The organism is Candidatus Paceibacterota bacterium (assembly GCA_028714635.1).
Lineage (GTDB): Bacteria > Patescibacteriota > Minisyncoccia > Phycocordibacterales > JAQTLZ01 > JAQTLZ01.
Genome location: JAQTLZ010000001.1, coordinates 1 through 57,671, shown reverse-complemented (window position 1 = coordinate 57,671; position 57,671 = coordinate 1). Strand labels below are relative to the sequence as shown.

Below are 57,671 nucleotides of genomic sequence, written 5' to 3'. Positions count from 1 at the left end.
GCCGCCGCATCTCAGCTTGCGCCGGATGAACTCTCCGGTGATGGCGTGGCCGCAATGCGCGCAGCGCAGGATGCCGCCGGAGAGCATGATTTCGGGATTGCCCGTGCGCCGGTTCTTGCCGTGGAGCAACTGCTGACAGGCTTCAAAGACGCTGCGGTCAATCAGCGCGCGGTACTTGCCGGGGAAAGCCTGGCCGCGGCGGATAATCTGGCCCATGTAGAATCGGTTGTTGAGAATCTTTGAGAGCGCCGAGGACGTAAAGCGCGGCTGGCTTGGACGGTAGATGATGCCCTCCCGCTCAAGCTGGTCACCGAGACTTTTGAATGTCCAGTTGCCAGACGAGTACAACTCGAAAATGCGCGCCACTGCTATGGATTCGACGGGATGCGGAACCACCGGCTCGTTGCGGTTCTCCACGTTCTGGTATCCGAACGGCGCAAGTCCCGTGGGCCAGCCCTGCCGGACTTTTTCATCCATGCCCTTCAAGACTTCGTTGCGCAGGTTGTCGGAGTAATACTGAGCCACGGCGGCCATGACGTTAAACGACAGCGCGCCCGCGGCTCCCGGCCCAAACTGGTTTTCGACGAAGGCCAGATGCACGCCGCAGGTGTCTTCAAGTTCTTGCAAGCGCACCGCGTCGCGCATATTGCGGCAGACACGATCCAGTTTGTGGCTCAGAATTGCTTTGATGCCATCACGTTTGGCGTTGGCTTTCACCCATTGAAACATCTCGTTGAAAGCCACCCGCTCGGCACCACGCCGGGCCGATTCCGCGACCACGAACTCCTTGAGAACCGTCCAGCCGTTCTTTGTCGCACGTTCACGCGCGGCGCGAAGCTGCGCGTCAAGGGAGTATCCTTCGCGCTGCTCGCGGGACGAGACCCGCGCCCAGACAATCACGTTCATCGCATATCTCCTTTTTGTCCTGACTTCATAAGCACTTCGGCCAGACGCTTGACGTTGAGCAGGATTTCCACGCCATCGTCTTCGGTCATTGTTTGGCCGTAGGCTCCCGACCAGACCCGCAGCGTATCGTCGAGCAATTCGTCCGTAATCCTGTTCAACGCGAGCGGCCTTGTCGGTCCTGCGGACACAGGGACATTACCTCGAGCCGCGTCATCCTGTCCAGTAAAATCTGTGAAAGATTCTGTGCCGATTTCTTGTATTTCTGTGGCTGGAATTTGCTGAGACTGCGAGTGCGGCATGGAGGATTGACCCTCAGAGGCGTTCCAAAGCGGCATGAGCAACGAAGCAATCATGTTCGCCCCATACCTATTGATGGAAAACACTCGCTGGAAGTCCGGCGCCAAGCGCAAGTCCTGATTTGAAAGGGAGTTAAAAAATATAAAAATCGGTGTTACGCCGGACTTACGCCGGTGATGCGCCGGTCTTCGGCTAGGTCAACGCTCAAAATGCTCACCGGAAAGTGGCTTGCGCTGCCTTGCGGACTGGCCGGTTCGGTTGGATTTGGCGGCGTGGACAGCTTCGGGATTGAGAGTGATTTCCCGCTTCCCAACGCCAGCAATTTCTACATTCTGAAGCCTGACGCCGCCGGGCCTTGTGGCTGAACCGCGCTCGGTTTTGATGAGGCGCTTGCAGATCACCGCCCCGATCTGTTTACGCAGGGTATCGAGGGCATTGCGCGTTGTGCAACTGGCTCCGTCCGCGAAGGGCCGGTCGAGTTCGAGCGGGAGGTGTATCCCGTTTGTGATATTGAGCGCCAAAACCGTGAGAAAGTTGCGGGTGGTTTCATTGAGCTTGTACGTCAATGACGTTTCGCCGTGCCGGAGTTCACGGGTATCTACGTTGAACCGCAGCGGACTTTCATGGACGCGCGTAGACTGGCGTTCGCCGGACTTGTTGCCAATTTGTTCGTGTTGCCAATTTGTCATGTCTTTTACCGAAGGCAAATAATACAGGTTAATGTCGATCCTCCGATCAGCGACAACGATCGATTGTGTCATTGATTCGACGACCTGCCGTTTCTCTTCAGGCGTGAAGTGCGGCCAGATTTGAACATTCTGGACCAGTTCACCGCCTTCGCTTCCGGTTTCGAGCGGCACCAGGAAGCAGGTTTTGAACTGGTCGAAGAAGATGTTTTCAAGACGACGTGCTGGAACCTTTCGCCGGCAGTTCGCGCAAACATATTTGTCGGAGTTCGTTGGCACGTACATTTTCGTGCCACACGCGCACTGGACGATTCCGGCGAAGAGATGTGCCGGTGTTTTCGGAACGGGATGTTGCAGCAATTCCTGGCACTGCCGCCAAACTTCTTCCGAAATAAGCGGCTCGATCTTGAACGTCGAGGTTGCAGCGCCGGTCACGATGGGATCGCGGAGCAACCTGCCGATTGTTGCGTCTGAAAAAAGCGACCCGTCGCGCGTGCGGTGGCCAGCTTCGTTCAGTAATTTGGCGACTGTCTTTTTGCGGCCATGACGGAGAAAAAGCTCGTAAAGCTCCTTTCGAATGGGAGCCTCGACGGGGTCCGGCACGAGTTCGCCTGCCGGTTCGCGCCGATAGCCGAATGGCACATGCCTGGAAAGTTTGACCTCGTTGGTTTGAGACATGCGGCAACCACCTATTTTCTTCCGTCGCGAAGACGCTTGGTGGCATTCCTGACGGCTTGCGCCACGCCGCCTTTCTTGCTGGAAGGTGCGCTCGCGGCGGGCGGGTAATTTACGCGCACGTCGCATCCGTAACTTGACAGCGCGCCTTTCGCCGTGATTGAGACGCCGTCGATCAAGCTATGCAGGAATTGGAACGCTTCGGTTGGCGTCACAAACTGGACCCGCTCAAGCGCGTCAGCAGGAAACTTGGCAGCGGCACTGCGTTTCAAGGCGTCGAGTTTGCCGCGATCGGTGCAGATCATCAGCAGGTGATCGTAGCCGGCCGTCAGGCATTTCGTGAGATTGCTCAGTTCATCGGCAATACTGGTTGTGACGGAAATTTCGCAGGCGATGGATTCGGAGCCGGTTTCGATTTCGACATCGACACTGCCCTGTCCGCTCGGAAGTTCCTGTTCGATTGCAGCCGTAAAGCCGAGATCGCCAGCCCAATCGCAAAGCACTTGCTGAAAAACTTTGTGCTCGTGGCCGCCTTTGCCTGGAGTGGACTTGGCGATTTGGAGCGGCGCGGGTTCGGGCCTCGGCGCCGCTGGCGTGGGAGTGGTATCTTCGGCTTTGGGGAATGCTGGCGCTGCCGGAGTCTGGCCTCGCGGCGGCTCAAGCTCCGTCCGCCTCTTGCTGTGCTTGGCGCGCGAAAATTCCCGAATGCGCCGCCGCCGTTCTTCGGCGAGTTCTTCGTCAACGAGTTCCGGCAATGCGGTATACATGTTGAAATCGAAGGCGGAACGCTCAATGCGGCAGATTGCATCGCCGGTGCCCAAGCTCTGCAAATCGTGAGCATCGAAATTCGAGAAGCCTTCGGTCATGCGCCGCGCGTCGGAGTCGCCGAGCCGGAAACAGACGCGCGTAAAGGCGTTGGCAAGGACGGCATTTGCCACATCGGGATCGCGGCTCACCAGTTGGTGCATGTCCTGGTGCGAGAGAATAAGGCCGAGGCGGTATTTACGCGCGCCGGAGAGAATCGCCGCCATCGACGGGGTGACGAAATTCTGAAATTCGTCGAGGTAGAGCCAGAAGTTTTCACGTTCGGACTGGCGCACTTCCTGACGGCCCATGACAAGTTGATGGAATTTCGAGACGAACAGCGAGCCAAGCAGGTATGAGTTTTCCTGCCCGATCAATCCTTGCGAGAGTTTCGCCAAAAAGATTTTCTTGGAATCCATGATGCTCGCGAAGTCGAGCTTGTTCTCCTTCTGGCAAACCATGTGGCGAATCGGCTTGGGGCGCAGGAAGGAATCGAGCCGGGTCAACAGCGATGCTTGCGGCTTGCCGGAGAGGAGCGGAAATTCCTTCTTCCAGAAATACACGACTTCCTCGTCACGCACCGTTTCAAGAAATTCCGCGCGGAAGCCCGGTTCAATCAGAAACCGCCGTAAATCGGAGAGCGTGCCGCCAGTGCTGCTTTCCAAAAACGAGAGCACGGCGTTTCCGAGCACTGAGGTCATTTGATCGCCCCAGCTTGTGGACAGGCGGCGAAAAACGGAAACGAGGTCCGAAGCCAGCAGGTTCTTTTCGAGATTCGAGTGCGCCGAAAGGATATTGAAACCGACCGGGTATTCTTCATCGGACGGATCGACGAGGACCACATCGTCGTGGCGTTCTGCGGGAATGTGGGCGAGAATTTCATCCACAAGGTCGCCATGCGGATCGAGCACGCCGACGCCCTCGCCGTTTTCAATGTCCTGGATGATGAGGTTGAGTAGAAACGTTGACTTGCCGGTGCCCGACGCGCCGACGACGTGCATGTGCTTGACGCGCTGCGCGGGCGCGAGCGTCACGGTGCTGTCTTCTCCGTTGTGGTTGTTCGTGCCGAGCGTCAACGCATGATTCAGGCAGAGCGTGGGCGCCGGCCTTGTCTTGCGCGTGGCGCGGTCCAGCTTCGGCGTGCGCACCGCGGGTGTCGGCCAATGCGCAAGGCCCAGCAGTTCGTCGCTGTTCAGCAACATGCCGCTGCGGTGCGTTTGTCGCAGTAACAGATCAATTTCCTGCCGGCCACTCGAATAGCCCTTGTTGGAAAGCACGGTCAATCCGTTTCCAGCAGGGGTTGAAAATACGCGCATCGCGCCGTCGAGATTCTTGAGCAATTGCACCAAGCGCTCTTCACTCGCGGCCTTGCAAGCCAGCCGCGCCACCACCGCAAAAAACGGATACGCAATCTTCTTGCGAATATGCGGGCTGAGTTCCGGCGCGAACTCGGCGACTTGAGCCAGCGTCTCAAGCCACGGATTGCGCGCCGGTTCAAAGAGCACTTGGAAGACGGCGGCCTCGTCCTTGCGGATGTCGGAAAGTGCGCCAGCCAGGCCAACGAGCGGATCGACGGGAAAACCCCGATAGGATTCGAGCGGCAGGAGAAACGGCTGCAACAGGCTGAACCCAAAAAGAAAGCGATGCTCGCCTTCCGTCTCCTGCCAGACTTTTTCCAGATGCCCCGTGCGTTTAGCGAAGACAATGTCCGGAAAGTGCGCCGCGAGTTGCGGTTCGACGTGCGCCACGTCATCTTGCTGCGCGACCAGTTGAACCGTGATCGAATCCGCGCGGCCGATCAATTCGAAACAGAGCGGAAAGTGGCAGTACCTGACGCTCATTAAGAATTGCTCGAAGCTGTCCTTGCGGATGCTGATGTGCGGAGGAATGAGCGCTTGAAATTCAACGGGCGTGCTGCAATTGGGAAATGCCAGCCAATTGAGATCGCCGGCAACGACCGTGTTCGCTTTAGGCGCGGGTCTCTTTTTCGGACTCAGCCAGTTGCCGACGGTATCCGCCAGAGCGCTGAGAATCGTCGGCTGCCTGCCGTCGTCCTCGATAACAGCGGGAGCGACGATGATCGGACTGTAGGGCGGCTCGATAAAGACAGGGAAATCCCATTCCCGCGTGCCTTGCCCCAAGGCAAGCCAGCGGGAGAATTCGCTCGCGACCAAATCGGCGGTGCTGCCGTGCGCTTGAGGCCGGGCCAGGGCGTATTCGTTTGCGCTCATGGCCGTCACGCAAGCACCGGAACAGCGCTGGTGCGCAGGCCCGGCACGGAGAGTTTCGTCTGCGTCAATTCGTTCTTCGCTTCCTTCACCGCTGATTCGATTGCCGATTGGTACATGGCGGCAACGTCCATTTGGTAGAAGGTGTTGGGATTGAACAGGAACTTCCAAATCCGGGCGAAGATGCCATTCTTTTCCGGCATGACGATCATGCGGCACGACACGAAAAACCCGGTCCCGAAGGGCGCGCCGCAGATTTCAAACGAAATCTTGCCGCGCTCGGCGCGCAGGTACTCGCGCGCCGCGGACATGATCCAGCCTTCCCGATGCAGGACATGCGACATGCGCAGACCCGGAATCTTGCGGCGCTCAATTGCCTTTTCGACGAGGCCGTAAAAGTGAGTGGGCGAAGCTTGGAAATCTTCAATGAGCGTGCAATGCCCCGTCACCTGTGGCCGGGCCGATTCCCACTCTGTCTTGATGCTTTCCCACATCCCGCCGAGAACTTCTTCCGGCATGACCCCTCCTCCTTTCACCTTGTTGTCTGCCCCGACTTGCTTAGGTGATGGCGAGTATATGCAAGTTCACCAGCCCCGCAATGAAAACTTTCTCTGACTTTTCTGCCGGGCACGCCGGCACTGGCAGCCACTTTTCGAGGCAGCCGGGTGGCCGCAAAACCAGCGTTAGAATTTGATCGTGCCAAGTCCTTCCCCGTTCCTGATTTTCATGCCCACCGTCTCCTTGAGAACACCAATCTCGTGGAGCGACTGGCTGGCTTTTGGGCGCGCTTCTTGTTAGGGAACTGTCGTCACTGTGACCACAGGAGAGACGGCGGAATTATTCGACGTGTCGTAGGCTTTTGCCGTGAGATTGTAGGTGACGCTGCTACCGGTCGGATCCCAATTGCAGTAAAAATTGGCGGAGCGTTTGACAGTGCAAAGCAAAGTGGTGTTGGCGTAGAATTCCACTTTGGCAATTTTTGCATTGTCAGAGGCGTTGGCCCAAAGAGTCCTTGTACTTCTCTGTATGATGTCACCATTAGAAGGCGGAGGTTTCAAGCTGACCGTAGGCGGAGTGACATCTCCCCCTGTTGGTGGCGGGGGAGACGGTGTCACAGGCACCGTGATACTAATAGGAGCGGTGGCGCTTTTCCCTCCCGAAGAAGCTGTTATTCCAAAGGAAGCGCCTGCCGTGTTGCCCGCTGTGTAGGTCGCTGTAGAACCGCTCGGTGCAAGTGATGATTGGCCAGTTGCTGTCCAAGTGAAACTTGGTTGTGGAGACATCGCAGTTCCATTTTGATCTTTTGCGGTAGCGGTAAATGTTTGTGTCGCTCCGGAAACAAGCGAAGCGGAGATCGGAGAAAGAGTGATCGATGTGAGAACAGGAGCTGGCGCGGTGATTGTGACAGAAGCGCTGGCGGTTGCGGTAACAGGATTGTTGGTGACGGTCACCGTGTATGGACCACCCGCTGTGCCTCCGGCAGTGAAGAGGCCGCTCGAAGAGAGCGTGCCTCCCCCATTTACCGTCCAAACCGGGGCGAAGGTCATGGATGCGCCGGTCTGATCAACACCTTGGGCTGTAAATTGCTGTGTTCCGTTTGTCTGCACTGAAGCGCTGGAAGGAGAAAGAGTGATGGATTTTAGGACGGCAGGAACACTGACGGAAGCAGTTCCAGAAACGCTGCCGCTTGTCGCAGTAACCGTGTACGAACCCTTCGCGGTGGCGCTTGCGGTAAAGAGACCACTTGCGCTCATCGTGCCACCACCCGAGACGCTCCAGGTGAATGTCGGTTGGGACGTGAGAGTGCTGCCATTCTGATCTTTTCCAGTCGCGGTGAATTGTTGGGTTCCTCCCGGCTGAACAGTTGGATTGGAAGGAGAAACGGTAATTGTCGTTAGCACCGGAATGACGATGACCGAGAGAGTAGTCGTGCCACTGACACCACCACTTGACGCCGCCACAGTGTAAGGCCCGCCTGAAGTGGACCCCGCAGTGAAAAGGCCGGTGGAAGAAATAGTACCTCCGCCAGTAACGCTCCAAGTGAATGTTGGCTGAAGTGAAAGCGCAACACCAAACTGATCCTTGGCCGTTGCGGTAAACTGCTTGGTTCCGTTAGTCGCGACCAGCGTGGAGCTTGGGAACACGGAAATTGTCGTGAGAATTGGCACGGCGCCTACCGTAACTGTGGCTGTGCCCGACACCGCGCCACTGGTGGCCGTGACCGTGAACGACCCGCCCGCGGTGGAACCAGCAGTGAAGAGGCCGGCGGAATTGATCGATCCGCCGCCCGAAACCGCCCAGGTGAGGGCGGGCGCCACGGTGAGCAGATTTCCAAACTGGTCTTTTGCAACCGCGCTAAATTGTTGCGTTCCGGAAGTCAAAACCGTTGCCGTAGCTGGTGTGACAGAAAGAGTGGAGAGTGTTTGATTGACTGTTGCCGTAACAGAACTTGTGACTGATAGATTACCAGCATCTTTGACAGTAACTTGGAGGTTGTAAGTACCGGCTTTGTCGAAAGTAGCAGTGGTTATCTTTGCGGCATTGGTTGCATTTGTACTAAAGACGACAGGACCAGGAGGTGTGCCCGTAACAGCCCAAGTATAGGTGAGTGCGGATTCTCCCCCATCATCAGTGCCAAGAGCAGAAAGTGTAGCGGTGGTTCCCGTCACAGGACTTGGGGAAACGCTGGCGGAAGTGGCGACAGTCGGCGCTGTATTGACAGTGGCGGAAGGCCCGGACACAGAAAGAGCAATGTTTCCCCATGACCCGCCATATCCATCTACTGCAATGTGGTATGTCGTTCCCGCCGTAGCATTAAAGACAACCCTGCTTCGAGGCGAAGTTCCATTATCATCATTTGAAGCGACGAGGGTGAGAGCGTTGACTGCCGTACCGGTATAGACGCCGAGGAGCGTATCAAAATTGCTTCCCGCGAGAGCGATGGTGGTCGCTCCTGAAGCGGGCGCGGTCCACGTCCACCAGACCGACTTGCCGCCGATCGTGCTGGCGATAGTCGGTTCGCCGGATTCCTTCGTAGCGTAATTATTCGCGCCGGTCGCATTCGCTGCTGAGCCTGTGAGAACAAAAGCATTGGCGAACATATTGTTGAGAGGGGCAGCAGCCGTTACCGTAAGACTCGTTGCCGCTGTCGCTTTTCCGCCTTTCATGTCGGAAACTTCACACATAACCGTGAATGTGCCGGGCGCAACGTATACCTTAGAAAGAACACCAGCGCTCATGTTGCTGAATGTTTTGTCTCCGAAATCGCAGTAGTATGCCAAAGCATCCCCGTTCCCGTCATTTGCGTTCAGGGTAAAAGTAACAGGCTGATACATCGGAATGGAAGTCGCGCTTGGCGCCACAGAAAGGGTTGGGGCGACATTTCCGGAAAATGCGCCGAGATTTACCACCACATCTATTGATGAGGGGACTGTCCCATTTGCCGGATTTTTACGTATCGGTGTTATATATATTCCTGCGCTGGTATCCGCAAGAGTGCGACCAACAACAAGTGCGGCGTCATTCCAGCCATTCGTACCGCCAGGGTTCGTGTCCAAAAGCTGGCTGCCGCCGTTGCTATTTGTCCAAGGATCCCAAAGCACTTCAGCGCCATTCGTCTCCCAGATATTTGCCGGGAAACCCTGCCGAAAACCGATCCAATAATCGCGATCGGTATCTTTGGTAATTTTGAGAGCATATTTGAGTCCAGCACTGAAAGCGGGCTGGTCGAAGGAACTGACAGCATACGTGCCACTTGTGGTGACTGACGTAGTGTTTGCAGGAGGAAGCCATTGCAACCAATATTTTTCAAATGCGTTGAAATATCCTCCCAACGAACTGCTGCTCATGCTGTCGAATAAGTCACCATACTCTTGATTCGCGCCAGCTCCAAGCGTCGTCCCATCAGTAGTAACCCATGTGTTGGCGTGGAAAAGACCATAGTTGTGGCCGAATTCATGAGCCGCCACGGTAAAGCGGGATGACTTGAGCCACACGCCTCGGCTGCCAATGTATGCTTCGCCGCCGAAATTGCCGTAACTGCCGTTGTAACGGACGGCATCAAGAGTGTAATCCAGATAGTTATACCCTTTGGCGAGGGCGGCAGCGCGGGCATCGGCCTGGATCAGGTCATCACCGTATGGGAAGGATGTATGGCTCGCATAATAAGTTGAGGTGTTGGGCAAAACAAGAAGCGGAGTGACGACCGTTGAAAATGAAGTCAAACCGTGGGAATTATCCGACAGGAATTGATTCACCTTTCCCATTTCTGATTGAGCGTCAGTCATAGCCTGAGCTTCGCTAACCTGTGACGATCCAGACGATCCCGGCAATCCCGGAGCAAGTATTCCACCTACCGTACCCGTAATTGATCCTGTGGTATCAACGACATCGGGAAAACCGACGAGCATGTAGAGCACGGTTTTAACACCCGTCGTCGGCATGCTTGAGGTTGACCCGCCTGCGCCTGCGCCACCTGCGCCCAACTGCGCCTTTATCGGAGCAACCACTTCAGTAGCATCGGCATCTGCCGATACAACAATCTGCTGGCCCACTCTCTGGCCTTTCTTGATTTTGATTTGTTCGCCGAGGCGCGGTTTCTTGCCCCCAAAATGAGCTTCAAAAATGTTGCCGTCTTTGCCTTTCAAGCGGTCTTGGAAAATGCCGCGGGCATCGCAGTGCTTTTCGGCAGGCGGAGGAGCTTTGGGATTGTCGGAGTGCGCCGGAGATTCACAAAGACCTTCATCAGAATGCTTCACCAGATAGGTATAGGTATCATTCGGATTGACAGGCGTCTCTATTGCGGAAGCAACCGATGCGGGCATGAGCGCTCTCTGTTCCGCCGTAAAGATCGAGGAAAGGAAACTCTGCGAGTTGCTGTCGGCAAGACGTGAGAGCGCGGCAAAGCGATTCGCGAGAGTCTGTTCAAGTTCGGCGGAAAGCGCCGGTCTTTGATTTTCCGGATACGAACGCAACGCTTCAGCCAGGAAGACCGCTTTGTCTGTCAGGGCTTTGACATTAGTGGCAAGCGAGCGGACGGCAATTGTAACAAAAGATGTTGAGCTAAAATAACTGTCAATAAGAGAATTCGTGTCGATAGCTACCGCTTGAATAGCAAAAAAGAGGACGGCTACATAGATCGCTCCATGAACATACGGATGCGCCGGCTTGTTGTGCCAGTCGGCGTAGGCTTGGCTTCCGTTCTGAAGTTTCTCGTGGATTGTTTTCATGCCTCTCGAATTGAAATAATATCAGTATGTAGTATACAGCATCCACTACCGGTGAAGGAAGGGGGACAATGTGGACAAGAAACCCCGCTCTCGCGAACGCGAGGATGGGGGTTTCAAATAAGTTGTGAGGCACATGCTTCGTGTGACTCTTGAGCGACAACCAGAAAACCACAGGTCAGAATTTGATCGTGCCGAGACCTTCCCTGTTCCTGATTTTCATGCCAACCGTCTCCTTGAGCACGTCAATCTCGTGGAGGGACCGGCTGGCTACGGCTTCAATTCGGTTGAGCGCGCGTTTCTGGTTTTTGAACCGGCCAACGGTGCGCTGAATCTCGCTCAGGGCGTACACGGCTTTGGCGAGCATAATATTTTGGATTTGTTCAATTTCAGTCATAGTGATTTTACGAGGCGTGAAATCTCCAGTTTTCTTTCCTCGATGAGTGCATTCATGGCGATAAGCCCTTTCTCATCTTCATTCTCATCCTTACTTCTCTTATTAGGTTTATCACTTCTGAAGTCAGGTTTATCATTTCTGAAGGGAGGTTGAGCAGATTTGATAAATCCAGGCCGATCATTTCCGCTAAACCTGTGGATTCCGTGTGGATTAGCATTTTTGACAAACCTCTTCTTGGCTTTTGGCACCTGGATGACGATGCCGTAGGGCGCATGGACGAGCGTGAGATAATTCCAGCGGGCCAGTTTTTGCAGGTTGCGGCTGACTGTGACCTCTGAAGTCCCCAGGCTGCCGGTGAAATCGCAGAGGTTGACCGGCTTGCCGCCGAGGACAAGGCCCAGGCCATCTGCATTGATTTTAGTCACGCGGTCCAAGCACCAAAGAAATTCCCAAACTGCAACGCCCATCCTTCTGCGGTGCTTGGCATCGAGGAGGCCCTTCGAGACGATGAAATAATACATGGTAATGAAGCACGGCCATGGAAGCGCCAGCTTCCCTTTTCCCCAACCCTTCCGCTTTCGACAAAGCGACAAATGCGTTCCCCTCGTTATGAGTAAGGAACCAAAATTTAGGGTTGGAGAAAAGAGACATAACGATCAGGACGCTTCCGATGGCGGCGCAAGTTCAATGTCGCTTTTCACTTCGTCTCCCCAGGCATCCCAGCCGGACACCCGTTCACGGGCGAACAGTTCAATGCGGGGCCGGTTGCCGCAGAGCGTGACAATCCGCTCCCGAACTTCATCCGGCTTGCGACTGTGCTCCTGCCGGGGAGCAAAGACCACCGACGAGACGCGGTTGCTCACGCGCAGCGACCTGCCTTTGACGCCGATGAGGCAGACTTCGCAATTGCTCCGGGTGTAGTGGCCCATGCCGAAGAACGGTTTGCCGTTCCGAGCATTGAGTTTGAGCCAGGTGAATCCCACCGTTTTGTACGTGAAGCCCCAGGCCGCGATCACGGCCAGAGCATCGGGCAAGCGCGGAAACGTCGTCCACAGAAACAGGATGCAGTCGCCGGCCGCAATTTTGGAAACTGGCAGTGCCGCGATTTCCGAGGTCGTCAGTGTTTCGTAATAGGCAGCGATGCCTTTGCCCATGACGCGCCAATGACGGAACTTCGAGTAGCGCCAGGGCGGATCGGCGTAAATAATCTGGTAACGCGGTTGAGGAAACAACTGTTGAACGAATAGCGAAAAGCGATTCTGATAATTCGACCGACAAGCGAAGCTACTAATTCATTGGTCAATCTCTGCTTTCCCAGCAAGTACCACATGCTCCACCAGGGTATGCGTATACCCCATTTCGTTGTCGTACCATGCCATTACTTTTACTAAATTTCCGTCTACAACTCGGGTGAAATTAAGGTCGGCAATGGAAGCAAATGGGCTTCCGACGATGTCCCTTGATACAAGCTGTTCTTCTGTTACAGAGAAGGTCTTTGACCATCGTTTATCAGTTGCGGCTTTTTTCAAGATGTCGTTTATTTCTTCTTTCGTCGTATTTCGTTTTGCAATAAATGTTACGTCCACTATAGAGCCGGTAACGACGGGCACTCGCACTGATATGCCATCAAATTTCCCAGCGAGCTCTGGTAATGCTTTCGTCACAGCAATTGCTGCACCTGTGGAAGAAGGCACGATGTTCATTGCTGCTGCTCTTCCCTCTCGGAAATCTTTCTTACTTGGGCCGTCAACGAGAGACTGGCTCGCAGTATATCCATGCACCGTATTCAAAATTGCCTTTTCAATTCCAATTGTTTCGTGAAGGATTGCGATAAGCGGGCTTGCTGCGTTTGTGGTGCAAGAAGCGTTCGAGGTAATTGAACAGGATTTAATTTTGTCGCTATTGATTCCAAGAAGGAACGTGCCGGATGGAGTGTCAGCGAGAGGCTCATCTTTTGCGGGAGCAGTAATAACCACTTTTTTTGCACCAGCGTCGAGGTGCACTTTCGCTTTTGCAAATTCTGTGAAAAGTCCAGTGGATTCTACTACTACATCGATGTCGTGAGCCTTCCAGGGTAATTTGGTCGCATCTTTTTCGGAAATGTAGGCGATTTCTTTCCCCGCCACAAGAAGTGTCGTTGGGTCTTTGATTTTCACTTCAAACGGCGAAGTGCCATATGCAGTGTCATATTTTAAAAGATACGCGATATTTTCGATCGAAGTGAGGTCATTCACCGCCACCACCTCCAATTCCTTGTGTTCAAGAGAGACTTTGAGAAACGCCCGTCCAATTCTGCCAAACCCATTAATCGCAACTCGAATTTTCGCCATAAAGTAAAAATTATTTTTTATAAAAGATAGAGTTATTATAGCAAGATTCTCGGGAAACAAAAAAGACCGTCTTTCGGCGGTCTTGCAGTCTTCACAATCAGTTGTGCTTTCCTTGGATCCCAAGGTTTCTGCCACAGTGCGGGCAAGTGGCAGGAAGTGGCGTGGTCAAAACAGTGCTACACCGGCCGCAGCGATCCGGTGTCGGTATCACGGTCGCCGGTCCAGGTTCCTCCAAAGGTTCGCGCCTTCGGTGTGGCCACGGAAAGTTTGGCCTACGGTGAGCAATTGAGCCGGTCGTTGGCCAACTCCTGTGAAAAGGTTCATGTGAACTCGGGTGGTCCGTGTCCATGTGTCACCTCCAGTGAAAAAAGAAAAAACTACTCCCGTGAAAGAATACGCCCAAAGTGAAAAGAAAGCTACTTGAGTGCACCTTCAAAAAGTTCTTTGAGCAGCGCTGGATTTGCCGAGCCTTTTGTCTCTTTCATCGCTTGGCCGATGAGAAATTGGAGATTGTTGAGCTTACCGGCTTTGTATTCAGAGACAGCTTTCGGATTATCGGCAATAATTTTCTCAATAATTTTTTTCAGCGCTTCCGGGTCGCTTTTTTGGATTAAACCCTTCTCGTCTGCAATCTTTTTCGGATCTCCTCCATCTTTCATAATAACTGCCAAGATATCTTTTGCTCCGCGAGATGAAATTTCTCCGGATTTGAGCATTCTGGTGATCTCGGCAAGCTGTTTCGGCGTAATCATTTTTTCAGATTTCGAAAAATCGAAAGTCTCTCCCGCTTTGGTAGCAGATTTCAAAATTCCCAAGATATCCGAGTACAAATAATTCGCCGCGAGCCTCACATGTTCAATATCTTCCTTGAATTCTCGAGAAAGTTCTTCTATATAGTCTCCCAAAGTGGGGTGCTGGAGAGACACTTCAATTTCTTCTGGTTTGAGTTTATATTTTTTATATTTCTCTCGTTTTATCCACGGCAATTCTGGCATTTCTTTTTTCAGATTTTCAGCAGAAAATTCCGGAATTTCAGAAATCCAAAGTTTCGGAATATCTGGGTCTGGAAAATAGCGATAATCGTGAGAATCTTCTTTCTTTCGCTGTGAGTAAGTCGTCTCTTTTGTCTCGTCCCACCCACGAGTCTCTTGTTCGATTTTTTCTCCCTTTTCGATCATCCGAATATGACGTTCCACTTCATATTCAATAGCCCGCCCAACAGAACGAAATGAATTTAAGTTTTTTACTTCAACTTTCGTACCAAATTTTTTTGGGTCGTCCGAAACAGAGATGTTCGCTTCAACGCGCATCTCGCCTTTTTCCATATTCGCTTCGCCTGCACCGAGAGTTCGTAAAAGGAGTTGCAATTCTTTCGCGAAATTTGTCGCTTCTTCGGCTGAATGAATCACCGGCTCGGTCACAAGTTCCATAAGTGGCACTCCCGCGCGATTAAAATCAACCAAACTGAAATCTCCTTCCTCGTGTTTGGATGTCCCTGTATCTTCCTCAAGATGCACACGTGTTAATTTCACCCCGGCGAGTTCCCCACCAGAAACAAGCGGATATTTGTATTGAGAAATCTGATAACCTTTTGGAATATCCGGATAGAAATAATTTTTGCGGTCAAATTCAGTAAAATCTGCAAGTTCTCCGCCGACAGCGACACCAACTTTCAAAACATGCTTCACAGCTTCTTTGTTTACTACGGGAAGCGTCCCAGGATGCCCCATACATACTGGGCAAATATTCACATTCGGACGTTCCTCGTCGGGGTCGTTCTTAGAATTACAGAACATTTTGGTCTGCGTTTTAAGTTCAGCATGCACCTCAAGTCCAACGGTTGTGTAGTATTTCTTCTCTGACATAAGAGAAACTATAGCAGAAAATATGTCCTAAAAACAGAGAGACTTGAGAAAACAAATACAGTGCTTGACAATAGCACAATATATGTCATATAATTGGACCCGGTGCAATTAAACCCAGTTCACTAGGAGGAAAAAAGGAATGAGAAAAATAGCGGTTGGTGGCGGTCTCGCGGGCGAAAAAGACTGCATTGTGACGGCGAGTCTCCACCATAAAATGTTCGCCTTGACGGCGGAGCAGGGGGCACACATTTCGATTGAGAAGGTCCCCCTCCGGGAAGCAATTGACGCTCTCGTCAAAGAAGGCGCATGGGGGCACGATTCGCTCTACAACAACAAGGGAATCCGGAACTACCTCCGCACCTTCAATATCGAGGTCAGGCCCGGGGGTGGCGACATGGACGAGAAACAGACCCCGGTCAGCGGAGTGATTTACTGGCTGGAGATGAGAAAGACCGGCATGGTTCGATGCCGTAAGGTGACACTCACTGCTATCACGCAGAGAATGTAGTGCCGAAATGACCGCAGAATTTCATGAGTGAAACGACTTCCGAGTGGAAGTCGTTTATTTTTTCAATTTTTTTGCTGCTCTTTCTGCACGCTCTTTTGAAACAAAAAGAAAAGGCGTCGCGCGAGTACGCGCGACGCCAAATTTTCACCTACGACGGAACCCAGAAATAATCACCATGATGGAAATACGGGCCAATTCCCCCGAGTCCATCCTGCTTTGTTACAGACCATTTCAATTTAAAATCTCCTGACCGTCCGACGCAGACGGAAATGACAGTATCCTCTGGCCCGCGTACCAGAAAAAAATTCTTTCCGTCTTTATATACATTATCCGGCCGTTGACCCAGAAGCAGTCCCTCCCCCGCGTCATCGCGTAAGAGCAGAGACTGAACCTGTGGCAGAGCCATAAGCTTGTCACTTTCCAAGAGCCATTCTTTGGCCCCATCGCCAGGTAATGATTTGCCAATGATCGCTTCTACCGCACTTTTGGTGTCGAGTCTTAAATCTCCGGATTCGACGCATGCCTCATAGGCGGAAAGAGCAATTTTCTCTTTTCCCGGCCACAATCGGTTATCATGCAGAAGATGGGTATCGTACATGACACCGCTCTTCATACCAAAGAAACAAGTGATCGGTGTATACTTCTTGCATTCAGGAACAAAAATATTCTCCTTCACCAACTCGAAGAGTGGGTGTTTGCATGCCGAAAGACTCAACGTGCGAGGAAGAAGTCCAAGCGCTCCCCGGATCTTGTCCCTCGCATCCGGTGAAATCCGCTTCGACCTTCCCGCAGTTACCAGTTCTGCAAGCGCTCCGCTTTTGCGCAACTCGCAGAGTTCCTCCTTGGACATATCCTCGAAAAATTTCAGGATTGGTCCTGCTTCTTCTAACGTTGCCTTCTGCATCGAGAAAGCTCCTTTATCTATGGCATGAGCCTCTTGATCGAGTCGAAGGACCCGATACAGGCTTGGCCGTTCCAATTGCACTATATCACTCGGCCTAGAGATATACAAAATTATTTCTTTCCCTTTATTTTTTTCGCCGCTCGTTCTGCTCTTTCTTCAAGAAATTTCGTGGGGGCCGTGTCTGTTTTAAATACTACAGCTTCATCTTCCTCCTTTTTAGATTTCTTCTTTACACCGGATTCTTTTTCGAGTTCTCGCAGGATTTTTATGAGCGAATCTTTGAATTCCTTTATAGATTTGTCATCAATGATTGAAAGCGTGAAGACAAGTTTGTTGAGTTTCTTCGCTTCCGCAATTTTCTTTTTCAAAACTGCCGGCGTTACCAAATCTGTTTTTGTAAGGAGTAAAATTTCTTTCTTTTCCGAAAGCTCCTTGCTATACGTCGCAAGTTCTCCGCGAATCGTTTTGTACGCTTCCGTAATATTTTCATTTTCGAGAGAAACGAGATGCAAAATCGCTTTGGTGCGATTGACGTGACGCAAAAATTTAAAACCAAGTCCTTTTCCTTCCGACGCGCCTTCGATGAGCCCTGGAATATCGGCAAGAATGTAGCCGTGCAAATCTCCCAAGTTCGGCTCGAGAGTCGTAAATTGATACGCAGCAACTTTTGCGTGCGCTCGGGTAAGTTCATTCAAAAGAGATGATTTCCCAGCATTGGGAAATCCGACAAACCCGAGATCCACGACAAGCTGAAGTTCGAGAAAGAAATCTGCCCTCTCCCCTTCATTTCCAAGCGTGAATTGCTCTGGCGCAACATTTTTCGGTCCTTTAAATTCTGCATTTCCAAGCCCCGCCTTTCCGCCTTTCAAAAGGAAAATGAGCTCGCCCTCTTTCAACACCTCGAATTTTTCTCCAGTCGTCTCATTAGTGAGTACCGAACCAATCGGTACATCCAAAATGAGATCCTGCCCGTTTTTGCCCCACACATTTCCTCCCATTCCATTCTGACCATTTTTTGCGGCAAAATCTTTTATATTTCGATATTTGAGAAGAATCGTGTAATCACGAACACCCCGAACATACACGTCGCCTCCGCGGCCGCCATTCCCTCCTGCAGGCCCGCCGAATTCGCGCCCCTTTTCATTGCGCCAGCCAACATAGCCGTCCCCGCCCTTTCCGGCTTTCATATGAAGCGTGATTTCGTCGATAAAAGCCATAGTGCTACAAGCCTAGCTTTTTAGAGCGATATCAGCAAGTTTGAGAGCTCCCTCTTTTGATTTTGCAACTGCTAAAAATAACCCATTATGACAAAATCTCGCATCTGGCACTCCAGTGATCGAAGCCAATTCCGCGTCTTTTTTTCCGGCCCAACTCGCAGGAAAATTTTTCCTATTCTCAAAGGTATTTTTGTCTTTCGAAACAGCGTAGGCACGCCAGGTATTATCAATAGTATTTTCTTGAACAACAAAAAGCGGTTCTGGATGTTTTCGAAGTGTATCTCCCCATGGGTATTTTCTGGAAAGAATAATGAGACGTTTATCGCTCGCTTCCTCGTACGCTTTCTCCACAAATTGCTGCGCCTCTTCCGCGTCTTTTGCTTTTTTAATTTCTCGAGAAAGAATTGTCTTTGCCCACCTTACGGCTTCCATAAAGCATGCATCCATAGTATCGTCGTCTTCCTTCCACGATGGCCTGAAAGAAGAGACAATATCGTTTACTGTATAAGAAGAAATTTCAGGGTAAATTGATTTTACAATATCAACGCCAACATCATTCGCATCAATCGGCATCACTAATTTCTTTTCAATTTTTTCCGCAACTCCAATAGAGCCGCACATTTTTTCTCCATATTGTTTCCAAAAAAGTCCGAACGCCGCGTATGGAATGCCATTTTCTCTTTTGCCAGCGCCTCCAGTTTGATGATGGTCGTACCGATGTTTCGACGGATTATACACCCCCCCAACATCAAAAGTATAATCAGCGTCTTGAATTTCTTTTTCGTTGCGTGTTCGAGTGAAAGAAATATTTTCTCCAAGCACGATAAGGAGTAGCGCGGCCGAGAACACGTCGTCAGCGTGAAAATAGCCATTATGCGTTACTGCTTTGATTTTTTTCTTGAATATCATTTTTTTAGGGTTTTTCTAACCTCTTTCATTGCTTTCGTGTATTGAATAAGCTCGTCCAATGTCGTGGCAATTTTTTTATTATAAGATTCGTCAAGAAGCACACCGCTTGCATCAAAGATCGTATTCACCTTCATAAATTGGACAGGAGGATTAACGGGGATCATTCCGAGATAACTTAAAACCGGCCTTACCGCGTCGATCATTCTCGTCCCGCCAAATGCTCCGTCCGATACCCCGCAAATCGCTACTGGTTTTTTCGCGTATTCTTTAAAAAGAGAATCGATGAACATTTTAAATTCCCCAGGAAAGGAGTGATTGTACTCCGGGATAACAAAAAGAAATCCGTCCGCCTTTTCTGCCACTTCATGCCACGCTTCATTTTTCTCATTTTGTTCAGAACCAAATCGCGCCGTTTTTCCTAAAATATAATCTTTGACATCAATAAACACGGAATCGACTTCCGAACGTTTTTTTATTTCCTTGAACATCAAATGCGCGACCTTTTCAGACCATCGCCCCTCGCGGGCAGTTCCAAGTATTACTGGTATAGAGAGTTTTTCCATCCCGTTAGAAGCTACCTTCGATTAATTGATAATGTTTAGAATAAAGCATGTGATATAAATATTGATTGCTTCTAACGGGATCCATTTTATTTCTGCTTATCGAGACGTTCTTCAATATGATGGACTTCCCTATCGATTTCGTCGAGCTTTTCAGCAACTTTTTTCAAAAGAATATCCTCTTGTTTAATTTCGGCTTTTTCTTCTTTAATTTGTATTTCTGCTTCCTGCACAACCTTCTGTTCTTTCTTGAGTCCTGACAAAATAACTCCGTCAGTGACAAAGAAGGATACAAAGACACCCGTCATGAGAAGTACCGGCACACTGATAAGAATGAGGTGCGGGCCAGTGATAGAAGGAAACATGCTGGCTGTATCCTCAATTCCTTTCCAAAAAAGAACAATAAACACGCCCGCCACGAGACTATACGGAACAGGATGCCTGCTGAAATTAAAACGGATTTTATCTTCGAATTTATCGAACAGATTTTGGATTTTCTTGAAGAAGCTGAGCATGCGTCCTATTATACCCCCACACCAACTTTTTCAGAAGTTGGTGTGGGGGTATACCAGAATATCGAAAATTTTATTCCTATTTCTTACTATCTTTCACCTTCGCTATAAGCCAAGAGCTTGATTGAACTTTACCTCCACGACCTACATTGAATACCAGCTTGATTCCTAGACGCTTGCAGAGCTTTTGTTCTGGATTTAAGGAAGAGCTCGCTTTATTAGCATCTTTTTGGTCGCGATCACCCCCTTTCGAAAGAATATCCGGACGAATTTCTTCGAGCATATGACAAATGCTCATATCGTTAGGATTTTCTGGATGCTTGGTGAGAACAACTTCATCAACCATCCTAAGCGCTTCGATAATCTCTTTCCGTTCAGTCTCCGGCATAAAAACACAGCCTTTCTTCTTTAAAAGCCAGTTATCATTGTTTAAGATAATGATAAGTTTATCTCCGAGTTTTTTTGATTCCTCAAAAAGCCTTATATGGCCGATATGAAGCGGATCAAAGCCTCCGCTTGTCACAACTACAATTTCTTTTTTATTTTTCTTCATTGAGCTCATATTCTAACACTTTATCCCGCGTGTCAAAGTGGAATTTGCCTTTGAATTTTTTACCTGCCAAAAAAAGAGGAAACCAGTACTCATCATCTGACCACATTTTTTTATACGGAATTTTGTCCACAGGAAACCACTTAGGCTTCATTTCTTCACTTTCTTTCGGTTCCCCTGTCCATTTCAACGCACTGAAAAAATGAACATCGAGCACTTCTTCTTTCCCCTCGAACGAAAAAAGGATTTCTGCAAATTTTTCTATCTCAGAAACGGAAACGCTAATTTCTTCGAGCACCTCACGCATTGCGGCCTCTTCTATAGTTTCCCCAACTTCCACTTTTCCACCAAACCCATTCCAGCGTCCCATACCAAACCCACGCTTCTTCATGCCCAAAAGAACTTCTCCGTCCTTCCGAAAAAGACACACGGTAAGCAATTTCCGTTTCATAGAAGGAGCGCAAACTTATTTTCGAGAGCCTTGAAGCAAGAGGGTGAGAAAAACGAGGGCAAATACCGTGAGCGACATGAGCGGAATCGTCACAAAGCCAAAACCAAGAACATAAAGTTTCGCGCAGGAAACTGCCGTTGCGCTGCAGACAACGCTCGGGACAATTCCAAACTGAAGAAGGTACTGATAGACAGCAACAAGTCCACCAAGCCCTGAAAGCCAGAGCAGATAGGGACGCATAAGTTTCGATTCATTTCTTACAAACGAAACAATGAGAAGCACAAGCATCGGATACATAAAGATCCGCTGAATCCAACAGAGCGTACAGGGCTCGAAACCAATAACATTTGAATAGAGAAGACTTCCTAAAACAGAAAGAAATACTACAAAAAAAACATGGTGGTGCGCATACTGATCAATGTGAGCAAATACTTTGTTATTTCTCGTATTTTTGGCGGTGAGAAAAACAAGAAGCACGACAACGAGGACGATTCCAACCAAAGTCAGAATCGAAAAGACGAATGTCAAAAAATCAGAGAAAGTCATTGTATTGGTGAGCTAGTCGCCAGTGGCTGATTACTGGCAACAGGCTGTTGGCCCTCTGTTAGAGGACAGCTTGTTTTGTCTGAAAGTTCCTGAAGTGAAAGTTCGCCAGTAAGCCTTGATCCGTCGGCGAATTCCCAGGTAGGATATGTTTCTATATTTTTATCCTTACACACCTGAAGTTGACCGCTTCCATCAGGAGTGGAACATTCTACATATTTCACATATTTAATGCTTTTTCCGAAAAGTGCTTTCGTTGCTTGGCAATGCGGACACCAAAATGCTCCATAAAATGTCGCGCCTTTTTCGGTGAGACACTGCGCAAAGACATCATGAGTCCCAGGCTGATTCGAATAAAAAACAGAAACACCGATAAGACCGGCGACAATAATGACCATTGCAACAATAACAATAACTGTTGTTTTTTGTGATGAATCCATAGCTACAGGATACCAAAATTCATACCTCGAGACAAACTAGACAATTTTAAACTTCTTCAGATCATCCAAAAGCGGATGTATGACTTCAGATGTAATTGATTCGGGCGTAAGGCTCGTTTTTGAGAAAATGCTCTTTTCCATCTCACATAAGCAAGCCTTGTTTTCTTTAAAGAATTCCTTATTCACAAAGATGCGTTTGCTATTCTCATAACGCTTGTGGCCTTCCGCAAGTCTCTCTTCCATTGAAACTACGCCGTACGGAGAGACCCGCATATCTGCATAGGTTGAGATATACTTTCCTAAATCAGCTGAAGCGAAGGTTTCAGCAATCTTAGAAAATCCAATTGACAGAATATATTCATAGGTTTTCTCGCTAACCCCAATCTCTTTTGCGATGGCAAGAGTAGCGTTATGTTCATCTTCACCATATTTTTCCGCAAATTCCACCCTCACTTTCTGCCAATATGGAATCCCCTCCGGTTCGAACACTTCAGGGAAAATAGTAAAATCGAATTTCAAAATATTTCCCATATCATGAAGCAGGCATGCAGAGACAATATTGTCGGTCAGCACTTTTTCTTTTGCATTCTGGCAAATGTACAAAGCCACTCCGGCAACTCGGTACATATGCATCTCCAGAAACGATACTATTTTATATTTTTTATAAATCGTTGATATCTCCATTAGAATTTTATAAGGTGTTTTGTAAATCCAGCCTTCACTAGTTGTTCATACGCTTCCCAAACCTCTTTTGGAATTTCCTGTTCTATCGCAAAACCTTTTTGGGGATATTCTTTGATACGTTGCAAATCTCCCACCATGAGATTAATTGCATCTTCTTTGGAAATATCCTCATTAGAAAATTCCTCAAAAGAAAGTGGAGGCGAGCTCACGACAAAATCCTTTCCCGGCCAAAGTTTTTTGAACGTAGCGCACACTCTCCTTTGCATATGGGGCTTTTGAACAAGAATGAAACTTTTGGGATCGATCCCCTTATCCTCCAGAAGTTTTCTAGTAAAAACGACATTTTCTCCGGTATTGGTTGCTTTTGACTCAAGAAGGATTTTTTCTTTGGGAACTCCTAATTTTATTGCCGTCTCGGCAAAGATTTCTGCATCAGTGCATTTCCATTTCGCCTCTAAGAGATCGCCAATATGAGAAATTCCTCCGGAAAAGACAATAAGCGGAGCATATCCTTCCAAGAAAAGATGTGCCGACCACTCTGCGATACGAAGATCATTACTACTCAAGCCGAAAATAATATCTGCTTTCCGAAGAGGCTGATTTAAAAAATGGTAATCCCAAATCCTTTTCGCTAGCACATCGATTTCTTTTTCGGTCATCATATTTTTATAGTAGCACAGCAGACGAAAAATCTCCCTTTCGGGAGATTTTTCGTCTGCTGTTTGAGAACAGAAATTATTTGATGATAGTAAACCCGCCAATGATGGGAAGCGGATTCATTGCACCCTTTGCCGCATTCATTATTCCGATGACCATAAGCACAAAAGGAAGCAGTCTTGCGATTTGGAGGAGAAGTCCGATGAGAGGAATGAAAACGAGAAAAGAAAGGACAACCTGAAGAATGATCATAAAAATGAAGAGCACGGTCCCCTGATTCGTATGATAGTTTACAAATTGGCTTCGATTCCCCATAAGAAGCGGCACGAAGAAAATAATGTAGGCAATGATCGCCATTGTCTTGTCCTGATCAGGACCCTGTGTACTCTGTGTTTGATTTGGTTCCATGAATAATGAATTTATGAATAGTGATTCTTTCTTCGACAAAAGAAAGCTTATTTATAATTATACAACCCCTCTTTCCTCGGGCAAACCGACTAATCCACCCCGTAGTACAGCGAAGCTGACTACAGGGCAAGCTTCTAGATTTCTACAAATTGGCCCGTCTTTGTATCCTTTCGGGTCTTGTTCCACTCATGTACTTTTCCATTCATTGCGATATACACGCCATACGGGAGAAGCTCCGCTGCCATAATCGCCGCACCGACATTAAACATTGCGTCAGAATCAGCGAATTTTTCAGGCCGCGATGCTCCGGTAAAGACAATCGTCTTGTTTTTAATCTTCGAAAGAACTTTGGCAGTTTTTGTCATGGTATCCGTGCCATGCGTCACCACTATTTTGTCGCCCTTAACATTTTGGCAAGCTTTCAGAATTTTTTCACGATCTTTTGCATCGAGATCCAGGCTGTCTTTCTGAAGAAGCGGAACAATTTCATACTGAAAATTTGGTTTTATTCTTCCAAGGATTTTTATAACAGCGGGAGCACCAATCTCAAAAGCATACCCCTTCGAGACTTTGGGCAGATCTTTATCGATAGTACCTCCTGTTTGAATGAATGTGATTTTCATAGAAAGATTATTTCCCTTTACCATGGCAATTTTTATATTTCTTTCCACTTCCGCAATAGCATGGATCATTCCTGCCAATTTTCTTGCCTTCAGCATTTTTTATGACAGGCTTTGCAGAGGTGAAAGCTGTTCCTACTCCAGCCGAATCCGAACCGCCGAGCTCTTTCGCTTGTTTCTGAATCGCCCGGAGCTCTGCTTCTTCTTTTGAAAATGCGCCGGTTTGAAGAGAACCGAGAAGAGAAATAATTTGTGCATTGATCGCCTCCTGCATTTCTTTGAAAAGGCGAAGTCCCTCTTTTTTATATTCCACGAGCGGATCGCGCTGGCCATATGCTCGGAGATTTACCGAACCGCGCGTATATTCCATTACTTCCAAATGCTCCACCCAAAACATATCGATAGTCTGAAGGAACATTCTTCGCACTACAGTATAAAATTCATCTTCAGCAAATGATTTTTTCTTTTCCTCCACGAGCGCGATCAATTTTTCATCTCCGGCAATCAGTGTCGCTAATTCCGCTTCAATATCTTCCCGCTTGCCCATAAGAATTTTTCGCCGTCTTTCATAGACAGTTTTTCTTTGGAGGTTCAGCACATCATCGTATTCAAGCACGTGTTTTCGGGCGTCAAAATTGAACCCCTCAATTTTTTTCTGTGCAGACTCAAGCGAGCGAGTAATGAGAGAGTTCTCGATCGGCTCATCTTCTTTCACGCCAAGTCTTCCCATCATCTTTTTAATAGTATCGGATGCGAAAATTCTCATGAGCGAATCCTCGAGCGAGACAAAAAACTGCGTCGCCCCAGGATCTCCCTGTCGTCCCGAACGTCCTCGAAGCTGGTTATCGATTCGTCGCGCTTCATGTCTTTCCGTACCGATGACATAGACGCCATCAAGAGCTTTCACTGCTTCATACGCCTCTGCCGTCGCTGGCGCACCGCCAAGTTTAATATCCACGCCTCGGCCTGCCATGTTTGTCGCCACAGTCACCGCTCCGCGGCGTCCCGCTTGAGCGATAATTTCTCCTTCGCGTTCGTGATTTTTGGCATTCAACATTTCATGAGGAACCCCCTCGTGTTTGAGATATTGCGACAGCACTTCGTTTTTTTCAATTGAAACAGTACCAACAAGCACCGGTTGGCCTTTCGCGTGGAGCTCTTTGACCACTTTCGCAACCGCTTTAAATTTCCCCGTTTCGGTCTGGAAAATGAGATCGTTCAAATCTTTTCTTGCGAGTGGCTTATTCGTCGGGATAGAAACCACTTCAAGTCCGTATACTTTATAGAATTCTTCGCCTGAAGTGAGAGCGGTTCCAGTCATACCGGAAAGTTTTTTGTAGAGACGGAAATAATTTTGGAATGTGATCGAAGCAAAAGTGCGAGATTCTTTCTGTACAGCTACTCCCTCTTTCGCCTCCACAGCCTGATGAAGTCCTTCTGACCAGCGCCTTCCCGGCTGCATGCGTCCAGTAAATTCATCCACAATAATGACCTCGCCATCCTTCACCACATATTCTTTGTCGCGTTCGAAAAGCGCTTTCGCCCGGACAGCAGTCTCGAGATGATGTACAAATTTAATTCCCTTTTCCGTGTAAATATTTTCGATACCAAGTACTTTTTCTGCCTTGGTAATTCCTTCGTCAGTAAGCGTCGCTGCTTTTAATTTTTCGTCCACTGTGTAGTCAGTATCTTTTTGAAGCATACCAGCAATCTGAGCAAACTTTGCATACAAATTTTCTGATTCTTGAGTGGGAGCGGAAATAATAAGCGGAGTTCGAGCCTCATCAATAAGAATTGAGTCTATCTCGTCAACAATCGCGTAATTAAATTCTCGCTGTCGAAGCTTGTCTGTTTCATATTCAATATTGTCGCGAAGATAATCGAAACCATATTCATTGTTCGTTCCATAGGTGATGTCTGCCATGTACGCTTCGTGACGGGTACATGGGCGCAAAAATTCATGGACAACTTTGAACGCACCGACTTCATCAACTTCTTTATCAAGCTCGCGATGAGTAGGATCATAAAGAAAAGATGCCTCATGATTCACAACCCCAACAGAAAGTCCGAGCGCATTATAGATCTGCCCCATCCAGACGGCATCACGTCGAGAAAGATAATCGTTCACGGTAACGACACTTACACCTTTTCCTGTCAGTGCATTCAAGTATGCAGGAAGCGTTGCGACGAGCGTCTTTCCTTCTCCAGTTCGCATTTCAGCAATTTTACCCTGATGCAAAATGATGCCTCCCATAAGTTGTACGTCAAAATGACGCTGGCCGAGGGTTCGGCGGGATGCTTCGCGGACGCAAGCGAATGCTTCAGGAAGAAGATCGTCGAGCGCCTCGCCTTCAGCGAGGCGCTTTCTGAATTCTTCCGTTTTCGCCTTCAATTGTTCGTCGGATAGAGCCTTAATTTCAGCCTCAAAGCCATTGATTTGAGCGACCAAAGGAGAAATAGCCTGCAAAGCCTTGCCGGAATGGTCTCCAAAGAGTTTCTTTAATGATTCAAACATAGGAGGCCATTCTAGCACAAAACAGCTTGTAGCTGGTAGTTTTTAGCTTGTAGCTTGAAATACGGAGAAAAAAACTTGTAATTTTCTTTATATATGGTATAATATAACCTGGGTTAGAAAACGAACTTTGAACACAAACCGAGCCTAAAAGGCTCACTGATTGGAGGTTGATAAGATGGTAGCATTCCTTTTTCTTCTACAGGGTTTTTGTTTCGTGATGGCAGGCGTCTTTTTCAAGGAACAGCCGACTCTCTGGCCTGGGATTCTCTGCCTTGGAATCGCGCTGGTTCTTACCGTGGTTATTGCGCTTTGGGGGCACACAAGTGGCAAACCGGGAGGAGTTTGGAGCCTAGACCGAAACAAGCAGTATCGAGTACTGGCCCGCGCAAGTTCCGAACGCGCTGAGGGAGATGGAGTATATGATCTCACTTTCACCGCCTCCGAACTGGTTGTCCTGCAAAGTGCAGACGACCCAAGAACTGTCTTTACGATAATCACTGACAAGTGCTACGTAGAGAAAGGCGACATGGTGGTGGTCAACGAAGGCAGGTTGGAGGCTGTGCCGGATTACGAAATGGACCTCACGGCCTAAACCGCCAGAATTTGAAGTAAACGGAATTTCCGCGCTTCGACTGGCGGTTTTCTGTTGCCAAAATTTTTAAAATAAAATCGGGCTGGCGTTTTGGCGCCAGCCCGAGGATTCATTTACTTCGCATCTTCACTACCAACAGCGTTATCATACCGACAGCGAACGCTATGTACTCGCTCACCGAAACCCATGTTAACCGAAAGTAGGTCTCGACGAACCAATTATCATTTCCATACCGCTCTACCGCCTGGACTTCATCCTTTGGCCAACGAATCTGCGCGCGCGGCGGCCAGAACGCATCCCTATTCTCCACATCAGTGAAAAGCTTTATGCTGACGTCGGAGAATGGAGCGAATGGTTTGATGCCCCATCCGATTCCGAATGAATCGTGGAAGAGGTGCCACAAGACGCATACCCCGTACAATGCGCCAAACATCTTCCCATATTTGATCCATATAATGGCAAAGATGAAAAAATGCAAGAGCGGCCAATGACCAAATTCCCGATGTTCGTGCGAGTCCGAAGCATAGAAACTGCCAGCGCTGAAAATCTTATTCCAGACCCAAAGTGGATTCGGGATAAGATCGGGAGCAATGACAAAAACAAATGCCCACAGGAAATGCTTCCACTCTAATTGAGTACCGTAACAGTACCCGACCAGAAGCGTAAGAAAGACACTCACCCCCCAATCTCCCACTTCCGGGAGGATGAGTTTCGCGAGGAAAAGCATACAACCTCCTTTCAGTGAAAAAAATGAGGCTCACAATGAGCTCTCTATGCTAGAGAATAGAATAAATATCCTGTTTTGTCAACTACACAATGTTGACCTCAAATTCAATTTCAATCCCTGTTTTTTCTTTCACTTTCGCTCGCATTTCTTCCGCGAGTTTTTTTATTTCCTCTGCAGTAGCTTTGCCCCAGTTCACAAGCACAAGCGCCTGATTTTCAAATACTCCAGCATCACCATGCCGCACGCCTTTGAATCCGCAGATAACATCGAAAAGATAGCCAGCAGGAATTTTTACCAGCCCCTCCCCTGCTGGGAATGAAGGAAGTTTAGGATAATCATTGAGAAGTTTCTCAAATTCTTCCCTCTGGATAATTGGATTTTTGAAAAATGAACCAGCTGTACCGAATTTTTTCAGATCTGGAAATTTCTTCGAGCGGATTTCAATCACAGCATTTCTAACTTCTTCCTGCGTTGGTTCAGTAATCTTCTTCTCTTCTAAATATTTCTTTACATCTTTGTAGCTCGTATTAAGCTCGCCGTTCTCTTTGAGAAAAAATGTAACTTTCAAAATAACGAGATGTTTCCCCTCTTCATGTTTAAAAATACTGTCGCGGTAGCCAAATTCGCATTCCTTTTTTGTCATTGCAAAAATCCCTCCGGTTAAGGGATCGAAAACTTCGACAGAATCAAAAATATCTTTCACCTCGGCGCCGTAGGCGCCGATATTTTGCACCGGAGCTCCTCCAACCGTTCCGGGAATTCCAGAAAGGTTTTCAAGTCCGAAGAGAGCTCGTTTTACTGTCTCGGAAACTAATGTATCCCAATTCTCCCCCGCTCCAACATGGACAAGCGTGCCTTTGGCGATTTCTTCAAATTCAATTCCTTTCAATTCAATTTTTACAACCAGTCCGTCAAATCCTTTTTCAGAAATAAGCACATTCGAACCCCCACCAAGCACAAGCATCGGGACTTTTTTCTCTTTGGCAAAAGCAACCGCCTCCTTCAAATCCTTCTCATTTTGAACAAGACAAAAATACCGGGCTTTGCCCCCGATCTTAAATGTTGTATGCGGTGCTAACTCAATATTTTCCTGAATCTCCATTGATGGTACTTTCGATGCAAGAATTTAGATGCTATCCGAGGCGCGGATGAGCATTGTGACCAAAATGTACTTAATAGTACATTGCGGGAACAAGCGGAATCCGCAACGATGGAGAGCGCTAAATTATTGCGTCGATACATAGTCGGCGGATGCTAGCTCCAAAATAATGTCTTATATGTGAGTGCAGAGCCGCCGACTATATATCGAAACAATATACTTTATTATAACATCAAAAGAAACTGCCAAAAACTTTACCCCGTAGCAAGCTTTGCTCTCCTACTGGGGTTGACTTTTAAGCTAATGTTTGCTACGATACAGTCGTGTGAGTTAACGAAAGTTAGTTCCCAAAAAGAATGTCTACGTGAGCCCCCTCCTCGGAGGGGTTTTGCGTTTTTATACGCCAAAATAGTCCCGCAAAAAACTATTGATTCGCCTTTTTGTACACATCGAGCTTTTTTTCGAATTCCGCATTGAGCGCACTAATCGCGTCTTTTTCCGCCTGACTCAAAAGCCCCGTCTTTAATTCTTGCTGAAGAAAAACAGTATTGAGGTCGATATATTTCTTCAGCTGGCCGGTTCGTACATAGGCGCCGACAAGTTTGTTATCAGGAACGAGATACGTATGATATCTCGGCAATAGGAGTTCTTTCACCAAATCATCCCTTTGAGCAAAAACCGCGAATACTGCATAGAGAGTCCGGATAGAATCATTTTCCGGCTCTATATCGAATGCCTGTTTCATAGTTTCTAACCCTTTATCTTTAAGATCAGTATCGAAGTATGTGATTGCGATCGCAGACAACATATCCTGCCTCTTCGGTGAAAGTGCAAGAGCCTTTTCAATATTTTTCCTTGCCTCGTCAATAGCGCTAAACCGAGTAAGAAATTGCCCTAGAAAAAATGGATACCGAGCATCAAGCGGTTCCTCTTCTATTTGTTTCTCCATCTCATCTTTGGCAAATACAATATAGTTCTTTTTTAATTCATCCGAGGCTGAAGAAGCAGCAACACTGGAAGCGCTTTGAACCAGTTGAGTACGTATTTCCGGCTTCCCCAAAGTGTCATAAGAGAGCGATTGTTTAAAATAATCGAGACTCTTTGCAGGATCAACTCGTTGCCATTGTAGCGCATTTATAAGAGAAGTGTTGGAAAGTATTTGGGGAATATTGAGAAAATAAATTGCAATCGGTAAAACGATGATAACTACGGGGATAAGAATAGATTGGACACTTTGAGATGGCTCGTTTGAAATTTTCTTGGGAAACTCTTTTTCTGAAGCATCAGCTATTCCATTTTCTATAGATACAAAATGAAAATAAGAAAGTACGAAGATAAAAAGAAGGTAGCTTGTGAGATTATCGAACACGAAAAGGTTGTGGCAGAAATATGCAGCAAGCAACCCCGTGAACACGGCCTTATCGGTCGCAGAAAATAAACCTCTTTTCTTCCAAATACAGAAAAGAGACACTACGAAAAGAGAAAGGTAAGCGAGAAATGCTAAAGCACCTCCCGCAATAAGCCAGTCGAGGACTACGTTATGGGTGCGGTCAAACCAAGGCTCCTGATTCCACATTTTCGCGTCATAATATTTCTGAAAGACGAGGATAAAATTCTCCTGTCCCCAACCGAAGATTGGGTGTTCTTTGAAGCCTTGATACGCCATCTTCCAAATGAGAAATCGCGATTCGGTGGTCTGCTCTGTTAAAGAAATGGTCGCGAAACGATTCAAAACGGAGCTATTCTTCACAAAACTTGTGTTTTTTGCCGCAAAGAAAAGCAGGACGATGGCAACTACGCCGACGCTGGCTATTATGGATATTTTTCTCAAGGTTTTGCGTTCTCTCTCAAAAATGCCAACAAGGATAGCGATGAGGAAAAATCCTCCAATAAGACCAATGATGGAACCACGAGTTGCTGTGTAATAAACAATGACAGTATTAAGAAGCGCCACCCCGGCATATATAATCTGCATCCGCCTTTCTCTCGAACGCAAAAGAAGGAAAAGAGCAAGAAAGACATGGAAGATCATATAAATCGCCATATAGGCAGAGTTTCCAATCGGTCCGTCTACACGAGAACTGCTTTGATGAATTTCAAGAGCGCCGAAAAGCTGAAGAAACCCGTACAACGCCATTGCCATACTGACTACAAGCGCGGAATTGAAAAAACGCGTCCATAGTTTCTTAGTGTTAAGCACGGAGCTTCCAACAAGAAAGAGCGCGAAAAGATGGAGGTGAGTGATCAAACCTTCCATACGCTCAAAGTTGCTCCAAAAACTCCTATATGGATTAACTCCAAGAAAATCTGCGAGAGTAATAGCAACAATGAAAGCCAGAAAGGCATAAAAAAGTGCTGAGCGCTTGGGCAGGAAACGTCTGTCACGAAAGATGAGAATGAGCCAAAGGCCAAAAATGATTTCTACGATAATGCGGAACACAAAATTCTTTCCAGTAATAAATGGGAAAAACATCGAATTGAAAACCAAAAAGGGAATGAGGAGAAGAGCAAAAATGCCGACCAGAATGCTTCGGTGGAGAATTTTATTTGTTTCCATGAGAGGTACTATACCACACGCTTCAACTTCAAAAAACCGAAGAGATTGATTGACATCAAAAAAAGAGCGGGATACGATGAAACGACGATGAAACGCGCTCTCATTACGGGAATTACAGGCCAGGATGGCTCATACTTGGCAGAACTGCTTCTCGAAAAAGGATACGAGGTCCATGGCATCATAAGACGCGCAAGCACCTTTAATACAGAGAGAATTGAACACTTGTACCAGGATCCTCACATACGAGGAGTAAAATTGTTTCTTCACTACGGAGATCTCGGAGATGGAAGTAATCTAAACAGAATCCTGGAAGAAGTGAAGCCAGATGAAATTTATAATCTCGGAGCGCAAAGCCATGTCCGCGTGAGTTTCGATATTCCAGAATATACGGCAGATACAGACGGATTGGGAACACTTCGCATTCTCGACGCAATCAGAGACACCGGAATTAAAACAAAATTTTACCAAGCTTCGTCAAGCGAAATGTTCGGGAAAGCAATTGAACTCCCGCTCAAGGAAACCAGCCCCTTCTATCCCCGATCTCCCTATGGGTGCGCAAAACTTTACGCCTACTGGATCACCAAAAACTATCGAGAAAGTTACGGCCTTTTCGCTTGTAACGGAATTTTGTTCAACCACGAATCCCCTCGCCGAGGAGAAACATTTGTTACCAGAAAAATCACCCGAGGGCTTTCGAGAATTAAGGTCGGAAAAGATGAAAAACTTTTTCTCGGAAATTTGGATGCCAAAAGAGACTGGGGCTACGCAAAGGACTTCGTCTATGGAATGTGGCAAATGCTTCAAGAAGAAAAGCCTGATGATTATCTCTTGGCTACAGGCGAAACACATACTGTACGAGAGTTTGTCGAAGAATCGGCAAAGCTCCTCGGCTTTGAAATCGAGTGGAAAGGAAAGGGACTCGAAGAAAAAGGGATGGATAAAAAAACAGGAAAAACTATTATCGAAATCGATCCGAGATATTTTCGTCCCGCAGAAGTGGATGTGCTCCTCGGGGATGCGACCAAAGCATTCAAAACATTCGGATGGAAGCCAAAAGTGGGATTTAAGGAACTCGTAAAAATTATGGCTGAAGCTGATCTCAAACTCGCGGAAGAAAAATAAAAAGATGGACAAAGAATCAAAAATATTTGTAGCAGGACATACCGGTCTTGTCGGAAGCGCAATAACTCGCGCTCTGGAAGCGGAAGGCTACAAGAATCTCATTTTAAAAACACACAAAGAACTCGATCTTATCGATCCGCGAGCGGTTTCCGATTTTTTCGAGAAAGAAAAACCAGAGTACGTATTTTTAGCAGCGGCAAAAGTGGGAGGGATAATGGCAAACCAAACCTATCCCGCCGATTTTATCCGCGAGAATCTTCTTATTGAAAGCAATGTCATCCACGAAAGCTACCGAGTCAAAGTGAAAAAGCTCCTTTTCCTCGGCAGTTCATGCATCTATCCGAAACTCGCTCCCCAACCGATACGAGAAGAAAGTCTCTTGACGGGAAAACTTGAAGAGACGAACGAGGCATACGCGATCGCGAAAATTGCAGGAATCATAATGTGTCAATCATACAATCGGCAATACGGAACAAATTTCATCTCTGCAATGCCGACAAATCTCTACGGCCCGAATGACAATTTCAACCCGGAAACCGCTCACGTCATCCCCGCCCTCATCAAAAAATTTGATGATGCGAAAAAAGCTGGCGCAGAATCAGTGACGCTTTGGGGAACGGGAAAACCCCGTCGAGAATTCCTCTTCGTAGATGATCTTGCCTCTGCATGCATATTTCTTATGAACACCTACGACGGAAAAGATCATCTAAACATAGGCACGGGAGAAGACCTCACTATAGAATCTCTGGCTAATCTTATTAAGGAAGAAATCAAATTTGAGGGAGAAATAAAATGGAATGCCGGAATTCCCGATGGCACTCCTCGAAAACTTCTCGACGTAACTCGTCTTCACACTCTTGGTTGGAAACATAGTGTCTCGCTTGAGGATGGAATCAAGAAAACTTATCTCTGGTACAAAGAAAATACCAAGTGAACCTTTTGACACCTTCTGACACCTTGCTATAATGGCAAGTATGGAAGAGATCAAGCCTCATGGCGTCTATACTACTGCGGAAACAGAGAAAGTTCTCCGTGTAAGCACAAGCACCATGAAAAGGCTTCTCAAAAAGGGTCTTATTCGTGCTAATAAAGTGGGTGGGCAATATCGAATACTCGGAAAGGAAATCATACGGCTCATATCTCCCGAAGCCGAAGAGAAAGCTGTCCGCTCCTACCTTTCGCTTAAAAAGAAAGTCACTGATAAAATGAGCGAGTGGTAAGAATATTTATTACGAATTATCTAGTAATTCTTAAAAAATCATGAAAAAGGTCTACGTAGCAATGAGTGCAGACATAATTCATCCGGGCCATTTGAATATCATAAACACTGCATCCCAATACGGAGAAGTTATAGTTGGGATCTTAACTGACAAAGCTATCGCTAGTTATAAACGCTTGCCTTACATGACTTACGAACAGCGGAGTGAAATAGTGAAGGGATTGAAAAACGTATCCAAAGTAATCCCGCAGGATACATTAGACTATGTTCCCAATCTGAAAAAAATCAGACCTGATTATGTTGTACACGGAGATGACTGGCGGGAAGGAGTACAAAAAGAGACTCGACAAGGAGTCATTAATGCACTAAAAGCGTGGGGTGGTAAATTGATAGAACCAAAATATACTTCGGGCATTTCTTCAAGCCAGCTTCATAATGCTATAAAAGAGATCGGCACCACGCCAGATATTCGCAGATTGAGACTGCGCAGATTACTAAATGCCAAAAACATTATCAGCGTTATGGAGGTGCACAGCGGATTAGGAGGTTTAATCGTTGAAAATTGCAAAGTATCTCAAAAAGGCAAGGACAAAGAGTTTGATGCAATGTGGCTTAGCAGTCTCACAGATTCGACATCAAAAGGCAAACCAGATATTGAATGCGTGGATCTGACTTCCAGATTGCATACGGTCAACGATATTTTAGAGGTAACCACAAAACCAATAATCTACGACGGAGACAGCGGCGGGCATCCAGAACAATTCGTATTTACTGCTCGGACATTGGAACGGCTAGGAGTATCTGCCATCATTATAGAAGATAAAACGGGATTGAAACAGAATTCTCTGCTAGATCAAGGAAACATCCAACCGCAAGAAACAATAGAAAAAATGAGCGAGAAAATTAAAGCGGGAAAACATGCACAAGTAACGGAAGATTTTATGATAATTGCGCGATGCGAAAGCTTGATCATAGGAGCTGGCCTCGAAGATGCGTTAAAACGAGTCACCTCTTACATAAAAGCTGGCGCTGACGCCATCATGATTCATAGTAAAGAAAAAACACCCGATGAAATATTCGCTTTTTGTAAAGCTTATGCAAAACTTCCTCTCTCCCGTCATGTGCCTTTAGTTGTCGCACCAAGTACCTATTCACAAGTAACGGAAACCGAACTGCATAAACATGGTGTGCAGATCGTCATATACGCGAATCAGCTACTGAGAAGCTCATACCCAGCAATGCTGAAAACAGCAGAGACAATACTTATGAACGGAAGGGCGAAGGAGGCCGATAAATTATGCGTCTCCATTAAAGAAATAATCGATTTAATATAAATCCACAGAATTATGATCGGCTCTAAAAAATTCTATAATTGGCTTGACCAGCAAGGGATTTCATTCTTTACGGGTATTCCTGATTCACTCCTAAAAGATTTTTGTGCCTTCCTTTCCGTCAATGTACCAAGTGAAAAACATGTTATTGCGGCAAACGAAGGTGGCGCTGTTGGGTTAGCCACAGGACACTATCTCGCCACAGGCAAACCCGCTCTTGTATATATGCAGAATGCTGGACAAGGAAACGCAGTCAATCCCCTTCTTTCACTTGCCGATCCAGAAGTGTATGGAATCCCCATGATTCTTCTCATTGGTTGGCGAGGAGAACCGGGAGTACAAGATGAGCCCCAGCATATCAAACAAGGCAAAGTAACTTTGCCTTTACTAGATGCAATGGGAATAGCCTGGAAAATAATACCTGAAAACGAACTAGACGCTCGAAAAGTGATTTCAGAGATAATTACTTATGCAATTAAACATAGCTGCCCCGTTGCACTCATCGCAAAAAAAGATACGTTTGAGAAATATGCTGTCTCGACAAAAAAATCTTCTTTTCTTCTCTCAAGAGAAGATGCGATTCGAGAGATAGTGTCATCACTTCCTCATCATGCAGCAGTCATCTCTTCCACTGGGCATATCTCTCGCGAACTCTTTGAGCTTCGCAAAGATGACCACCGAAAAGATTTTCTGACTGTAGGTTCGATGGGACACGCTTCACAGATTGCAATGGGAATTGCGATGCGCCATCCGAAACGTACAGTAGTCTGTTTGGATGGAGACGGCGCAGCGCTTATGCATCTTGGATCATTAGCAATCATTGGCCAATCCTCTTTAAAAAATTTTAAGCATATTATATTAAACAATGGAGCCCATGGTTCAGTTGGAGGACAACCGACTGTTGGTTTTAAAATAGATTTCCCCAAAATAGCAAAAGCTTGCGGTTACACATTTGTGAAATCAGTTCACACAAGGAGAGAAGTCAAAAAAATCATGCCAGTACTTTTAAAAACAAAAGGAAAAAATCTTCTCGAGATCAAAGTTTCTTTAGAAGTACGCAATGATTTGGGTCGACCAACTTCTACCCCCGTAGAAAATAAGGATATGCTTATGAGCTTCCTGAACGGAAAAAATGAATGATACAAAAATCCAAAATGTTCACTCCGGAGAAAAGGGGTCTTTAGAGTTCGTTGAAAAATTCTTAGATGGACGAGAAAAAAATTCATCAGTATTTGTCGTTGCTGGAGAGTCTTCTTTTAAATTGTCTGGAGCAAAAGCATTTTTCGAAACGATACCCAATATTCCTATGACTTTTTTTCATGATTTCTCCTCTAATCCAAAGATGGAGGATGTAGAAAGAGGAATAGAAGTGTTCAGAAGTCTGCCCCACAGTCTTATCATAGGTGTGGGCGGAGGAAGCGCTATCGATATCGCAAAATCAATCAATTTTTTCGTATCCCATAAAATTGCTCCCAAGAAATATAGCCCGGAGGAGAAAATCCCGGCCCAATCCTGCATGCCTCTTATGGCTGTACCAACAACGGCCGGCACTGGAAGTGAGACTACCCAATTTGCTGTACTGTACGATGGAATGATCAAAAAATCAGTTGATCATAGTTCAGTCTTACCCTCGCATGTACTTTTAAATGCAAAATTCACAGAATCACAATCTCCTTACCTGACAGCGTGTGCTGGAATGGATGCCTTTGCTCAAGGAATTGAATCATACTGGGCAGTTAACGCGACTAATGAATCCCTGCGATACAGCGAAGAATGCATACGGACCTGTTTAAAGCATCTAGAGAAAGCTGTTGTGAATCCAAACAAAACAGAGAGAAAAGAGATGTTAAATGCTGCACACTTGTCAGGCAAAGCAATAAACATCGCGAGAACTACAGCACCTCATGCGTTTTCATATGCCATGACCGCCCACTATGGCCTACCGCATGGCCATGCTGTTAGCCTCACTTTACCAACAATGTTTAGAATGAACGGTAAAATAACTTCACAAAATATCGATACTCGTCTCGAGCTTTATTCCTTTCGACAAAGAATGCAAAACCTTTATTCTTTTTTTGGAATACACCATGAGGCAGATGACGTAGCTGCTTTCCTGGAAAAATTGATGGACAAAATTGGTTTGCCTAGAAAATGGTTTACTGAAAAAAAATATAATCTTGAAGAAGTAAGGAGTACGATCATACGAGAAACGAACCAGGAGCGCCTACGAAATAATCCTAGAAAAATCGAGGACAGTGAACTTGCAGAGATCGTAAAAAATATATACTAGAAAGTGGACTTCAAAAAAAATGTTTAACTATTTGCTCAAAATCATAAAACATCTTATGCCGGAGTGGATGTATGAACGCCTCATTGGACAATGGGGAGATGGCTTTAAGAAATATTTTATGAATACCAGCTGGATGTTCTTCGGACAAATGTTTTATTTACTGATGACCTTTTTCATCGGAGCATGGGTGGCAAGATATCTCGGACCAACCAATTACGGCATTGCAAACTATGTTTTTGCCTTTGTTGGGATCTTCGGATTCATCGCAAATTTAGGCATCGGAACCATTTTAGCTCGTGATTTAGTAAAACACCCAGAAAAAAGAGAGGCTCTCATGGGAACCAGCTTCATTCTTTTATTTTGCGGGGGAATTATTGCTTTTTTATCGGTCGTCATATCGGCCTTTATCTTTGAACCGTCTTTTTTCCTTAGAAATCTGATAATTCTATACTCTTCCACCTTCATCTGGTCAGGATTCGTAATTATCTCTACCTTTTTCCAATCATCAGTTCAGGCGAAAAAAAACGTCAGCGTATCCATGATATCAACCACGGCAGCGTCAGTGTTAAAAGTTATGCTTATTGTATACGGGAAGGGAGTTACCTGGCTTATATTTATCCTCGTTTTTGAATCTTTGCTGAATGCGGCCATGAGTTTTTACATCTACAGGAAGAATGGATACAATTTCCGACACTGGAATTTTGAAAGAGAAATAGCAAGAGATATGTTATGGGGAGGACTTTTTCTTATGCTTGCAGCTGGTGCCAGTTTCTTATTCTTAAAAGTCGATCAAATAATGATCAAATGGTACTTGGGCGAGACATCGGTGGGTTTCTATGCAGCTGCAGTACGATTAGTTGAAATATGGTACTTTATTCCTGGAATTATCTGCTCATCGCTTTTGCCTGCAATTGTAAACGCAAAAAAAGTTAGCGAAAAAATATATAAAGATCGTCTGCAAAAATTGTACATGCTTTTAGCTTTTATAGGAGTGATAATCGCCGTTCCTTCAACTTTTTTTGCGCCATGGGCAATCAAGCTTTTATTCGGTAATGCTTATATGGAAGCCGTGCCAATCTTAAGAATTTACGTTTGGTCTGGAATCGGGTTGTTTACGTTATGGGGCCTGCAGCAATATTTCTTATCCGAAAACCAATTGAAAGTAATTTTCTACTTGTACCTTTTCCCAATGATCCTGAATATTCTTCTAAATTTCTTACTTATCAGTAAATTCGGTTTAACAGGAGCAGCTTGGGCAACACTTATCTCTTATTCAGCTGCGCCAATATTAGCACTAAGCTTCATGGGTGCCCATAAGTCGAGAAGCGCTTCTAGAGTTGGAATTTCAAGAGAAATATAATTATCCCGTAGTGAAAATCGAATTATGATAAACGAACAAGAGAGAGAGGAATGCCGTCAAGTACAGTTGAAACTCTTGGGGGCGCTTGACGCAATTTGCAAAAAACACCAATTAACGTATTGGATCGATTTCGGTACTTTACTCGGCGCTGTGCGACACGGAGGTTTTATTCCGTGGGATGATGACATAGATGTCTCAATGCCCATAGCAGATTACCGAAAATTCATAGAAATCGGAGGAAAAGAGTTGCCACGGGATGTTTTTCTTCAAATCCCCCAAACTGACAAAGCATACAAACAATACTTTGCCAAACTCCGTGATTGCTATTCTACCTTTCTTGAACACCACGAAACGGGTACGGAACCGTATCACCATGGCATCTATATAGATATTTTTCCTTCAGTGGTATACCCAAGGATGCCGAGAATGTTGCGGAGAGTTCTAACCTACGCAACTTTAAGGACGCGAGAAAACACTTTCGTAAAATCAAAAAATGTTGTTTTAAATTATTCGGCCTATCTTTTTTGTAAATTAATCTGGTTCATCTTTTCACCCTTCAGGGGCGACAAAATTGGACAAACACCTGAAGACAACGGCTATATGTATGCTATACCTCTCGAATATCTCTACCCACTTAAAGACATAAAATTCGAGAGCAGGCTCTACCCCGGACCAGGAAAGCCTCATGAATATTTATCTGTCATATACAAGAATTATATGACTCCTCCAACCCCTGAAAAGCGGATAGTTCACGCAAAAACTATCCTTCCCCATACTCCCTGTAATCACCCGCGAGCATTGCATAAATAATCTTTATGGAAACCTCACAAAGAAAATTGGCTCCTGTCGCTATTTTTGTTTATAACCGTCCAGATAACACTCAAGAAGTAGTTGCGGCGCTTCAAAAAAATTACTTGGCGAGCAAAACAGATGTCTTCTTTTTTTCTGACGGACCAAAGACCGAGCGAAGCAAAAAAGACGTGGAAGAAGTTCGAAAGTATTTAAAGACAGTTACAGGATTCAAATCTGTAACCATCACAGAAAGAAGAGAAAATATATATCTCGAAAGAAATATAATCGAGGGGGTCACCGAAATAGTAAACAAATACGGAAAAATTATAGTTTTAGAAGATGACGGAGTGTCTGCAAAGAATTTTCTTACATTCATGAATGACGCTCTCGATTTTTACGAACATACGGAAAAAATTATGCACATAGCGTCTTTTACATTTATACGGATGCCCCATGATTATCGAAAAACTATTCTTTGGCGCTATTCAGAAAACACCGGTGGCGGATGGGGTACATGGAAAAATCGTTGGGATAAATTTCACTGGTTCCAAAATGAACACGAAGCTCTTTCTCTTTTATCTGAAGAACAAAAAAACAAAATTGAGCTGGATGGTGCTTTTAGATGCCTGGGTTCATTAAAAGCACATCCTATTCCCTGGGACATTTGTTGGTACATCGCCATAACATTGAATAACGGATTGGCGGTGAATTCTCCCAGATCTCTTATAAAAAATAATGGGCTATTCAATGGAACCCATTTTACTGCTCTCAATCGATTGCTCGGCAAAAGTCCTTTCGAAGTCGATCTTGATAAGAATGAACTTATAATAATGGGAGACAAAATCACAGAAAATGTTGGGGCAATTGAATTATTAAAAGAATTTTATGGCAAAATGGGCGGGAGAAAGAGAGATAAGATATTGCATTTCTTTGTACAAATATTGGTATTTCTCAAGATCACAAAATTGTTGAAAAAATTGCTTCAATAGATTCCTTAAGATAAACTCATACTGTCATGCCCAACCTCAAATTAAGCCTTATAATTCCATGCTATAACTGCGAAAAGACATTGGCAGAAGCTGTAAATTCTTGCTATACACAGGGGTTTCAAAATGATGAATTTGAAGTACTAATGGTTGATGATGGTTCAACAGATAGTACGCCCGCGCTTATCAAACAACTCGCTCTAGAACACAAAAATATTCGATATTTTTTTCATGAAAAAAATCAGGGAGGTGGCGCAACTCGAAATACTGCGGTAGCAAAATCCCTAAGTGAAGTCATATTTTGCCTTGATAGCGACGATCTTTTACCAGCGGGATCTCTTTCGAAAATGTACCAATATTTAAAGGAAAAAAAATGTGATGGCGTAAGCATACATCGCTCGATAAAATTTGGAGGAAACAACATAAAAAACATCGATCACATAGATGTATCCCCTTATCCGGACAAAAAAATACCATTCAAATCACTTATAAGGCCAGAAGAAGAATTCTGCCCGCTCGACGTCACGTTCATGTACACGAAAAACGCTTTTCAAAAGATTGGCGGATATCCAACCAAACACGGCTTCGATACCCAAGGATTTTCTTGGAGATTTCTTTGCGCTGGGCTCGTAGCGTATACATGCCCAGATGCTGAATATTTGCACAGAATACACTTTACTAGATCATATTATCTAAGAGAATACGATGCTGGAAGAGTAAATTATAACTGGAGAGACATACTCTTAGAGCATTACTATGTTTTCAATCCTAAAGCCCTTCATTTTATTACAGCATTTGACTGTTCAAATTTCACGAGGAATATTATGGACGAACTTAGAAATCTAGGCGATATTTTTGTAGTTAATTTGAAAGACGTGCTTGAAAAACCGCATCCTCCAATAAATATAAATCTTCCTGAAAAAATTTATATTCGCAGAAATAGCCTCCAGGGTTATGTGTTAAGAGTCAAACAGTACAGAAATGTATCATCGCTTTTTAGAAAAATTGCAAAAAAATTGCGGCTTTCTCCAACTACAAAGAAATTCCTTCATCGAATAACAAAACCGGCAACATTTTACTTTCTTAGAAACACCTCGAAACCGCTAAGCAACTACTATGGACTCGAACGAGGAGAGGCGATTGATCGCTTCTTTATTGAAAATTTCCTCAAGGAGAATAAGCAATATATCAGAGGCGCATGTCTCGAATTATTAAACAATAAGTATACGAATGTCTATGGAGGAGAGGAGGTTACCAAAAGCGATATTTTAGATATAGAAGACTCAAATCAGAAAGCAACAATAATTGATGACTTACGACAACTAAAAACGATCACTGATAATGCTTACGATTGCATCATACTCACTCAAGTGTTCCAATTTATCGACGATCTCGCAGCGGCAATTTCTGAATGCCACCGTGTACTAAAAAAGGGAGGCACCATCCTTGCGACACTTCCCTGTTTAAGTAGGATCGACTGTGTCGCCGGTCTTGAGGGTGACTATTGGCGTTTTACACTAGCAGGAGCGAAATACTTGTTTCAAAAAAAATTTCTACCAGAAAATCTTTCGATAAAAGCGCATGGAAATGTACGCTCGGGGTTATTTTTTTATGCAGGACTGGCTCAAGAAGATATCTCCCTCAAGGCACTGAAAAAAGATGACTCAGACTTTCCGACGATTATCAGCGTAAGAGCCATAAAATAATGAGAAAATTTTTAAAGAAAAACATCAAGCCGTTTCTCGTCTTTATCGGCTGCTATTCATTTGCATATCGTTTGTATTTTTTTCTCCTGTACTCGAACACAAAACTGATCAACTTTTTCTCAAAAACATTCTCCAAAACAGCGCCCATCCTTCTTTATCACCGAATCACAAAGATATCTAATGATCCGAACATGCTTTGTGTAAGTCCAGAATATTTCGAAACACATCTCCGTTTTCTTAAGAAAAATTATAAAGTGATCCCCTTATCAAAACTCAGCGGGGAGCTAATAGCCGGCACTATCACAGGCAGAGAAGCGGCTATTACTTTCGATGATGGATATCAAGACAATTTAACCAACGCACTTCCTCTTCTTGAGAAATACAACCTCCCAGCAACGATTTTTATTACCACAAGTTCTCTCGGGAAACGAGCGTCTTACGAATGGGATATGGAATATAAAGAAACTGATCGGGCAAATTTCTTGAGCGAAACTGAGATTAAAGCACTTTCTAGTCACCCTCTCATAGAGATTGGAGCGCACACCCTCACTCATCCCCGTCTTATCGATCTTGACCCAAAAGAACAAAGAATCCAGATAGAGAGAAGTAAAACTGCTCTCGAACAAATCACAGGAAAAAGAATCAGCAGTTTTGCTTATCCATTCGGCGGTTATTCTGATTTTGATAAAACATCAGAACGAATAGTGGAAGAACTCGGTTTCGATTTCGGATATTCGAATACTCAGCGGTTCGCACGAAAAACAAAAAATCGCTTTTGTATCCCTCGTATTAATATCCGAGAATATGATGAAAAGACATTCTCCAACATACTAAATCCTCTTTAGTAAATAACACATACTGTTAAACAAATATGATAATATTTAATTTAAAAGGAGGACTCGGAAATCAGATGTTCCAGTACGCGCTTGGCAGAAAACTATCTTTGCAAAATAAAGATATTCTCAAATTGGACGCGACTCTTTTTGATAAGGAAAATCAGAGGCGCTACACATTAGGACATTTTCTGATACAAGGAGATATCGCAACACAAGAAGAAATCCGGAGAATAAAAAATCCCCACGGCCCCCTCTCACATCTCAAACATCTTTTCAAAAAGAAAGTGCTGAGACAATTCAATGTTCGCTTTCTGCCTGAAATACTTTTATTGAAAGGCGATATATATCTGGAAGGATACTGGCAGAGTGAAAAATATTTCAAAGATATCCGACCAATCCTCTTAAATGATTTCACTTTGAAAGACGGACTTTCGGAACAGGCAACGAGAACATTGATGCAAATACGAAATACCAAAAATCCCGTGAGCATCCATGTCAGACGCGGCGACTATGTGAAGAGCCAGGAAGCGAAAGCTTACCATGATATGTGTTCTCCTTCTTACTACAGGCAAGCTCTGGAAATTATAAAAAATAAGACAGACTCCCCCAGTTTTTTTATATTTTCCGACGATATAGATTGGGTAAAGGGAAATTTGAAACTAGAAGGGTCAGTAACGTATGTCTCGAATCCAGCAATCAAAGATTACGAAGAGCTTATCCTTATGTCCGCTTGCAAACATAATATAATTGCAAATAGCTCCTTCAGCTGGTGGGGGGCATGGCTAAACCAAAACCTAGAAAAGATTGTTATCGCTCCAGAAAAATGGGCTAATATTTCCCCTAAGATATATAAAGATATCGTACCAGAATCATGGATCAAAATATAAAGAAACCGAAAGTAAGCGTCCTTATGCCCGCTTACAATAGCGAAGCCTATCTCAAAGAGGCGATTCAGGGAGTGCTCACACAAGATTTCACTGATTTTGAATTTATTATAGTTGATGATGCGTCGAATGATAAAAGTTCACAAGTCATTAAATCTTTTGCGGATAACCGGATCGAGTTTATTCAAAACGCTCACAATGTCGGCTGTATCGCCAGCTTGAATGAGGGTATGAAAAAAGCGCGCGGAGAATACATAGCGAGAATTGATAGTGATGACATATGGATAGATAAGAAAAAACTTTCAAAGCAAGTGGCTTTTTTAGACACACACCCAGAATACGGACTTATCGGTACCTACGCACACGTCATAGATGACTCCGGAAAAACTATTGCTCAGATGAATTTTCCCACTGAAAATACAGCAATCCGAAATAAAATGCTTGTAAAAAATTGTATTGTAAATTCCAGCGTAACCTTTAGAATAAAATTATGGCAAAGCTGTGGCCCCTACAGAAGTGATGAATTATACGCTGAAGATTACGGACTTTGGCTACGCATCGGAAGTGTGTCTAAATTAGTTAACATTCCCGAGTACTGTGTGGCGTACCGCATCCATAAAAATGGAGCTACCCAAAAACACAATTTGAAACAAACCAAGACAAGTCTCTTGGTCGTACAGAGAAATAGAAAAGAATATCCTAACTATGCGCTCGGTCTTTTAAAATGGAGAATAAAGATTCTCCTGGGGTCAATCTGATCATTTTATAAACGAACATCTGACTCCCCTCCCGTTTTTTTAATGAAGACAAATCTCCCATACATAAAATAACTCTCAAGAGCAACGAGCGCTGAAGCTATTATCTGCGAGACAAGATATTGGATTCCCAAAATATCCACAAAAAGATACATACATAGGGTATTCAACCCGAGATTGCAGACCGTGATCGCAAAATAGATGCCCATCTGCGATTTTAAAAGACGTGTCGAGCGGTCTTCAAATGTCCATAATTTTTGCAGAGAAAAGCTCACCCCCCAAGCAAGAATAAAAGCTACTATCGCTGAAAAAAGATACCAAATATGAAATATACTTTTTAGGATAAAAAGCAAAGACAAGTTGACTGCAGTCGCAACCCCTCCAGATATGACATATCTCGTTATTTTCGAAAACTCAAACTTCAAGGAGAAAAAATTCATACTCGTTATTTAAATCGGCGAAAATAATCTATAGTCTTTTTAAGTCCTTCTTCAAGGGAAACTTCTGGCTCCCATCCTAATTCTTTTCTTGCGAGAGAAATATCTGGCTTTCGTCTCTTCGGATCATCTTCCGGCAAAGATTTCAGAATAATTTTACTTTTCGATCCTGTAAGCCCAAGCACTTTCTGGGCTAATTCTAAGACAGTAAACTCTTTAGGATTTCCGAGATTGATCGGTCCTGTTCTCTTTTTTTCCATCATAGCGATAAGGCCGGCGATGAGATCGTCAATATATTGGAAACTGCGGGTTTGAGTGCCATCTCCGTAGAGAGTAAGGTCTTTCCCGGCAAGAGCTTGAACGATGAAATTTGACACCACCCGTCCATCGTCAGGGGCCATGTTCGGACCGTAGGTATTAAAGATTCTGACAATACCAACATCTAGCTTATAAATACGATGGTAATCCGTACAAAGCGTCTCAGCGGCCCGTTTCCCCTCGTCGTAACAAGCTCTAGGACCAAGCGAATTTACATTCCCCCGATAGATTTCCCTCTGCGGGTGTTCAAGCGGATCACCGTACACTTCAGAGGTGGACGCCTGAACGATTCGAGCTTTATTTTTTCGTGCAAGTTCTAGGACATTTTTCACGCCAAGAACACTCGTAAGAAGCGTATGGATTGGATCTTTCTGGTATGCGACAGGAGAAGCTGGACAAGCAAGATTATAGATGCTCCCGATCGCAACATTCAAAAAAGGAGGGTGAGTAATGTCAGCCTCGATAAATTTGAAATTCTTATTTTTCGCATATTTCTTAAAATACGTCTTTTTGCCAGTAGAAAGATTGTCAACAACAATGACACTCTGACCCTTTTCAAGAAGGGTTTTTACAAGATGCGAACCAATAAAACCCGCCCCGCCAGTTACTAAAATCCATTTATGTACTTTTGCCATATGTGTAAACTAATCTGAAATTTTTTTTACATATTTTTTCTATCTTTTTCTCTCCATAGACGCCTTTGAGAAGCTCCGAGTCTTTGCCCGTTGTAGCTAAAAGTTCAATATTTTTATTTTCTGCCGCCCGAAAAAAATCCGTTGCATAGCTCTTTCCCAATGTCTTTTCAAGAAGCGCGCAAAAGGCCGCAAGATCTTTAATGAAACAATGCCCGCCCGCTCCACGCCCATTTCCAGATTTTACCTTGAGATGCGCCCCGCCAATACGTTCATCGGCACCAAGCGCCTCTGCAATAATACTATAGTCACAGGAGAGTGCTTCCGCGAGATCGAATCCTATATTGCTATAAATAACCTTGAGGGCCAAAAAACAATTGCTCAAATATTTTACCAATTCTGCTTCTTTCGCTGACATAATAAAAGAACGGGGCGATTTCGGCATGAGCGAAGATAAGAAATCTGCTTTCTTTTTATAGATTTTCTTTTTATCCAAATCCGCGATATCAGGAATCCCGATAATATTACGACTTGGATGTGCCGCGTCATGGGCGGCATTTGCTTCTGTCAGAAATTCTGGGGCGTGGAAAATACAAATATCGGGAAAATCTTTTTGAATAGCATCTGTCATCCCCGGAAGAATACTTGATTTGATCACCGCTATCTTTCCCTTACCGACAATGGACAAGACTTCGCGGACAATTTTGTCACTGAAACCTTTCTTTGTAGTGGGGGTTGGAACAGCAACAAAAACTACCTCACATTCACTGATCTTCTTTTTATTCTCTTGCGAATTATAAGGAGCTTCTCTACTATAGCGAACGACTTGAAAACCTCGGGATACGAAATCATCCGCAATATGCCTTCCCACCCATCCTTGCCCGATAAATCCAATGGATACTGCTTCCGTTGAAATTCTTTTATTCATCCGAATGAGTATACACCGAAATTACAAAATACAAAACTTGATGTAAGAGACGCGTTCAAAATTACTCTATAATTTTAATTTCATCAATCGGATTTTTATTTTTGGAAACAAAAAGAAACGCAACAATAACAAGAATGAGAAAACCGATAAATCCCAAGATCCATTTAAGAGAATTCGACTTCTCGGAGATGCCGGAATTTTGCACTGATGCAACTGATGACCCGGAAGAAGGTACGGAAACTTGCGGATTAGATGTATTTTTTTCTAGAAGAGAGGCGGAGGAAGAGGGTTTCGGAGTTGCAACCGATCCAGCGACCACTAAAGGAGCGGGAGTCGGCGGCAAGATTTTCTCAGCTCCACCCGGAGAAGGCACACCGGCTCTCCACCCATCACCGAAGCTTTGTATTGAATTTCCATCCCCCGCTCCTCCCCAGGAAGTCATATAGAGAATTCTATCAATCTCATTCCCTGCTTTATCCTTTAAAACTAAAATCTCTCCGGTATTTGAAAGTGAAAAAGAGGAAGAAAAAAGTATCCCCGAAAATCCCGGATTATCAGCTAAAAACTTCTTTGCATCGGAAGCAATTACAGTATATCCATGAGCGGGAATATTGCTTCCACCTTTAATTAGCTTCAAGGGCTCGTGATTCTCCAAAACTTCTTTCGTAGAATCAAGAAGCCTAAATCCAGAAAGCCAGATGGGAACATCTCCCCTGTTTTGTATTTCGACCCATTCCCGGCCAGCATCGCTTCCCCCTTTCAAATCGTACATAATCTCTGTTATAGAGATCGGCAGATCAGCAAGCGCAAAAACAAAGTTGTGAGGGAAGAGAAGTGCGAGAAGAAAGACTGTAGCGAATGAAGAAAACTTACGCATTATTCTCTGGCGGTTTAACATGAAGGAGTTTTCTAAGCACATCTTCAGGAACTTCTTTGGGAGCTTTTTTCTCTTGTTTTTGCTCTGTGTGCGGAGCTGAATGACCCTGTCTCGGAATTTCTCTCTGAATACGAGAGGGGGTTCTCGCTTCCTCTCTTTGACTGCCGGTCTCTAAAGAAGAGTGCTTCTCTTCTGGACGTTCAGGGCGTGCCTGTCTTTCCTCCACTTTTTCTTGTTTAGAAGAAGTGGGATTTTCTTTCTGAAGCGTCGCCAAGAGATTGCGTAGATCTTTCAGGTTCTGGTCATTCGGCTTTTTCTGCGGTTTCGGAGCTACTGGTTTTAAATACGCAAGAGACATCGCTTTGCGAAGTTCCGTTTCTCTCTCCACTTGTCTTGCCATTGTGGGATTGTGCTCTGGAGCCGAAAGGCGCGGAGGTGCTTTCGGCGCTTCCGGCATTTTAGAAGCTTGGGCATGAACGGGTTGCGAAGGACGAGGAGCGGAAACAAATTCGGGACGAAGAGGAGACTGGGAAGGTCTTGGAGAGGTCGTCACAGGCCTTTGTTCTGGCGGAGCCATTTCTTTTTGTTGAGGCCTGCCAACAGGTTCATGCCATCGGCGTATTTCTTCCTCAACGACACTTCGAGGCCGAGCGAATGTATTTCGCGATGACTCAATGATCTCTTCACGAAGCGAACGAAGAGGCTTGGCTATCGGGGGCAAGGTTGTTGCAGAAAATGGCGACGAAGTAACGCCATTGATCATAAGTTTTATGTAAATTTGGGCAAACCCAAGATTCACCAAATCCTCCGCTGTAAACTGCGGAGCAAATTCTTTCTCCAAAACTTCCGCATCAAATGCTCCAACTCGAAATACCAGCATACTGCCTACGTTTCCGAAAACCGCGGCACGCACTTCTTCCGACATTTGCTCGATATACTGGTGAGCCATGGTCAGGTTCAGTTTATACTTTCTCGCTTCGGAAAGAATATCGGCAAAAGATTCGTTCGCAAAAGATTGGAATTCGTCTACGTAGAGATAGAAATTGGGAAGCGTATTCAAAACTGACTCGGGTACGTCTGCTCGGCTCATGGCTGCAAGATAAATTTTAGTGATGAGCATCGAACCAATAAGGTTCGCGTTCGATTCCCCCACTCTTCCTTTCGAAAGGTTAATGATGATAATTTTCCTCTCATCCATCATCTTGCGAAGATCGAAAGTGGATTTCGGCTGGCCGATAATATTTCGCACCAGTGGATTGGAAATAAATTGTCCGATCTTGTTCTGAATCGCCGCGCCAGCCTCGGTCATGAATTTATCAGAATATTTCGCAAATTCATCCCGCCAAAATGCTTTCACCGAAGTATCGGTCACATTCGCGACAACCGCGTTTCGATAATCTTTATCGGCAAGCATTCTGTTCACTCCAATAAGTGTCGAATCCGGATATTCGAGAAGCGCAAGAAGAATGTTGTTCAAAATGTATTCCATTCGGGCACTCCAAGCATCCACCCAAATCTTTTTAAACGCGCTCATGAGTCCGTTTGAAACGAGGTGTCTCTTATCGGGGCCAACGTCTTCCATCACATTGAAAGACACGGGATATTCCATATCGAAAGGCGCAAAATACAGCACATCCTTCATTCGCTCTTTGGGAACGTACTCAAGAAAAAGGTCGGCAGTCTTTCCGTGAGGATCAATAAAAGCCATACCCTCGCCATTTTGAATATCCTGCACGGCCATATTTTCAAGGCAGGTGGACTTTCCCATTCCCGTCTTCCCAATGACATAGACATGGCGAGTTCTGTCTTTCGCTTTGATTCCAAATTTTATTTTCTTATTGCGAGAATCAGTCTCGGCAAAATAGGTCACTCGCTCTGGATCGAATGCATTTTTTCTAAGAAAGTCGTGGTGCCCATGCGAGTCGTGAGATGGAGAAGGGCTATGATCAGTATGAGAGGACACCATAATGGAAATAGTATACAACAAAAAGCAACATCCCGCATGGGATAAGAATAAACACGGGGCTCAACTAGGCCTAGTTATTCAAGTTTTGAGTTCCGCCGTCGAGAGGAGGCTGTGGCAACTTGGAAGAATCGCTCATTTTTTGTGCTCGAAGAGTGTATGAGAGAAAAATGACGAGAAGGCCGATGATAACAAGCAAGACATCATTCCAGGCTCGTGGAAAATGAAGAAATGGTGTAAGAGCAGTCAGGGCGCCAAGGAGAGCAAAACTGCGGACGTAAGATGTTTGTGTAAAATGCATACTGCTATTATAGATAATAATTGCCAAAAATGCGAATTATTTTGGAAAAACTACAACCACAAATTCTCCGCGCACAGTATCTTGGTGATTTTGAAAATGCGCGATAAGTTCTGAAGCAGTCCCCGAAACGCACTCTTCAAACACTTTCGTGAGTTCGCGGGCAACTGCGATTTTTCTCCCCTCCATTTTATTTTCTGTGAAATGTTTCTGAAGCGAAGCAAGCGCTTTTTCAATTCGATGAGGCGACTCATAAAAAGCCACGGTTCTTTTTGAATCAGCAATTTCTCGAAAAAGAGTCTCCCTTCCCTTCTTGTGCGGAAGAAATCCAAGAAAAAGAAAATCCGATGAGGGAGCGCCGGAAATAGAAAGGGCAGAGACGAGCGCCGAAGGGCCTGGAATCGCAACAATTTTCACTTCATCTCCCAAAGCTCCACTAACTTGCGAAACAAGAAGCGAGCCAGGATCAGAAATTCCTGGGGTTCCCGCATCAGAGACAAGGGCAAGATTTTTTCCATCCTTGAGAAGTGAAATAATATGATCAACTTTCGAAAGATCGCTATGCGAATGATAGCTTATCGTTGGCCTTGAAATTTCGTATTTATGGAGAAGCTTCGCCGTCACACGAGTATCTTCACAAAGCACATAATCAACTGACTTGAACACTTCCAAAGCACGAAGGGTTATATCCCCCAAATTCCCTATCGGCGTTCCAACGACATATAGAGTAGACATAGGCGCTATGGTAGCATAATTATAGATATAGACAAATTATCAAAGATGTGGTAAGTTAACCAGGAAATTTAGTACCTGGCACAGCAGAGGCTGGCCAGCATTTGAAAATTGTTGAGCGAAAGCTCGACCGGAGGAGGGAGCACCAATGCAGGAAAGTGCAACTGCTGTGAGACCACGCCGAGGGTCCGAAAGGCTGGAGATTGCTCTGCGGGAAATGCCGAGCAACGACGCGCTCGTCAGGTTGCTCGTAGAGCACGGGTTCGTCAACGTGACCGGCAAGTGTGATCTGCGCACGAGACAAGTCATTAGGAAGGAGGAAGACCCGAGCAGATTCGGCAGGTACAGCGTTAGCGGATACGGGCCGGGCGCGAGAATCGTCGTCGTCGATTTCGACGGCGAAATTCACATGGCAAAGGGAAGCGAGATGCCGGATGAATTGAAGATGCTCGTCAAACCCGGAAACATGTACATCCCCGAACCGAAGTACGCACTCAAAAACGTCCAGTAATCGGACGGGAGACATACGATTGCCGTCATCGCAAGAACATTGCGATGACGGCAATTTTCATTTTAGAAAACTCTCCCCCACTTTATAAATATCCCCCGCTCCGACTGTCATCACCACGTCTCCCTTTTTGGTTTGCTTTTTGAGATACTTCACAATATTTTCAAAGGCTTCCGCATAGTGTGCCTTTCCGCCTTTTTTTACTACGGCTTTCGCAAGCATTTCTGAAGTTATAGACTTATCGAGTTTTTCCCGTGCCGCGAAGATGGGAGCAAAAATAACCTCGTCTGTGTCTTTAAAAGATTCAGTGAAGTCTTTGAAAAATCTTTTCGTCCGAGAATAAAGATGAGGCTGAAAAACAGCCCAGATCTTCTTATTGGGAAATGCTTCCCGCGCCCCAGCGAGTGCGGCGCGCACTTTCTCTGGATTATGAGCATAGTCATCGTAGACCAAGACACCGCTCTTCGTCTCGCCTTTGAACTCGAATCGTCTCCAGGTGCCCTCAAATTCCTCAAGCGATTTTCGGATATTTTCTTCCGGCACGCCAAGTACTCCCGCAACAGTTGCTGCAACTTTGGCATTCTGCCGGTTATGCTCGCCGGGCAACTTAAGCTTCCAATCCGAGAGCGACACATCAGGATAATGAATAACTGTACACTTCAGGGATTTGAGTACGGGTTTTAAATGAGCATTGTCTTTATCACAAATGAGAAATCCACCCTCCGGAATTTTTTTTGCAAGCGTATGAAATGCTTTCTGAATGTCGGCGAGATTTTTATAATAGTCGGTATGATCGAGATCAAGATTATTGATCGCCAAAATTTTCGGTTCCAAATTCAAAAATGCTCGTTTGTATTCATCTGCTTCAACAAGAAAAAAGACGCTCTTTCCTGAAACGAAATTAGAATTTGTAGATTTCAGAATCGAGCCGACAATCACGGTCGGGTCAAGATGCGCATCCATGAGAATTTTTGCGACCATCGCGGTCGTCGTGGTTTTTCCGTGAGTACCCGAAATCGCAATCGTATATTTTTCTTTCGAAATGAAGTGAAGCGTTTGCGGATATGAAAAAACTTTTATTTTTCTTTTCTTAGCGTCCACAAGCTCGGAATGATTTTTGGGGAGAGCGTTTGTATAGACAAGCAAATCGCACCCTTTCGGAATTGCCGACTTTTTCTGCCCGATAGATATTTTTATTCCAAGTTTCTTGAGTTCATCTGTGACCTTCGATCTATCACGGTCTGACCCGCTTACAGCCTTCCCTTCTCCTTTCATCATTCGAGCAATAGCAGAAATGCCAATGCCTCCGATGCCGGCAAAGTGAATTTTTCTCGCGTTCTGCGGAGTTATGGCAGCTTTGGTTTTCTTCATCTATTTCAGATTTTTAACAGCTTCATTGAATTTATCTCCCCTATCGTATTCATTCTTAAACATTCCGAAAGAAGCGAATGCCGGACTAAAGAGGACAACATCTCCTTTCTCTGCAGTCAAAAGGGCTTGCCCGAGGGCTCCCTCAAGACTCGTAGCGAGAGTTGCTTTGATACTTGGAAATTTGAGAACAACATCTTTTATTCTTTCACTGCCGGTTGTGTTTGTACCCATAAGCAGAATGACTTCTTTCGTATATTCCGGAAGAGCGTGGATGAGTTTGTCCATATTAAGCCCCTTGTCCGCACCTCCCATAATGAGAACGACGTTTCGCTGAAAAGCCAAAGTCTTCAATCCCGCGAGCGTCGCGTCAGGAGTCGTAGCGCAGGTGTCGTTATAAAAATAAACGCCTTTGTAATTGACCAAAAATTCGAGTCGCCCCGGCACGCCTCGAAATCTCTCAATTGCTTCCCGAATTTCTTCCATTGTCGCACCAAGCGCCTTCCCCGCTTCGATCGCAAGCGCAATATTTTCTCGATTATGTTCTCCGCGAAGATGGAATTTCCAATCAAGCGGAATTTTGGAAGGTTTTGCTTTCACGAGCGCGCCTTTCATGTCTTTTCCGAATCTTTTTACTATCTCAATAGCCAAATCATCGCTCGTAATACAGACATCTCCTTTTGTTTGGTTGAGAAAAATTTGCGCTTTGTCTTGAAAATAGAGATCTCGGTCGCCTTTGTAATAATTGAGATGATCATCGAGAAAATTCGTAAATATAGAAATATGCGGACTGATTTTCGCTTCGCCAAATCCCTGAAGTTGCCATGAATCAAGTTCAAGTACCATGACGTCCCCCGCTTTCACTTCTCGAATAAGAGGCAGAGTCGCAGTCCCTCGGATGTTGCCCCCAAGAAACACTTTCGTGCTTGTACCATCAAAATGCCTTCTCGCAATCTCATACACGAGTGAGGTTGTCGTAGTTTTCCCGCGCGTACCTGTAATGCCGATAATAGTGACACCAATTGTGAGCTTTGCGAAAAGAGAGGCATCCATTTCGATCGGAATTCCGTTTTTTCGCGCTTCTGCAACATAAGGAGAATCGAGCGGAACTCCCGCAGCTTTCACCACCATATCCCTCCCCTGGAAATCCTTGAGCCTATGCTCGCCAAGAACGTAGGTGATGTTTGGAAAGGCTTCGAGCGCTTTCAGAGAATCTGCGAGTTGTTCCTTGGTTTTAAGGTCGGTAACGATAAGTTCAGCTCCTTCTTCAGCTAAAAACCGCACATCGCCAAGACCCCGGCCTAATAGCCCGAGTCCCATGATTGTTATCTTTTTACCCCTAAAATAGCCCCCGATTTGCATATATAGCACCATACTAGCAAGTTTCAGGCAAAAAAACAGCCCGGAACTTGCATCCGAGCCTTACCACCGAAACTTGCCTTGTACGGGAGGTTCCTGCCAACGAGTCGGCTTTTGAACCATTTCGATTGTCTCTTCCCCGACACTAATGATCACTCCTCCCCCGTTTGAAGGAGCAAAAACTGTCGGGATGATCTTCCATTTGTACTCTTCCGCGAAGCGCTGTTGCAGAAGTCTTACGTAGGGATGATGCGTAATCAGAACGAGAACATCAGAGTCTTTCTCGCGTGATTTCACAAAATCCATAACTGGAAGAACATTTGCGTCCTGGTACTTCCGGCCTGCATAGGCCCCGTGAAGGAAAGCTTCAACGATGCCAGCTTCTCCCGAAGGCATAAGCCGAAGTTCTTGTTCCAAAATATCGCGCGCTTCGATATTCTGTCCGGCAGGAGAAGTGTAGATCTTCTTCGTCATCCCCTTACACTTCTCCCGGAGAAAAGCTCCGTAATCGTGAAAGAGCTCCCTCGATGAATCGGACATCTCCTCAATTCCAACCCCCTTCAAAAGAGGGCTTCGAAAAATTACGATGTATTTGAACATTCCGAGCCCTCCTTTCGTCCTAAATGTACCTTAGCATTTCTATACGATAGGTCAAAACAATTCAAACAGCATCAATTAGTGGGCGCGGGGAGGGTCGAACTCCCATGGATTACTCCACACGATTCTGAATCGTGCGCGGCTACCAGTTACGCCACGCGCCCATATCTGAAAACAATAACACAAGAATTTCGAAGCTTACAGCTTCAGTACCCCGATTGGTCCGCCTCTGGCGGAGCTCAATCGGGCTTCGACTCCTGACAGAAAGCGCCCCGCGCTTTCTTGATCGTCGACCAAACGAAAATCACCCCAGAAGGGTGATTTTCGTTTGGTGCGCGATCCAGGAGTCGAACCTGGGACCCCATCAGTATCAGTGATGTGCTCTACCAGCTGAGCTAATCGCGCATAAAAAAAGACCCACAAAATATAGCAAAAACCTCACACTTTCACAAGAAAAACGACTGGGACAAAACCCAGTCGCCAACGATACTTTCGGAAGTGTAGCGAGAAACACCTCACCACCATTTCCGAAAAAGAAATCTCTTTACATCAGTCGCGCACATCCAGAACAGCGCCGCGCATATGACAAACGATGCTGCCACACCCCCAACAAGGTCGATGACAGAAAAACGTTCCAAGGCCTTGAGAAAACGCTTGCTTACAAATTTTCTCGGCCGGCGAAGCCCATGTGTATTCATTCCTTGCCTCCCACCCGTTTCAGGGATACATTGTTTGGACCATCGATCCACTCGAACACGCCCCCCACCAACCAAAATCCAAGGTCCTGAAACCTCGAGCCTTCCATCATCCTAAAAATGAGCAAAAGAGGAAAGTGCAACAAAGATTCCAACACTTTCTGAAGCAATGTTGGATCTGCTTCATGTCTGTCTTGTTCAACACTATCGCCCGTATTCCACCGATTCTGCCTTGTCATGACAGTCCCCTCCTTTCAGTCTGACCTCGCTGTATTTTCCTCAAGCCAAAACCCATTATAACATAATGATAAATTGCCGGACACCTGAAGGGCGCCGGCAATTGGTTTCGGAAGGAAGTATCATAGAAATTTCTTGACCTTCTCCCAATATTTTTCTGTACTCTTTTTATACTGTCCTTTCGGCCCGCCATTCCAGATGCGAGCCGTTTCTTCGTCCGCACCAGTCTTTGCGTACATCGAGAGATACTTTTTACATATCTCGATGGACAGTTGACGATTCCCCAGACAATCTTCGGCGCGATAGTGCGTACCGAAACGCTGGTTCACATCATCACAGACGGGCTGACGAACTTGGAGACAGCCGTAAGCTTTATTCTTAAGCTTGACGTCTCCAATCACTCTGTCATTCCCACCTGATTCAACACGAATCAAAGCGGAAATGAGAACCTCGCTTGGTTCTGCTGTTCTCACAGATGTTGTGAGAATAAACAACAGACCAAGTACTGCTACAGAAGTTGAAAGGCGCATTGCGCCCCCTTTCTCCTGCCCATAGGCCCCTGTACGCTCTCCCCCACAGCCTACCCTAATAGTATAGCATATTTTAGGATAAAAGTCAATACTTTGAGAACGTCAAAAAACACCCTTGTTGAGGCGTTTTTTGAGGCTTATTTCTTATAGACTAAGTGGTCGAGGATGCCCCAGAAGAAGGTGTTTTCGAGCTAGAAGACATGTTCTTTTTGATAGAAAAGTAATAGACGATTGCCCCAAGAAGGTGACCGAAAATGATAATGAGGAGCCAGAGAGGTTTATTGGGAATATCATGAGTGGCAGCATGGATAAGCATGAAAATCCAGAATATAGTTCCCGCAAGAAGGATGAGCATAAAAATACCTCCGAGACCGAAAATTCCGCCGATGAGCCAACCGGCATTCCCGCAGTCCACCACTTTCCCATTAACTTTACACACTGCAGCTGAAGCTTGCGCAAGTACAGGCATGAGCGCGCCGAAACTTACTGCGATGATAAACCCAAGCTTTTGAATTATGTTTTTCATACATATTAGTATATCAAGAAATCAGACAAGCAAAAACCACCCTCTCGGGTGGTTTTTGCTTAAAATATTCTTTGTTTTGTTCCGTTCTTGCCTAGTATCCATTTTAGACCGAAGTCTAAAACAAATGGTCCAGGTCCTTTTACTCGTCTTTCCGAGATGCCAATCTATTTACAGTTTAGATAAACCTTTCAATGCTCAATTGAGGCATTGAAAATCGACGCCGTAAGTTATGCATTTCCGAAGAAATGAAAACATTTTCAAATTGAAATATTCCACGAGCAGCTTCCGCTACCCGTGCCTTGTTACGACTTACTCCCTGTCGCTGAGCTTGCCTTAGACTCGTACAGGACGAGGCTTCGGGCACTCCCAGTTCCCTTGAGTTGACGGGCGGTGAGTACAAGACTCGAGAACGTATTCACCGCAGTATAGCTGACCTGCGATTACTAGCGATTCCAGCTTCAAGAAGTCGAGTTGCAGACTTCTATCCGAACTTGGCGCGGCTTTCTAAGGATTTGCTCC

The 57,671-nt window shown here is 45.6% G+C and carries 56 protein-coding genes, 2 tRNA genes and 1 rRNA gene (1 of these 59 running past the window's edge); 16 read left to right on the top strand and 43 right to left on the bottom strand.

Features of this window, described 5'->3' with window-relative positions; all coding sequences use genetic code 11:
* The 11 genes from PHS53_00295 to gatB all read right to left on the bottom strand — a co-directional run.
* A protein-coding gene (locus PHS53_00295) for a recombinase family protein (GenBank protein ID MDD5356576.1) crosses the window boundary here: on the bottom strand, positions 1 to 906 show its 5' portion. It extends 690 nt beyond the left edge of the window; the window shows 906 of its 1,596 coding nt (coding positions 1–906); its start codon is at positions 904 to 906; its stop codon lies beyond the left edge, outside the window.
* Positions 903 to 1,205 (bottom strand): hypothetical protein, encoded by a 303-nt coding sequence (locus tag PHS53_00290; protein ID MDD5356575.1) that lies wholly within the window; start codon positions 1,203 to 1,205, stop codon positions 903 to 905. The genes PHS53_00295 and PHS53_00290 overlap by 4 nt, the downstream gene beginning before the upstream one ends.
* A 195-nt stretch (positions 1,206 to 1,400) precedes the next feature.
* A complete protein-coding gene (locus tag PHS53_00285; GenBank protein ID MDD5356574.1) occupies positions 1,401 to 2,567 on the bottom strand; it encodes a recombinase family protein in 1,167 nt (388 codons plus the stop codon).
* A gap of 11 nt (positions 2,568 to 2,578) precedes the next feature.
* Positions 2,579 to 5,599 (bottom strand): type IV secretion system DNA-binding domain-containing protein, encoded by a 3,021-nt coding sequence (locus tag PHS53_00280; protein ID MDD5356573.1) that lies wholly within the window; start codon positions 5,597 to 5,599, stop codon positions 2,579 to 2,581.
* A gap of 5 nt (positions 5,600 to 5,604) precedes the next feature.
* Positions 5,605 to 6,114, bottom strand: a complete 510-nt coding sequence (locus tag PHS53_00275) for a hypothetical protein (GenBank protein ID MDD5356572.1) — start codon at positions 6,112 to 6,114, stop codon at positions 5,605 to 5,607.
* Positions 6,115 to 6,390: 276 nt separating this feature from the next.
* Positions 6,391 to 10,824, bottom strand: a complete 4,434-nt coding sequence (locus tag PHS53_00270; GenBank protein ID MDD5356571.1) for a PKD domain-containing protein — start codon at positions 10,822 to 10,824, stop codon at positions 6,391 to 6,393.
* Between the two features lie 175 nt (positions 10,825 to 10,999).
* Positions 11,000 to 11,218 carry a hypothetical protein gene (locus PHS53_00265; protein ID MDD5356570.1) on the bottom strand — a complete coding sequence of 73 codons (219 nt, stop codon included), beginning with the start codon at positions 11,216 to 11,218 and terminating at the stop codon, positions 11,000 to 11,002.
* Positions 11,215 to 11,739: a hypothetical protein gene (locus PHS53_00260; GenBank protein ID MDD5356569.1), complete on the bottom strand. Its 525-nt coding sequence runs from the start codon at positions 11,737 to 11,739 to the stop codon at positions 11,215 to 11,217. Before PHS53_00260 ends, PHS53_00265 begins: the two co-directional genes overlap by 4 nt.
* Positions 11,740 to 11,874: 135 nt before the next feature.
* Positions 11,875 to 12,450 (bottom strand): MT-A70 family methyltransferase, encoded by a 576-nt coding sequence (locus PHS53_00255; GenBank protein ID MDD5356568.1) that lies wholly within the window; start codon positions 12,448 to 12,450, stop codon positions 11,875 to 11,877.
* A gap of 60 nt (positions 12,451 to 12,510) precedes the next feature.
* Positions 12,511 to 13,548, bottom strand: a complete 1,038-nt coding sequence (gene gap / locus PHS53_00250; protein ID MDD5356567.1) for a type I glyceraldehyde-3-phosphate dehydrogenase — start codon at positions 13,546 to 13,548, stop codon at positions 12,511 to 12,513.
* 416 nt (positions 13,549 to 13,964) lie between these two features.
* Positions 13,965 to 15,413 (bottom strand): Asp-tRNA(Asn)/Glu-tRNA(Gln) amidotransferase subunit GatB, encoded by a 1,449-nt coding sequence (gene gatB, locus PHS53_00245; GenBank protein MDD5356566.1) that lies wholly within the window; start codon positions 15,411 to 15,413, stop codon positions 13,965 to 13,967.
* 139 nt (positions 15,414 to 15,552) lie between these two features.
* Between gatB and PHS53_00240 the strand changes: the two genes are divergently transcribed.
* On the top strand, positions 15,553 to 15,921 hold the full coding sequence (locus PHS53_00240) for a hypothetical protein (GenBank protein MDD5356565.1): 369 nt from the start codon (positions 15,553 to 15,555) through the stop codon (positions 15,919 to 15,921).
* Positions 15,922 to 16,069: 148 nt separating this feature from the next.
* Here the strand turns inward: PHS53_00240 and PHS53_00235 are convergent, their stop codons facing one another.
* The 14 genes from PHS53_00235 to secA all read right to left on the bottom strand — a co-directional run bounded on the left by PHS53_00235 (position 16,070) and on the right by secA (position 26,891).
* A complete protein-coding gene (locus tag PHS53_00235) occupies positions 16,070 to 16,900 on the bottom strand; it encodes a hypothetical protein (protein ID MDD5356564.1) in 831 nt (276 codons plus the stop codon).
* Between the two features lie 35 nt (positions 16,901 to 16,935).
* Complete coding sequence (gene obgE / locus PHS53_00230; protein ID MDD5356563.1) at positions 16,936 to 18,042, bottom strand: GTPase ObgE; 1,107 nt, start codon at positions 18,040 to 18,042, stop codon at positions 16,936 to 16,938.
* A gap of 12 nt (positions 18,043 to 18,054) precedes the next feature.
* Positions 18,055 to 18,951, bottom strand: a complete 897-nt coding sequence (locus PHS53_00225; protein MDD5356562.1) for an MYG1 family protein — start codon at positions 18,949 to 18,951, stop codon at positions 18,055 to 18,057.
* A complete protein-coding gene (locus tag PHS53_00220; GenBank protein MDD5356561.1) occupies positions 18,948 to 19,514 on the bottom strand; it encodes an NAD(P)H-dependent oxidoreductase in 567 nt (188 codons plus the stop codon). The genes PHS53_00225 and PHS53_00220 overlap by 4 nt, the downstream gene beginning before the upstream one ends.
* 86 nt (positions 19,515 to 19,600) lie before the next feature.
* Positions 19,601 to 20,026 carry a hypothetical protein gene (locus PHS53_00215; GenBank protein MDD5356560.1) on the bottom strand — a complete coding sequence of 142 codons (426 nt, stop codon included), beginning with the start codon at positions 20,024 to 20,026 and terminating at the stop codon, positions 19,601 to 19,603.
* Between the two features lie 76 nt (positions 20,027 to 20,102).
* A complete protein-coding gene (locus PHS53_00210; protein ID MDD5356559.1) occupies positions 20,103 to 20,576 on the bottom strand; it encodes an adenylyltransferase/cytidyltransferase family protein in 474 nt (157 codons plus the stop codon).
* Positions 20,563 to 21,024, bottom strand: a complete 462-nt coding sequence (locus PHS53_00205) for an 8-oxo-dGTP diphosphatase (GenBank protein MDD5356558.1) — start codon at positions 21,022 to 21,024, stop codon at positions 20,563 to 20,565. Before PHS53_00205 ends, PHS53_00210 begins: the two co-directional genes overlap by 14 nt.
* Positions 21,025 to 21,039: 15 nt before the next feature.
* Entirely contained in the window at positions 21,040 to 21,570 is a 531-nt protein-coding gene (locus tag PHS53_00200) for a disulfide bond formation protein B (protein MDD5356557.1), read from the bottom strand.
* Positions 21,567 to 22,007 (bottom strand): thioredoxin domain-containing protein, encoded by a 441-nt coding sequence (locus PHS53_00195; protein MDD5356556.1) that lies wholly within the window; start codon positions 22,005 to 22,007, stop codon positions 21,567 to 21,569. Before PHS53_00195 ends, PHS53_00200 begins: the two co-directional genes overlap by 4 nt.
* A 36-nt stretch (positions 22,008 to 22,043) precedes the next feature.
* Positions 22,044 to 22,691, bottom strand: coding sequence for an HD domain-containing protein (locus PHS53_00190; GenBank protein MDD5356555.1), 648 nt, complete (start codon positions 22,689 to 22,691; stop codon positions 22,044 to 22,046).
* The gene (locus PHS53_00185; protein MDD5356554.1) at positions 22,691 to 23,350 is read right to left on the bottom strand and encodes a YdcF family protein; all 660 of its coding nucleotides are present in this window, start codon (positions 23,348 to 23,350) and stop codon (positions 22,691 to 22,693) included. Before PHS53_00185 ends, PHS53_00190 begins: the two co-directional genes overlap by 1 nt.
* A 76-nt stretch (positions 23,351 to 23,426) precedes the next feature.
* Positions 23,427 to 23,756 carry a hypothetical protein gene (locus PHS53_00180; protein MDD5356553.1) on the bottom strand — a complete coding sequence of 110 codons (330 nt, stop codon included), beginning with the start codon at positions 23,754 to 23,756 and terminating at the stop codon, positions 23,427 to 23,429.
* 134 nt (positions 23,757 to 23,890) lie between these two features.
* Complete coding sequence (locus PHS53_00175) at positions 23,891 to 24,379, bottom strand: asparaginase domain-containing protein (GenBank protein ID MDD5356552.1); 489 nt, start codon at positions 24,377 to 24,379, stop codon at positions 23,891 to 23,893.
* A 7-nt stretch (positions 24,380 to 24,386) separates the two neighbouring features.
* Positions 24,387 to 26,891, bottom strand: coding sequence for a preprotein translocase subunit SecA (secA, locus tag PHS53_00170; protein MDD5356551.1), 2,505 nt, complete (start codon positions 26,889 to 26,891; stop codon positions 24,387 to 24,389).
* Positions 26,892 to 27,108: 217 nt separating this feature from the next.
* Between secA and PHS53_00165 the strand changes: the two genes are divergently transcribed.
* A complete protein-coding gene (locus PHS53_00165; protein MDD5356550.1) occupies positions 27,109 to 27,483 on the top strand; it encodes a hypothetical protein in 375 nt (124 codons plus the stop codon).
* 109 nt (positions 27,484 to 27,592) lie between these two features.
* On the opposite strand, the gene PHS53_00160 is transcribed toward PHS53_00165, so the two are convergent.
* From PHS53_00160 to PHS53_00150, 3 genes are all read right to left on the bottom strand, one after another.
* On the bottom strand, positions 27,593 to 28,210 hold the full coding sequence (locus PHS53_00160; protein ID MDD5356549.1) for a metal-dependent hydrolase: 618 nt from the start codon (positions 28,208 to 28,210) through the stop codon (positions 27,593 to 27,595).
* An 82-nt stretch (positions 28,211 to 28,292) separates the two neighbouring features.
* The gene (gene murB / locus PHS53_00155) at positions 28,293 to 29,312 is read right to left on the bottom strand and encodes a UDP-N-acetylmuramate dehydrogenase (protein MDD5356548.1); all 1,020 of its coding nucleotides are present in this window, start codon (positions 29,310 to 29,312) and stop codon (positions 28,293 to 28,295) included.
* Between the two features lie 421 nt (positions 29,313 to 29,733).
* Positions 29,734 to 31,866, bottom strand: coding sequence for an O-antigen ligase family protein (locus tag PHS53_00150; GenBank protein ID MDD5356547.1), 2,133 nt, complete (start codon positions 31,864 to 31,866; stop codon positions 29,734 to 29,736).
* Positions 31,867 to 31,953: 87 nt separating this feature from the next.
* Between PHS53_00150 and gmd the strand changes: the two genes are divergently transcribed.
* Genes gmd through PHS53_00085 form a run of 13 tightly spaced genes read left to right on the top strand, consistent with a single transcriptional unit; the run spans position 31,954 to position 45,150 of the window.
* Positions 31,954 to 32,988: a GDP-mannose 4,6-dehydratase gene (gmd, locus tag PHS53_00145; GenBank protein MDD5356546.1), complete on the top strand. Its 1,035-nt coding sequence runs from the start codon at positions 31,954 to 31,956 to the stop codon at positions 32,986 to 32,988.
* 4 nt (positions 32,989 to 32,992) lie between these two features.
* Positions 32,993 to 33,922, top strand: coding sequence for a GDP-L-fucose synthase (locus tag PHS53_00140; GenBank protein ID MDD5356545.1), 930 nt, complete (start codon positions 32,993 to 32,995; stop codon positions 33,920 to 33,922).
* A 40-nt stretch (positions 33,923 to 33,962) separates the two neighbouring features.
* Positions 33,963 to 34,208, top strand: a complete 246-nt coding sequence (locus tag PHS53_00135; protein ID MDD5356544.1) for a helix-turn-helix domain-containing protein — start codon at positions 33,963 to 33,965, stop codon at positions 34,206 to 34,208.
* 40 nt (positions 34,209 to 34,248) lie between these two features.
* Positions 34,249 to 35,541 (top strand): phosphoenolpyruvate mutase, encoded by a 1,293-nt coding sequence (aepX, locus tag PHS53_00130; GenBank protein ID MDD5356543.1) that lies wholly within the window; start codon positions 34,249 to 34,251, stop codon positions 35,539 to 35,541.
* A gap of 12 nt (positions 35,542 to 35,553) precedes the next feature.
* Positions 35,554 to 36,678, top strand: a complete 1,125-nt coding sequence (gene aepY / locus PHS53_00125) for a phosphonopyruvate decarboxylase (GenBank protein ID MDD5356542.1) — start codon at positions 35,554 to 35,556, stop codon at positions 36,676 to 36,678.
* Positions 36,671 to 37,828, top strand: a complete 1,158-nt coding sequence (locus PHS53_00120; protein ID MDD5356541.1) for a phosphonoacetaldehyde reductase — start codon at positions 36,671 to 36,673, stop codon at positions 37,826 to 37,828. The genes aepY and PHS53_00120 overlap by 8 nt, the downstream gene beginning before the upstream one ends.
* A gap of 55 nt (positions 37,829 to 37,883) precedes the next feature.
* Entirely contained in the window at positions 37,884 to 39,188 is a 1,305-nt protein-coding gene (locus tag PHS53_00115) for a flippase (GenBank protein ID MDD5356540.1), read from the top strand.
* 24 nt (positions 39,189 to 39,212) lie between these two features.
* On the top strand, positions 39,213 to 39,998 hold the full coding sequence (locus tag PHS53_00110) for a LicD family protein (protein MDD5356539.1): 786 nt from the start codon (positions 39,213 to 39,215) through the stop codon (positions 39,996 to 39,998).
* Between the two features lie 5 nt (positions 39,999 to 40,003).
* A complete protein-coding gene (locus tag PHS53_00105; protein ID MDD5356538.1) occupies positions 40,004 to 40,969 on the top strand; it encodes a glycosyltransferase in 966 nt (321 codons plus the stop codon).
* A 26-nt stretch (positions 40,970 to 40,995) separates the two neighbouring features.
* Positions 40,996 to 42,672, top strand: coding sequence for a glycosyltransferase (locus PHS53_00100; GenBank protein ID MDD5356537.1), 1,677 nt, complete (start codon positions 40,996 to 40,998; stop codon positions 42,670 to 42,672).
* On the top strand, positions 42,672 to 43,517 hold the full coding sequence (locus PHS53_00095; GenBank protein ID MDD5356536.1) for a polysaccharide deacetylase family protein: 846 nt from the start codon (positions 42,672 to 42,674) through the stop codon (positions 43,515 to 43,517). The genes PHS53_00100 and PHS53_00095 overlap by 1 nt, the downstream gene beginning before the upstream one ends.
* A gap of 26 nt (positions 43,518 to 43,543) precedes the next feature.
* On the top strand, positions 43,544 to 44,395 hold the full coding sequence (locus PHS53_00090) for an alpha-1,2-fucosyltransferase (GenBank protein MDD5356535.1): 852 nt from the start codon (positions 43,544 to 43,546) through the stop codon (positions 44,393 to 44,395).
* Complete coding sequence (locus PHS53_00085; GenBank protein MDD5356534.1) at positions 44,380 to 45,150, top strand: glycosyltransferase; 771 nt, start codon at positions 44,380 to 44,382, stop codon at positions 45,148 to 45,150. The genes PHS53_00090 and PHS53_00085 overlap by 16 nt, the downstream gene beginning before the upstream one ends.
* A 442-nt stretch (positions 45,151 to 45,592) precedes the next feature.
* Here PHS53_00085 and PHS53_00080 read toward each other — a convergent pair whose 3' ends face one another.
* From PHS53_00080 to rsmI, 6 genes are all read right to left on the bottom strand, one after another.
* On the bottom strand, positions 45,593 to 46,537 hold the full coding sequence (locus PHS53_00080) for an SDR family oxidoreductase (GenBank protein ID MDD5356533.1): 945 nt from the start codon (positions 46,535 to 46,537) through the stop codon (positions 45,593 to 45,595).
* On the bottom strand, positions 46,521 to 47,462 hold the full coding sequence (locus PHS53_00075) for a hypothetical protein (protein ID MDD5356532.1): 942 nt from the start codon (positions 47,460 to 47,462) through the stop codon (positions 46,521 to 46,523). Before PHS53_00075 ends, PHS53_00080 begins: the two co-directional genes overlap by 17 nt.
* A gap of 61 nt (positions 47,463 to 47,523) precedes the next feature.
* A complete protein-coding gene (locus tag PHS53_00070) occupies positions 47,524 to 48,339 on the bottom strand; it encodes a lamin tail domain-containing protein (protein MDD5356531.1) in 816 nt (271 codons plus the stop codon).
* Positions 48,332 to 50,305, bottom strand: a complete 1,974-nt coding sequence (locus PHS53_00065; protein MDD5356530.1) for a type IV secretion system DNA-binding domain-containing protein — start codon at positions 50,303 to 50,305, stop codon at positions 48,332 to 48,334. Before PHS53_00065 ends, PHS53_00070 begins: the two co-directional genes overlap by 8 nt.
* 70 nt (positions 50,306 to 50,375) lie before the next feature.
* Positions 50,376 to 50,603, bottom strand: a complete 228-nt coding sequence (locus tag PHS53_00060; protein MDD5356529.1) for a hypothetical protein — start codon at positions 50,601 to 50,603, stop codon at positions 50,376 to 50,378.
* A gap of 36 nt (positions 50,604 to 50,639) precedes the next feature.
* Complete coding sequence (gene rsmI / locus PHS53_00055; GenBank protein ID MDD5356528.1) at positions 50,640 to 51,335, bottom strand: 16S rRNA (cytidine(1402)-2'-O)-methyltransferase; 696 nt, start codon at positions 51,333 to 51,335, stop codon at positions 50,640 to 50,642.
* Positions 51,336 to 51,480: 145 nt separating this feature from the next.
* Here rsmI and PHS53_00050 point away from each other — a divergent pair, with 145 nt between their 5' ends.
* On the top strand, positions 51,481 to 51,843 hold the full coding sequence (locus tag PHS53_00050; protein ID MDD5356527.1) for a hypothetical protein: 363 nt from the start codon (positions 51,481 to 51,483) through the stop codon (positions 51,841 to 51,843).
* Between the two features lie 57 nt (positions 51,844 to 51,900).
* On the opposite strand, the gene PHS53_00045 is transcribed toward PHS53_00050, so the two are convergent.
* From PHS53_00045 to PHS53_00005, 9 genes are all read right to left on the bottom strand, one after another.
* Positions 51,901 to 53,211: a cyanophycin synthetase gene (locus PHS53_00045; protein MDD5356526.1), complete on the bottom strand. Its 1,311-nt coding sequence runs from the start codon at positions 53,209 to 53,211 to the stop codon at positions 51,901 to 51,903.
* Positions 53,212 to 54,570 carry a UDP-N-acetylmuramoyl-L-alanine--D-glutamate ligase gene (gene murD / locus PHS53_00040; protein MDD5356525.1) on the bottom strand — a complete coding sequence of 453 codons (1,359 nt, stop codon included), beginning with the start codon at positions 54,568 to 54,570 and terminating at the stop codon, positions 53,212 to 53,214.
* A gap of 60 nt (positions 54,571 to 54,630) precedes the next feature.
* Positions 54,631 to 55,167 (bottom strand): hypothetical protein, encoded by a 537-nt coding sequence (locus PHS53_00035; protein MDD5356524.1) that lies wholly within the window; start codon positions 55,165 to 55,167, stop codon positions 54,631 to 54,633.
* Positions 55,168 to 55,246: 79 nt separating this feature from the next.
* Positions 55,247 to 55,328: transfer RNA gene (locus PHS53_00030), tRNA-Leu, on the bottom strand.
* Between the two features lie 165 nt (positions 55,329 to 55,493).
* A tRNA-Ile gene (locus tag PHS53_00025) sits at positions 55,494 to 55,569 on the bottom strand.
* Between the two features lie 110 nt (positions 55,570 to 55,679).
* A complete protein-coding gene (locus PHS53_00020) occupies positions 55,680 to 55,862 on the bottom strand; it encodes a hypothetical protein (protein ID MDD5356523.1) in 183 nt (60 codons plus the stop codon).
* 356 nt (positions 55,863 to 56,218) lie between these two features.
* Positions 56,219 to 56,626 (bottom strand): transglycosylase SLT domain-containing protein, encoded by a 408-nt coding sequence (locus PHS53_00015; protein MDD5356522.1) that lies wholly within the window; start codon positions 56,624 to 56,626, stop codon positions 56,219 to 56,221.
* 151 nt (positions 56,627 to 56,777) lie between these two features.
* Positions 56,778 to 57,152, bottom strand: coding sequence for a PLDc N-terminal domain-containing protein (locus PHS53_00010; GenBank protein ID MDD5356521.1), 375 nt, complete (start codon positions 57,150 to 57,152; stop codon positions 56,778 to 56,780).
* Positions 57,153 to 57,412: 260 nt separating this feature from the next.
* Positions 57,413 to 57,671: ribosomal RNA gene (locus tag PHS53_00005) — 16S ribosomal RNA — on the bottom strand; the annotation flags it as partial.

Bases quoted from the DNA above. Each gene is read 5' to 3' on its own strand.
- PHS53_00290 (MDD5356575.1), bottom strand. From the start codon at position 1,205: ATGCCGCACTCGCAGTCTCAGCAAATTCCAGCCACAGAAATACAAGAA.
- PHS53_00285 (MDD5356574.1), bottom strand. From the start codon at position 2,567: ATGTCTCAAACCAACGAGGTCAAACTTTCCAGGCATGTGCCATTCGGC.
- PHS53_00280 (MDD5356573.1), bottom strand. From the start codon at position 5,599: ATGAGCGCAAACGAATACGCCCTGGCCCGGCCTCAAGCGCACGGCAGC.
- PHS53_00275 (MDD5356572.1), bottom strand. From the start codon at position 6,114: ATGCCGGAAGAAGTTCTCGGCGGGATGTGGGAAAGCATCAAGACAGAG.
- PHS53_00270 (MDD5356571.1), bottom strand. From the start codon at position 10,824: ATGAAAACAATCCACGAGAAACTTCAGAACGGAAGCCAAGCCTACGCC.
- PHS53_00265 (MDD5356570.1), bottom strand. From the start codon at position 11,218: ATGACTGAAATTGAACAAATCCAAAATATTATGCTCGCCAAAGCCGTG.
- PHS53_00260 (MDD5356569.1), bottom strand. From the start codon at position 11,739: ATGTATTATTTCATCGTCTCGAAGGGCCTCCTCGATGCCAAGCACCGC.
- gap (MDD5356567.1), bottom strand. From the start codon at position 13,548: ATGGCGAAAATTCGAGTTGCGATTAATGGGTTTGGCAGAATTGGACGG.
- gatB (MDD5356566.1), bottom strand. From the start codon at position 15,413: ATGTCAGAGAAGAAATACTACACAACCGTTGGACTTGAGGTGCATGCT.
- PHS53_00240 (MDD5356565.1), top strand. From the start codon at position 15,553: ATGAGAAAAATAGCGGTTGGTGGCGGTCTCGCGGGCGAAAAAGACTGC.
- obgE (MDD5356563.1), bottom strand. From the start codon at position 18,042: ATGGCTTTTATCGACGAAATCACGCTTCATATGAAAGCCGGAAAGGGC.
- PHS53_00225 (MDD5356562.1), bottom strand. From the start codon at position 18,951: ATGATATTCAAGAAAAAAATCAAAGCAGTAACGCATAATGGCTATTTT.
- PHS53_00220 (MDD5356561.1), bottom strand. From the start codon at position 19,514: ATGGAAAAACTCTCTATACCAGTAATACTTGGAACTGCCCGCGAGGGG.
- PHS53_00215 (MDD5356560.1), bottom strand. From the start codon at position 20,026: ATGCTCAGCTTCTTCAAGAAAATCCAAAATCTGTTCGATAAATTCGAA.
- PHS53_00210 (MDD5356559.1), bottom strand. From the start codon at position 20,576: ATGAAGAAAAATAAAAAAGAAATTGTAGTTGTGACAAGCGGAGGCTTT.
- PHS53_00205 (MDD5356558.1), bottom strand. From the start codon at position 21,024: ATGAAACGGAAATTGCTTACCGTGTGTCTTTTTCGGAAGGACGGAGAA.
- PHS53_00200 (MDD5356557.1), bottom strand. From the start codon at position 21,570: ATGACTTTCTCTGATTTTTTGACATTCGTCTTTTCGATTCTGACTTTG.
- PHS53_00195 (MDD5356556.1), bottom strand. From the start codon at position 22,007: ATGGATTCATCACAAAAAACAACAGTTATTGTTATTGTTGCAATGGTC.
- PHS53_00190 (MDD5356555.1), bottom strand. From the start codon at position 22,691: ATGGAGATATCAACGATTTATAAAAAATATAAAATAGTATCGTTTCTG.
- PHS53_00185 (MDD5356554.1), bottom strand. From the start codon at position 23,350: ATGACCGAAAAAGAAATCGATGTGCTAGCGAAAAGGATTTGGGATTAC.
- PHS53_00180 (MDD5356553.1), bottom strand. From the start codon at position 23,756: ATGGAACCAAATCAAACACAGAGTACACAGGGTCCTGATCAGGACAAG.
- PHS53_00175 (MDD5356552.1), bottom strand. From the start codon at position 24,379: ATGAAAATCACATTCATTCAAACAGGAGGTACTATCGATAAAGATCTG.
- secA (MDD5356551.1), bottom strand. From the start codon at position 26,891: ATGTTTGAATCATTAAAGAAACTCTTTGGAGACCATTCCGGCAAGGCT.
- PHS53_00165 (MDD5356550.1), top strand. From the start codon at position 27,109: ATGGCAGGCGTCTTTTTCAAGGAACAGCCGACTCTCTGGCCTGGGATT.
- PHS53_00160 (MDD5356549.1), bottom strand. From the start codon at position 28,210: ATGCTTTTCCTCGCGAAACTCATCCTCCCGGAAGTGGGAGATTGGGGG.
- murB (MDD5356548.1), bottom strand. From the start codon at position 29,312: ATGGAGATTCAGGAAAATATTGAGTTAGCACCGCATACAACATTTAAG.
- PHS53_00150 (MDD5356547.1), bottom strand. From the start codon at position 31,866: ATGGAAACAAATAAAATTCTCCACCGAAGCATTCTGGTCGGCATTTTT.
- gmd (MDD5356546.1), top strand. From the start codon at position 31,954: ATGAAACGCGCTCTCATTACGGGAATTACAGGCCAGGATGGCTCATAC.
- PHS53_00140 (MDD5356545.1), top strand. From the start codon at position 32,993: ATGGACAAAGAATCAAAAATATTTGTAGCAGGACATACCGGTCTTGTC.
- PHS53_00135 (MDD5356544.1), top strand. From the start codon at position 33,963: ATGGAAGAGATCAAGCCTCATGGCGTCTATACTACTGCGGAAACAGAG.
- aepX (MDD5356543.1), top strand. From the start codon at position 34,249: ATGAAAAAGGTCTACGTAGCAATGAGTGCAGACATAATTCATCCGGGC.
- aepY (MDD5356542.1), top strand. From the start codon at position 35,554: ATGATCGGCTCTAAAAAATTCTATAATTGGCTTGACCAGCAAGGGATT.
- PHS53_00120 (MDD5356541.1), top strand. From the start codon at position 36,671: ATGAATGATACAAAAATCCAAAATGTTCACTCCGGAGAAAAGGGGTCT.
- PHS53_00115 (MDD5356540.1), top strand. From the start codon at position 37,884: ATGCCGGAGTGGATGTATGAACGCCTCATTGGACAATGGGGAGATGGC.
- PHS53_00110 (MDD5356539.1), top strand. From the start codon at position 39,213: ATGATAAACGAACAAGAGAGAGAGGAATGCCGTCAAGTACAGTTGAAA.
- PHS53_00105 (MDD5356538.1), top strand. From the start codon at position 40,004: ATGGAAACCTCACAAAGAAAATTGGCTCCTGTCGCTATTTTTGTTTAT.
- PHS53_00100 (MDD5356537.1), top strand. From the start codon at position 40,996: ATGCCCAACCTCAAATTAAGCCTTATAATTCCATGCTATAACTGCGAA.
- PHS53_00095 (MDD5356536.1), top strand. From the start codon at position 42,672: ATGAGAAAATTTTTAAAGAAAAACATCAAGCCGTTTCTCGTCTTTATC.
- PHS53_00090 (MDD5356535.1), top strand. From the start codon at position 43,544: ATGATAATATTTAATTTAAAAGGAGGACTCGGAAATCAGATGTTCCAG.
- PHS53_00085 (MDD5356534.1), top strand. From the start codon at position 44,380: ATGGATCAAAATATAAAGAAACCGAAAGTAAGCGTCCTTATGCCCGCT.
- PHS53_00080 (MDD5356533.1), bottom strand. From the start codon at position 46,537: ATGGCAAAAGTACATAAATGGATTTTAGTAACTGGCGGGGCGGGTTTT.
- PHS53_00075 (MDD5356532.1), bottom strand. From the start codon at position 47,462: ATGAATAAAAGAATTTCAACGGAAGCAGTATCCATTGGATTTATCGGG.
- PHS53_00070 (MDD5356531.1), bottom strand. From the start codon at position 48,339: ATGCGTAAGTTTTCTTCATTCGCTACAGTCTTTCTTCTCGCACTTCTC.
- PHS53_00065 (MDD5356530.1), bottom strand. From the start codon at position 50,305: ATGGTGTCCTCTCATACTGATCATAGCCCTTCTCCATCTCACGACTCG.
- PHS53_00060 (MDD5356529.1), bottom strand. From the start codon at position 50,603: ATGCATTTTACACAAACATCTTACGTCCGCAGTTTTGCTCTCCTTGGC.
- rsmI (MDD5356528.1), bottom strand. From the start codon at position 51,335: ATGTCTACTCTATATGTCGTTGGAACGCCGATAGGGAATTTGGGGGAT.
- PHS53_00050 (MDD5356527.1), top strand. From the start codon at position 51,481: ATGCAGGAAAGTGCAACTGCTGTGAGACCACGCCGAGGGTCCGAAAGG.
- PHS53_00045 (MDD5356526.1), bottom strand. From the start codon at position 53,211: ATGAAGAAAACCAAAGCTGCCATAACTCCGCAGAACGCGAGAAAAATT.
- murD (MDD5356525.1), bottom strand. From the start codon at position 54,570: ATGCAAATCGGGGGCTATTTTAGGGGTAAAAAGATAACAATCATGGGA.
- PHS53_00035 (MDD5356524.1), bottom strand. From the start codon at position 55,167: ATGTTCAAATACATCGTAATTTTTCGAAGCCCTCTTTTGAAGGGGGTT.
- PHS53_00020 (MDD5356523.1), bottom strand. From the start codon at position 55,862: ATGAATACACATGGGCTTCGCCGGCCGAGAAAATTTGTAAGCAAGCGT.
- PHS53_00015 (MDD5356522.1), bottom strand. From the start codon at position 56,626: ATGCGCCTTTCAACTTCTGTAGCAGTACTTGGTCTGTTGTTTATTCTC.
- PHS53_00010 (MDD5356521.1), bottom strand. From the start codon at position 57,152: ATGAAAAACATAATTCAAAAGCTTGGGTTTATCATCGCAGTAAGTTTC.